The 54,327-nt window shown below is 66.2% G+C and carries 60 protein-coding genes (2 of these 60 only partly in view); 27 read left to right on the forward strand and 33 right to left on the reverse strand.

Annotated features, from left to right (window positions below; translation table 11 throughout):
- Window positions 1–16: the beginning of a lysophospholipid acyltransferase family protein gene (locus ACIPPQ_RS17565; protein ID WP_446545452.1), read on the reverse strand. The gene continues 608 nt to the left of window position 1, outside the view; the window shows 16 of its 624 coding nt (coding positions 1–16); it begins with the start codon at window positions 14–16; the stop codon falls past the left edge of the window.
- A gap of 133 nt (window positions 17–149) precedes the next feature.
- Here ACIPPQ_RS17565 and ACIPPQ_RS17570 point away from each other — a divergent pair, with 133 nt between their 5' ends.
- Complete coding sequence (locus tag ACIPPQ_RS17570) at window positions 150–1,562, forward strand: M20/M25/M40 family metallo-hydrolase (RefSeq protein WP_446545353.1); 1,413 nt, start codon at window positions 150–152, stop codon at window positions 1,560–1,562.
- On the opposite strand, the gene ACIPPQ_RS17575 is transcribed toward ACIPPQ_RS17570, so the two are convergent.
- The 4 genes from ACIPPQ_RS17575 to ACIPPQ_RS17590 form a co-directional block, all read right to left on the reverse strand.
- Window positions 1,559–2,374, reverse strand: a complete 816-nt coding sequence (locus ACIPPQ_RS17575) for a ferredoxin--NADP reductase (protein WP_446545354.1) — start codon at window positions 2,372–2,374, stop codon at window positions 1,559–1,561. The two genes, ACIPPQ_RS17570 and ACIPPQ_RS17575, sit on opposite strands and share 4 nt — an antisense overlap.
- A complete protein-coding gene (locus ACIPPQ_RS17580) occupies window positions 2,374–2,832 on the reverse strand; it encodes a hypothetical protein (RefSeq protein ID WP_446545355.1) in 459 nt (152 codons plus the stop codon). Before ACIPPQ_RS17580 ends, ACIPPQ_RS17575 begins: the two co-directional genes overlap by 1 nt.
- A 136-nt stretch (window positions 2,833–2,968) precedes the next feature.
- Complete coding sequence (locus ACIPPQ_RS17585) at window positions 2,969–3,706, reverse strand: hypothetical protein (protein WP_446545356.1); 738 nt, start codon at window positions 3,704–3,706, stop codon at window positions 2,969–2,971.
- Between the two features lie 54 nt (window positions 3,707–3,760).
- Window positions 3,761–5,101: an acyltransferase family protein gene (locus tag ACIPPQ_RS17590; RefSeq protein WP_446545357.1), complete on the reverse strand. Its 1,341-nt coding sequence runs from the start codon at window positions 5,099–5,101 to the stop codon at window positions 3,761–3,763.
- A 99-nt stretch (window positions 5,102–5,200) separates the two neighbouring features.
- On the opposite strand from ACIPPQ_RS17590, the gene parC reads away from it, so the two are divergent.
- Both parC and ACIPPQ_RS17600 read left to right on the forward strand, forming a co-directional pair.
- On the forward strand, window positions 5,201–7,504 hold the full coding sequence (parC, locus tag ACIPPQ_RS17595) for a DNA topoisomerase IV subunit A (RefSeq protein ID WP_446545358.1): 2,304 nt from the start codon (window positions 5,201–5,203) through the stop codon (window positions 7,502–7,504).
- 89 nt (window positions 7,505–7,593) lie between these two features.
- Complete coding sequence (locus tag ACIPPQ_RS17600) at window positions 7,594–9,276, forward strand: putative bifunctional diguanylate cyclase/phosphodiesterase (protein ID WP_446545359.1); 1,683 nt, start codon at window positions 7,594–7,596, stop codon at window positions 9,274–9,276.
- Here ACIPPQ_RS17600 and ACIPPQ_RS17605 read toward each other — a convergent pair.
- From ACIPPQ_RS17605 to ACIPPQ_RS17620, 4 genes are read right to left on the reverse strand one after another with little or no spacing between them, the layout of a single operon-like run.
- Entirely contained in the window at window positions 9,249–10,457 is a 1,209-nt protein-coding gene (locus tag ACIPPQ_RS17605) for a CCA tRNA nucleotidyltransferase (protein ID WP_446545360.1), read from the reverse strand. The two genes, ACIPPQ_RS17600 and ACIPPQ_RS17605, sit on opposite strands and share 28 nt — an antisense overlap.
- On the reverse strand, window positions 10,454–11,038 hold the full coding sequence (locus ACIPPQ_RS17610) for a CoA pyrophosphatase (RefSeq protein WP_446545361.1): 585 nt from the start codon (window positions 11,036–11,038) through the stop codon (window positions 10,454–10,456). Before ACIPPQ_RS17610 ends, ACIPPQ_RS17605 begins: the two co-directional genes overlap by 4 nt.
- A complete protein-coding gene (locus ACIPPQ_RS17615; RefSeq protein WP_446545362.1) occupies window positions 11,038–11,622 on the reverse strand; it encodes a DUF1285 domain-containing protein in 585 nt (194 codons plus the stop codon). The genes ACIPPQ_RS17610 and ACIPPQ_RS17615 overlap by 1 nt, the downstream gene beginning before the upstream one ends.
- Window positions 11,623–11,669: 47 nt before the next feature.
- Window positions 11,670–12,173, reverse strand: a complete 504-nt coding sequence (locus tag ACIPPQ_RS17620; RefSeq protein ID WP_446545363.1) for a GNAT family N-acetyltransferase — start codon at window positions 12,171–12,173, stop codon at window positions 11,670–11,672.
- Between the two features lie 79 nt (window positions 12,174–12,252).
- Here ACIPPQ_RS17620 and ACIPPQ_RS17625 point away from each other — a divergent pair, with 79 nt between their 5' ends.
- Both ACIPPQ_RS17625 and ACIPPQ_RS17630 read left to right on the forward strand, forming a co-directional pair.
- Window positions 12,253–12,624, forward strand: coding sequence for a dihydroneopterin aldolase (locus ACIPPQ_RS17625; RefSeq protein ID WP_446545364.1), 372 nt, complete (start codon window positions 12,253–12,255; stop codon window positions 12,622–12,624).
- Window positions 12,621–13,382: an SDR family oxidoreductase gene (locus ACIPPQ_RS17630; RefSeq protein WP_446545365.1), complete on the forward strand. Its 762-nt coding sequence runs from the start codon at window positions 12,621–12,623 to the stop codon at window positions 13,380–13,382. Before ACIPPQ_RS17625 ends, ACIPPQ_RS17630 begins: the two co-directional genes overlap by 4 nt.
- A gap of 44 nt (window positions 13,383–13,426) precedes the next feature.
- Here the strand turns inward: ACIPPQ_RS17630 and ACIPPQ_RS17635 are convergent, their stop codons facing one another.
- Window positions 13,427–14,860 carry an NAD-dependent succinate-semialdehyde dehydrogenase gene (locus ACIPPQ_RS17635; RefSeq protein WP_446545366.1) on the reverse strand — a complete coding sequence of 478 codons (1,434 nt, stop codon included), beginning with the start codon at window positions 14,858–14,860 and terminating at the stop codon, window positions 13,427–13,429.
- Between the two features lie 50 nt (window positions 14,861–14,910).
- Window positions 14,911–15,510, reverse strand: a complete 600-nt coding sequence (locus tag ACIPPQ_RS17640) for a TIGR02466 family protein (RefSeq protein ID WP_446545367.1) — start codon at window positions 15,508–15,510, stop codon at window positions 14,911–14,913.
- 45 nt (window positions 15,511–15,555) lie between these two features.
- Between ACIPPQ_RS17640 and ACIPPQ_RS17645 the strand changes: the two genes are divergently transcribed.
- Both ACIPPQ_RS17645 and ACIPPQ_RS17650 read left to right on the forward strand, forming a co-directional pair.
- Window positions 15,556–16,476 carry an SMP-30/gluconolactonase/LRE family protein gene (locus tag ACIPPQ_RS17645; protein ID WP_446545368.1) on the forward strand — a complete coding sequence of 307 codons (921 nt, stop codon included), beginning with the start codon at window positions 15,556–15,558 and terminating at the stop codon, window positions 16,474–16,476.
- 20 nt (window positions 16,477–16,496) lie between these two features.
- Window positions 16,497–17,186: a VIT1/CCC1 transporter family protein gene (locus tag ACIPPQ_RS17650; protein WP_446545369.1), complete on the forward strand. Its 690-nt coding sequence runs from the start codon at window positions 16,497–16,499 to the stop codon at window positions 17,184–17,186.
- On the opposite strand, the gene ACIPPQ_RS17655 is transcribed toward ACIPPQ_RS17650, so the two are convergent.
- Window positions 17,183–17,566 carry a DUF488 domain-containing protein gene (locus ACIPPQ_RS17655; protein ID WP_446545370.1) on the reverse strand — a complete coding sequence of 128 codons (384 nt, stop codon included), beginning with the start codon at window positions 17,564–17,566 and terminating at the stop codon, window positions 17,183–17,185. The two genes, ACIPPQ_RS17650 and ACIPPQ_RS17655, sit on opposite strands and share 4 nt — an antisense overlap.
- A gap of 57 nt (window positions 17,567–17,623) precedes the next feature.
- Here ACIPPQ_RS17655 and ACIPPQ_RS17660 point away from each other — a divergent pair, with 57 nt between their 5' ends.
- From ACIPPQ_RS17660 to ACIPPQ_RS17670, 3 genes are read left to right on the forward strand one after another with little or no spacing between them, the layout of a single operon-like run.
- Entirely contained in the window at window positions 17,624–18,730 is a 1,107-nt protein-coding gene (locus ACIPPQ_RS17660) for a DUF2855 family protein (RefSeq protein ID WP_446545371.1), read from the forward strand.
- Window positions 18,731–18,781: 51 nt separating this feature from the next.
- Window positions 18,782–19,186, forward strand: coding sequence for a hypothetical protein (locus ACIPPQ_RS17665; RefSeq protein ID WP_446545372.1), 405 nt, complete (start codon window positions 18,782–18,784; stop codon window positions 19,184–19,186).
- A 16-nt stretch (window positions 19,187–19,202) separates the two neighbouring features.
- Entirely contained in the window at window positions 19,203–19,862 is a 660-nt protein-coding gene (locus tag ACIPPQ_RS17670; RefSeq protein ID WP_446545373.1) for an HAD-IA family hydrolase, read from the forward strand.
- Here the strand turns inward: ACIPPQ_RS17670 and ACIPPQ_RS17675 are convergent.
- A complete protein-coding gene (locus ACIPPQ_RS17675) occupies window positions 19,854–20,747 on the reverse strand; it encodes a LysR family transcriptional regulator (protein WP_446545374.1) in 894 nt (297 codons plus the stop codon). The two genes, ACIPPQ_RS17670 and ACIPPQ_RS17675, sit on opposite strands and share 9 nt — an antisense overlap.
- Window positions 20,748–20,837: 90 nt before the next feature.
- Between ACIPPQ_RS17675 and ACIPPQ_RS17680 the strand changes: the two genes are divergently transcribed.
- The 7 genes from ACIPPQ_RS17680 (at window position 20,838) to ACIPPQ_RS17710 (ending at window position 26,565) form a co-directional block, all read left to right on the forward strand.
- A complete protein-coding gene (locus ACIPPQ_RS17680; protein ID WP_446545375.1) occupies window positions 20,838–21,548 on the forward strand; it encodes a CoA transferase subunit A in 711 nt (236 codons plus the stop codon).
- Window positions 21,548–22,414: an HAD family acid phosphatase gene (locus ACIPPQ_RS17685; RefSeq protein ID WP_446545376.1), complete on the forward strand. Its 867-nt coding sequence runs from the start codon at window positions 21,548–21,550 to the stop codon at window positions 22,412–22,414. The genes ACIPPQ_RS17680 and ACIPPQ_RS17685 overlap by 1 nt, the downstream gene beginning before the upstream one ends.
- Window positions 22,414–23,049, forward strand: coding sequence for a CoA transferase subunit B (locus ACIPPQ_RS17690; RefSeq protein ID WP_446545377.1), 636 nt, complete (start codon window positions 22,414–22,416; stop codon window positions 23,047–23,049). Before ACIPPQ_RS17685 ends, ACIPPQ_RS17690 begins: the two co-directional genes overlap by 1 nt.
- Window positions 23,042–23,491, forward strand: a complete 450-nt coding sequence (locus ACIPPQ_RS17695) for a hypothetical protein (RefSeq protein ID WP_446545378.1) — start codon at window positions 23,042–23,044, stop codon at window positions 23,489–23,491. Before ACIPPQ_RS17690 ends, ACIPPQ_RS17695 begins: the two co-directional genes overlap by 8 nt.
- A gap of 80 nt (window positions 23,492–23,571) precedes the next feature.
- Window positions 23,572–24,852: a serine hydrolase domain-containing protein gene (locus tag ACIPPQ_RS17700; protein ID WP_446545379.1), complete on the forward strand. Its 1,281-nt coding sequence runs from the start codon at window positions 23,572–23,574 to the stop codon at window positions 24,850–24,852.
- Window positions 24,853–24,919: 67 nt separating this feature from the next.
- Entirely contained in the window at window positions 24,920–25,897 is a 978-nt protein-coding gene (locus tag ACIPPQ_RS17705; protein ID WP_446545380.1) for an NAD-dependent epimerase/dehydratase family protein, read from the forward strand.
- Window positions 25,885–26,565 carry a glutathione S-transferase N-terminal domain-containing protein gene (locus tag ACIPPQ_RS17710; RefSeq protein ID WP_446545381.1) on the forward strand — a complete coding sequence of 227 codons (681 nt, stop codon included), beginning with the start codon at window positions 25,885–25,887 and terminating at the stop codon, window positions 26,563–26,565. Before ACIPPQ_RS17705 ends, ACIPPQ_RS17710 begins: the two co-directional genes overlap by 13 nt.
- Here ACIPPQ_RS17710 and ACIPPQ_RS17715 read toward each other — a convergent pair.
- Complete coding sequence (locus ACIPPQ_RS17715; RefSeq protein WP_446545382.1) at window positions 26,562–27,080, reverse strand: sterol desaturase family protein; 519 nt, start codon at window positions 27,078–27,080, stop codon at window positions 26,562–26,564. The two genes, ACIPPQ_RS17710 and ACIPPQ_RS17715, sit on opposite strands and share 4 nt — an antisense overlap.
- Before the next feature lie 91 nt (window positions 27,081–27,171).
- Between ACIPPQ_RS17715 and leuC the strand changes: the two genes are divergently transcribed.
- From leuC to ACIPPQ_RS17740, 5 genes are all read left to right on the forward strand, one after another.
- Complete coding sequence (leuC, locus tag ACIPPQ_RS17720; RefSeq protein WP_446545383.1) at window positions 27,172–28,602, forward strand: 3-isopropylmalate dehydratase large subunit; 1,431 nt, start codon at window positions 27,172–27,174, stop codon at window positions 28,600–28,602.
- Window positions 28,599–29,189, forward strand: coding sequence for a 3-isopropylmalate dehydratase small subunit (gene leuD, locus ACIPPQ_RS17725; RefSeq protein ID WP_446545384.1), 591 nt, complete (start codon window positions 28,599–28,601; stop codon window positions 29,187–29,189). The genes leuC and leuD overlap by 4 nt, the downstream gene beginning before the upstream one ends.
- A 30-nt stretch (window positions 29,190–29,219) precedes the next feature.
- Complete coding sequence (locus ACIPPQ_RS17730; RefSeq protein ID WP_446545453.1) at window positions 29,220–30,215, forward strand: NADPH:quinone oxidoreductase family protein; 996 nt, start codon at window positions 29,220–29,222, stop codon at window positions 30,213–30,215.
- A gap of 20 nt (window positions 30,216–30,235) precedes the next feature.
- Window positions 30,236–30,490 carry a DUF167 domain-containing protein gene (locus ACIPPQ_RS17735; protein WP_446545385.1) on the forward strand — a complete coding sequence of 85 codons (255 nt, stop codon included), beginning with the start codon at window positions 30,236–30,238 and terminating at the stop codon, window positions 30,488–30,490.
- Window positions 30,491–30,564: 74 nt separating this feature from the next.
- A complete protein-coding gene (locus tag ACIPPQ_RS17740; protein WP_446545386.1) occupies window positions 30,565–30,864 on the forward strand; it encodes a hypothetical protein in 300 nt (99 codons plus the stop codon).
- A 39-nt stretch (window positions 30,865–30,903) separates the two neighbouring features.
- Here ACIPPQ_RS17740 and sdhA read toward each other — a convergent pair whose 3' ends face one another.
- The 5 genes from sdhA to ald form a co-directional block, all read right to left on the reverse strand.
- Entirely contained in the window at window positions 30,904–32,718 is a 1,815-nt protein-coding gene (sdhA, locus tag ACIPPQ_RS17745; protein WP_446545387.1) for a succinate dehydrogenase flavoprotein subunit, read from the reverse strand.
- A gap of 1 nt (window position 32,719) precedes the next feature.
- A complete protein-coding gene (gene sdhD / locus ACIPPQ_RS17750; protein ID WP_446545388.1) occupies window positions 32,720–33,127 on the reverse strand; it encodes a succinate dehydrogenase, hydrophobic membrane anchor protein in 408 nt (135 codons plus the stop codon).
- On the reverse strand, window positions 33,120–33,569 hold the full coding sequence (gene sdhC / locus ACIPPQ_RS17755; RefSeq protein ID WP_446545389.1) for a succinate dehydrogenase, cytochrome b556 subunit: 450 nt from the start codon (window positions 33,567–33,569) through the stop codon (window positions 33,120–33,122). The genes sdhD and sdhC overlap by 8 nt, the downstream gene beginning before the upstream one ends.
- A 214-nt stretch (window positions 33,570–33,783) precedes the next feature.
- Window positions 33,784–34,017, reverse strand: coding sequence for a hypothetical protein (locus ACIPPQ_RS17760; protein ID WP_446545390.1), 234 nt, complete (start codon window positions 34,015–34,017; stop codon window positions 33,784–33,786).
- Between the two features lie 22 nt (window positions 34,018–34,039).
- The gene (ald, locus tag ACIPPQ_RS17765) at window positions 34,040–35,155 is read right to left on the reverse strand and encodes an alanine dehydrogenase (protein ID WP_446545391.1); all 1,116 of its coding nucleotides are present in this window, start codon (window positions 35,153–35,155) and stop codon (window positions 34,040–34,042) included.
- A 164-nt stretch (window positions 35,156–35,319) separates the two neighbouring features.
- Between ald and ACIPPQ_RS17770 the strand changes: the two genes are divergently transcribed.
- The 5 genes from ACIPPQ_RS17770 (at window position 35,320) to ACIPPQ_RS17790 (ending at window position 39,884) form a co-directional block, all read left to right on the forward strand.
- Entirely contained in the window at window positions 35,320–35,805 is a 486-nt protein-coding gene (locus tag ACIPPQ_RS17770) for an Lrp/AsnC family transcriptional regulator (protein ID WP_446545392.1), read from the forward strand.
- 131 nt (window positions 35,806–35,936) lie between these two features.
- Complete coding sequence (locus ACIPPQ_RS17775) at window positions 35,937–37,289, forward strand: methyl-accepting chemotaxis protein (protein WP_446545393.1); 1,353 nt, start codon at window positions 35,937–35,939, stop codon at window positions 37,287–37,289.
- 52 nt (window positions 37,290–37,341) lie between these two features.
- On the forward strand, window positions 37,342–38,034 hold the full coding sequence (locus ACIPPQ_RS17780; protein ID WP_446545394.1) for an SDR family NAD(P)-dependent oxidoreductase: 693 nt from the start codon (window positions 37,342–37,344) through the stop codon (window positions 38,032–38,034).
- A gap of 3 nt (window positions 38,035–38,037) precedes the next feature.
- Window positions 38,038–39,009: a 50S ribosomal protein L11 methyltransferase gene (locus tag ACIPPQ_RS17785; protein ID WP_327451638.1), complete on the forward strand. Its 972-nt coding sequence runs from the start codon at window positions 38,038–38,040 to the stop codon at window positions 39,007–39,009.
- A gap of 62 nt (window positions 39,010–39,071) precedes the next feature.
- On the forward strand, window positions 39,072–39,884 hold the full coding sequence (locus tag ACIPPQ_RS17790) for a hypothetical protein (protein ID WP_446545395.1): 813 nt from the start codon (window positions 39,072–39,074) through the stop codon (window positions 39,882–39,884).
- Window positions 39,885–39,891: 7 nt separating this feature from the next.
- Here ACIPPQ_RS17790 and phhA read toward each other — a convergent pair whose 3' ends face one another.
- The 14 genes from phhA to ACIPPQ_RS17860 form a co-directional block, all read right to left on the reverse strand.
- Window positions 39,892–40,764 (reverse strand): phenylalanine 4-monooxygenase, encoded by an 873-nt coding sequence (gene phhA / locus ACIPPQ_RS17795; protein WP_446545396.1) that lies wholly within the window; start codon window positions 40,762–40,764, stop codon window positions 39,892–39,894.
- A 39-nt stretch (window positions 40,765–40,803) separates the two neighbouring features.
- The gene (locus tag ACIPPQ_RS17800; protein ID WP_446545397.1) at window positions 40,804–41,424 is read right to left on the reverse strand and encodes a molybdenum ABC transporter ATP-binding protein; all 621 of its coding nucleotides are present in this window, start codon (window positions 41,422–41,424) and stop codon (window positions 40,804–40,806) included.
- Entirely contained in the window at window positions 41,414–42,109 is a 696-nt protein-coding gene (gene modB, locus ACIPPQ_RS17805; protein ID WP_446545398.1) for a molybdate ABC transporter permease subunit, read from the reverse strand. The genes ACIPPQ_RS17800 and modB overlap by 11 nt, the downstream gene beginning before the upstream one ends.
- Complete coding sequence (gene modA, locus ACIPPQ_RS17810; protein WP_446545399.1) at window positions 42,109–42,873, reverse strand: molybdate ABC transporter substrate-binding protein; 765 nt, start codon at window positions 42,871–42,873, stop codon at window positions 42,109–42,111. The genes modB and modA overlap by 1 nt, the downstream gene beginning before the upstream one ends.
- Before the next feature lie 8 nt (window positions 42,874–42,881).
- A complete protein-coding gene (locus ACIPPQ_RS17815; protein WP_446545400.1) occupies window positions 42,882–44,234 on the reverse strand; it encodes a PepSY-associated TM helix domain-containing protein in 1,353 nt (450 codons plus the stop codon).
- 11 nt (window positions 44,235–44,245) lie between these two features.
- On the reverse strand, window positions 44,246–46,255 hold the full coding sequence (locus ACIPPQ_RS17820) for a TonB-dependent receptor family protein (RefSeq protein ID WP_446545401.1): 2,010 nt from the start codon (window positions 46,253–46,255) through the stop codon (window positions 44,246–44,248).
- Between the two features lie 72 nt (window positions 46,256–46,327).
- Complete coding sequence (locus tag ACIPPQ_RS17825) at window positions 46,328–46,720, reverse strand: DUF2946 family protein (RefSeq protein WP_446545402.1); 393 nt, start codon at window positions 46,718–46,720, stop codon at window positions 46,328–46,330.
- A 65-nt stretch (window positions 46,721–46,785) separates the two neighbouring features.
- A complete protein-coding gene (locus ACIPPQ_RS17830; RefSeq protein ID WP_446545403.1) occupies window positions 46,786–47,955 on the reverse strand; it encodes a sterol desaturase family protein in 1,170 nt (389 codons plus the stop codon).
- A 61-nt stretch (window positions 47,956–48,016) separates the two neighbouring features.
- The gene (gene ligA, locus ACIPPQ_RS17835) at window positions 48,017–50,191 is read right to left on the reverse strand and encodes an NAD-dependent DNA ligase LigA (RefSeq protein ID WP_446545404.1); all 2,175 of its coding nucleotides are present in this window, start codon (window positions 50,189–50,191) and stop codon (window positions 48,017–48,019) included.
- A complete protein-coding gene (locus tag ACIPPQ_RS17840) occupies window positions 50,188–50,586 on the reverse strand; it encodes a putative quinol monooxygenase (RefSeq protein ID WP_446545405.1) in 399 nt (132 codons plus the stop codon). Before ACIPPQ_RS17840 ends, ligA begins: the two co-directional genes overlap by 4 nt.
- Window positions 50,583–51,266 (reverse strand): GNAT family N-acetyltransferase, encoded by a 684-nt coding sequence (locus tag ACIPPQ_RS17845; protein WP_446545406.1) that lies wholly within the window; start codon window positions 51,264–51,266, stop codon window positions 50,583–50,585. The genes ACIPPQ_RS17840 and ACIPPQ_RS17845 overlap by 4 nt, the downstream gene beginning before the upstream one ends.
- A complete protein-coding gene (recN, locus tag ACIPPQ_RS17850; protein WP_446545407.1) occupies window positions 51,263–52,933 on the reverse strand; it encodes a DNA repair protein RecN in 1,671 nt (556 codons plus the stop codon). The genes ACIPPQ_RS17845 and recN overlap by 4 nt, the downstream gene beginning before the upstream one ends.
- 32 nt (window positions 52,934–52,965) lie before the next feature.
- On the reverse strand, window positions 52,966–53,760 hold the full coding sequence (locus ACIPPQ_RS17855; protein ID WP_446545408.1) for an outer membrane protein assembly factor BamD: 795 nt from the start codon (window positions 53,758–53,760) through the stop codon (window positions 52,966–52,968).
- 61 nt (window positions 53,761–53,821) lie between these two features.
- Window positions 53,822–54,327, reverse strand: the 3' portion of a protein-coding gene (locus tag ACIPPQ_RS17860; RefSeq protein ID WP_446545409.1) for a peptidylprolyl isomerase. 217 nt of this gene lie beyond the right edge of the window; the window shows 506 of its 723 coding nt (coding positions 218–723); its start codon lies off the right edge, out of view; it ends in the stop codon at window positions 53,822–53,824.

A 54,327-nucleotide genomic window follows, 5' to 3' on the forward strand; every position in this document is an offset into this window, starting at 1 on the left:
GCGGGTCGTCATTCATTCGTGTCACGCTTGGTCCTCTCCCTTCGCGCGGATTGCGCGAAAGCCCGCCGCGGCGCAAGGGGGTGCGCATCGCAGGCTTGCCCCGTCGCGGTCTTTCTGCTCCCTTCACCCGCAAAACAGGGGAGAAAATGATGAAGACGCTGTCCGCGTTGCTGACGTCCGCCTTGCTGCTTGCCGCGCCCGCAATCGCCGCCGAGGCGCAGCCGCGCCCCGACCAGCTCGCGTTCCGCGACCTCTACAAGGAGCTGGTCGAGACCAACACGACGCTGTCGTCGGGCAGTTGCACGCTCGCCGCCGAACGTATGGCGGCGCGGCTCAAGGCGGCGGGGCTTCCCGACAGCCAGCTCACCCTGTTTGCGACCCCCGAAAATCCCAAAGAAGGCGGCCTCGTCGCCGTCTATCCGGGTACCTCGAAAACCGCGAAGCCGATCCTGCTCGTCGCGCATATTGACGTGGTCGAGGCAAAACGCGCCGACTGGGAGCGCGACCCGTTCGTCATGGTCGAGGAGAATGGCTATTTCTATGGCCGCGGCACCGCCGACGACAAGGCGCAGGCGGCGGTGTGGGTCGACACGCTGATCCGTTTCCAGCAGGCCGGCTACAAGCCCAAACGCACAGTGAAGATGGCGCTGACCTGCGGCGAGGAAACCAATGGCGCGTTCAACGGGGTCGAATGGCTCGCTGCAAACAAACGCGACCTGATCGACGCCGAATTCGCGCTCAACGAAGGCGGCGGCGGCGACAGCGACGGCAAGGGCAAGGTGCTCGGCCAGTCGGTGCAGGTCGGCGAAAAGACCTTCGCCAATTTCCGCCTCGAAACGCGCAACCCCGGCGGCCACAGCTCGGCGCCGGTGCCCGACAATGCGATCTACGAACTCGCACGCGCGTTAACGCGGATCGACGAGCATGACTTCCCGGTCGAGATGACCGGCACGACGCAGCGCTTCTTTGCCGAAGCCGGCGCGGCGCGCGGCGACGAGACGGGCAAGGCGATGGTCGCGCTCGCGAAGAACCCCGCCGACAAGGCGGCCGAGGCGATCGTCAACAAGGACCCCTTCCTCCACAGCAATTTGCGCACCACGTGCGTCGCGACCTTGCTCGACGGCGGGCATGCCCCGAACGCGCTGCCGCAGCGCGCGGGTGCGAACATCAACTGCCGCATCTTTCCCGGGCACAGCATCGAATCGATCAAGGACGAGCTCGCGAAGGTCATCGGCGACCCGGGCGTCGCGATCACCCAGCTGCCGCCGAAACGCCCCGCCCCGCCAGCGCCCCCGCTCGACCCCAAAATCATCGGCCCGATGCAGAAGCTCGTCGACAAATATTGGCCGGGGCTGAAGGTGATTCCCGCGATGGCCAATGGCTATACCGATGCGACCTTCCTCGGCGCGGTCGGCATCCCTACCTATGGCATCCCCGGCATGTGGGGCGATCCCGACGGCAATGGCGCGCACGGCCTCAACGAACGCATGGAAGTGCGCTCGGTCTATGTCGGGCGCGACTATATGTTCGACCTGGTGAAGGCTTATGCTGACAAGCCTTAGCCGACGAACGCGCGCTCGATGACGAAGTCGCCGGGCGCGGCGTTCGATCCTTCCTTGAAACCCAGTTCCTCGAAGCGGGCCTGCAGGTCGCGGATCATCGCCATGCTGCCGCACATCATGATGCGGTCGCTTTCGGGATCGAACTGCGTCGGCCCCGTGAGCGGGTGGCCGAAAAGCGAACCATCTTCGATCAGGGCGTCAATGCGGCCCGTCGTGCGGAAGGGCTGGCGCGTCACCGTCGGCAGATAATGGAACTGCAGCAACGCCTGATCCTGCACCAGCGGATCACCCGCGAGCTGGCTTTCAAGCTCGTCGCGGAAGGCAAGGTCGCTGACCTGCCGCACGCAATGGACGATCACGATCTGGTTGAACCGCTCGTAAATGTCGGGGTCGCGCGCGAGGCTGAGGAACGGGGCGAGGCCGGTGCCGGTCGACAGCATGAACAGCCGCCGGCCGGGCGTCAGCGCGTCGGCGACCAGCGTCCCTGTCGGCTTGCGGCCAAGATAGACCGGATCGCCCGGCTGGATTTTCTGGAGCCGCGACGTCAGCGGGCCGTCGGGGACCTTGATCGACAGGAATTCGAGCTCGTCGGCATAGGCGGGGCTCGCGATCGAATAGGCGCGGAGCAAGGGGCGCCCCTCGCCGGGCAGGCCGATCATCACAAACTCGCCCGAGCGGAAGCGAAAGCTCGGCGGCCGCGTGATCGTGAAGCTGAACAGATGCTCGTTCCAATGACGCACCGAACGCACCTCCTCGACGGTCAGCGAGGCGGAGGGGGCGAGCTTGGCGGCTTCGGCAATACGGTCACTCATCACTTTGAACTTTCCTGATGTGTCATGGTGCCGGCCGCGAGAGCCGGCATATCGAATCCCGCCGCGACCAGCCGACGGGTCGCGGCGCCCATCGCGTTGGCGATCGGGCCGACGCTGTCTCCCTCGGCCAGCAAGGCCAATGTCGCGTGGGCATTTGCAGCGCTCCCAAGCGAAAAATCGCGCCAAAGTCCAAGCAGAATTGCTTCATCCTCTGAAATCTGGAGGCACGGCATCGGCGCGAGCGCGAGCGTTTCGACCGCATCGCCGGCGAGCAGTGCCATCGCGATATGGAAATCGGGGAGCGCGCCGCGAGCCTCCACGGCGGTGAAACCCCGGTAGAGCATCTGCGGCGGACATTGCCCGCGTCCGGCGGCGAGAACCCACGCCCGCATCGCCCAGAGCAGGAAGCGCCCGCCATTGCAGAGACTTTCCACCGGCCGGTCGACAAAGGCGTACATCGATTCCCTTTCCAACGCGCGCAGGATGCGGCGCCGGCGGGCTTATATGTTATTGCGAGTCATTTGCAATTCAAGATTTTCTATCGGGCGTGGTTTGGGGTCCCGCACCCCGCCCTTCTGCGGGAGCTTCGGCAGGCTACCAAGATCGGTTGTCCACGAAAAAGTCGAGCAGGACGCCGACGGTGGTTCCATCCGCATCGGCCAGCCTGAACAACGGATAGTCTTCTCTCCCCTGGCCCGCGCGGAGAAGAATTGCGGTCCCCGAACCATCGTCAGCAACCCGCACCGACTTTCGATCGACGGCGACTGCTTCGGAAATTTTGGGGAAGAAAAGATCGCTCTTCCGCAAGGTCCAGCGGCCGGCGTGGTCCCCTGCGATCCGCTGAAGAACCCCGGGCTTCGCGAACGCGATCTGACTGGCCACGACTCCGCGTTCGACGCCATGCGCGTCGGTCAGCGGCTCGATCGTGGTTACGCCGCCATTGCCTTGCAGCACCACAAATGCGTGCGAAACATATTCTTCATAGTCATGCGTCTCTTCCGCCCCGAGATGGGCGACGGTAAATGTAACCTCATATTGGCCGGCAACGACAGAAGCCGTGACGCCTTGTCCGAACGCATCTGCGTTGGCGATCTCTAGCTCGCCTCCATCAACCAGAAGGGTTCCGGCGGTTTCACGGCGGCTGTTCGCGAGCGTTTGATTCCATGCTTCGCCGATGCGCTGCGTCCAATCGGGGTCCGGACCCACCTTGTATTGGACTTCAGGATTACGCGGATCCTCAACGAGGGCAGGCTCCCCCTTGCGCTCGACCGCCGCGACGTCCTCCGCGGTCAAACCAATGCGCGCCGCGAGCGCTCTAAACTGATTCCACATCCTGTTTCCCCATGCCGGCCCGGAAAAAGGTCGCCCTTCACTTCAAAAGAACGGTCACGCCCGCGACTGCGCCAGCCGATGCACCGGCCCGAATTGCGCAACCGCCGCGCCGACGAACGGCAGCGCCACCAGCCACAACCGCACCCCGGTCACCCCCAGCGGGCTCGCAATGCTGATCGCCGCGGTGGCGCCCAGCCCTGCACAGATCAGCAGCAGACCGACGATCAGGCGCCAATGTGGGACCTCCTTGTCGCCGCCGCTTGCGCGTTCGTAGCGCGCGAACATCATGATCAGCGGGAAGAGCGCCGCGATATAGAGCGCGAACCAGACCGGGCGCGCGAGCCACCATGCCGCGCTCCCCGGCACCACATCGAGCCCGACCCCGCCGAGCAGCCACGCCGCGACCATCACCAGCACGAAGGCGGTGAGGTGCCAGAGATAGATCGTCATGATCATCCCGTTGACGAGCACGACGCTCGTCCAGATGCGGATATTGTCGAGCATCCGCCGCCCCGCGGGTTCGAGCGCAAGCGCGAAGCCCGCCTGCGCGATGCCGAGCGCGAGCAAGGCAATCGTCGGAGGCATCGAGTTGCTGAGGCCGGCCCCGGGCACGCCGATCATCGCGACCGGATAGGGGCCGAGACCCACGAGCAGCCCGAGCGCGACCAGCCCGGCGATGCCCCAGAGCAGCGCCCGACCCGGCGTCAGCCGCCCCTCGCTCCACGCAAAGCCGAGCTGGTGAATCGCGAGCCAGACGAAAGCGAAGTTGAGGAAATTGACGTAGGGCACATCGAAGCGGAGCGCCGCGACGTCGATCGCCACTGCGCCCGCAACGAGTGCCCAGAAGGAGGCGAACCCCCATCGCTTCCACGCGCGCCAGGTCAGCGGCACGACCGCTGCGACCATCAGATAGACCGACAGGAACCACACCGGGATCAATGCGAGCTGCGCCGCCATCGCAACGACACCGCGCTCGACGCCCGCAAGCGTCCCGAACATCGCGACGAGCGTCCAGATCAGGAACAAGGGCAGCGCCGGGTTGATCAGCCGTTGCAGCCGCCCGCTGTACCAGCTTTCGTAACTGTCGCCCTTTCGCTGCGTCGCGGCCCACGACATGCCGTTCGAGAAACCGCCGACGAGGAAGAAGAGCGGCATCACCTGGAATCCCCAGGTCAGCCACTGCGTCCAGGGCAATATGCCGAGCAGGTGCCCGCCCTCGACCGCGCCGTCCTTCATATAGGGCGCGGCGACGAGCCAGTGGCCAACGACCACCGCAAGGATCGACAGCGCACGGAGGAAATCGACATAGCGGTTGCGCTCGGGCGGTGCTTGCTGCGCCATCTCCCTCGCCCGCGACCAGATGCTTTTGCGAACGGCGCCGGTGGTTTCGCTCAAGATATCGTCCCTCCCCGGATGGAAACCCCAAGCTAGTGCCGCGCGCCGTCGACGCAAGCCTTTGCCTTGGCGCGCCAGCCTTGCTATCGGCTCCGAACAATGGCCAGCACCACCGACGACCTTCCTCCTTCTGAACCCGTCCCCGGCATGATCGATACCCCGTTCGACAGTGCGCTGTCCGAACGCTATCTCGTCTATGCGCTGTCGACGATCACCGCACGATCGCTGCCTGATCTCCGCGACGGACTGAAACCGGTGCACCGCCGGCTGCTGTGGGCGATGCGCGCGATGCGGCTCGACCCGAGCCAAGGCTACAAGAAATCGGCGCGCGTCGTCGGCGACGTCATCGGTAAATTCCACCCGCACGGCGACGTCGCGGTTTACGACGCGATGGTCCGCCTCGCGCAGGATTTCTCGCTTCGCTACCCGCTCGTCGACGGACAGGGCAATTTCGGCAATATCGACGGCGATAACGCCGCGGCCTATCGTTACACGGAGGCGCGGCTGACGCGCGTCGCCGTCGACCTGATGCAGGGGCTCGACGAGGGCACGGTCGATTTCAAGCCGACCTATAATGGCGAAGATGAAGAGCCCGAGATCATGCCGGGGCTGTTTCCGAACCTGCTCGCCAATGGCGCGAGCGGGATCGCGGTCGGCATGGCGACGAACATCCCGCCGCACAACGCCGCCGAGGTGATCGACGCCGCGCTGGTGCTGATCGAGAATCCGCGCGCCGAGCTTGCCGAACTGCTCGAACATGTGAAGGGCCCCGATTTCCCGACCGGCGGCATCGTCGTCGACAGCCCCGAGACGATCGCGCACGCCTATGAGACCGGCCGCGGCGGTTTTCGCGTCCGCGCGCGCTTCTCGACCGGCAAGGATGCCGACGGCCGCTGGGAAGAGGGCGGAATCGAAAAATTGTCGGGCGGCACCTGGCAACTCGTCATCAGCGAAATCCCCTATGGCGTCGCCAAGGGCAAGCTGATCGAACAGATTGCGCAGCTGATCGCCGACAAGAAGCTGCCGATCCTCGAAGATGTCCGCGACGAAAGCGCCGAGGATCTGCGAATCGTCCTCGAACCCAAGAGCCGCAACGTCGACCCCGATGTGCTCAAGGACAGCCTCTACCGGCTGACCGACCTCGAAAGCCGCTTTGCGCTCAATTTGAACGTGCTCGACGCGACGCGCACGCCGAAGGTGATGGGGTTGCACCAACTGCTCACCGAATGGCTGCAGCACCAGATCGTCGTCCTCGTCCGCCGCGCGCAGCATCGCATCGCGAAGATCGATGACCGGCTCGAACTCGTCGCGGGCTATATCATCGCCTTCCTCAACCTCGACCGGATCATCGAGATCATCCGCACCGAGGACGAGCCGAAGCCGGTGATGATCGCCGAATTCATCCTGACCGACCGGCAGGCCGAGGCGATCCTCAACATGCGCCTGCGCAGCTTGCGCAAGCTCGAGGAAATGGAGCTCAAGCGCGAGCAGGCCGACCTGACCGCCGAGCGCGAGGAACTCGCGAAGCTGATCGAAAGCCCGGCGCGACAGAAGACGCGGCTGCGCAAGGACCTCGAAAAATTGCGCGCCGTCTACGGCCTCGAAACCCTGCTCGGCGCGCGGCGCACGACGATCGCCGAGGCCGCACCGACCCGCGAGATTCCGCTCGACGCGATGATCGAGAAGGAACCGGTGACGGTGATCCTGTCGAAGCGCGGCTGGATTCGCGCCCAGCGCGGCCATGTCGCCGCCGACCAATGGGGCGAGTTCAAGTTCAAGGAAGGCGACGAGCTGTTGTTCGCCGCGCATGCGCAGACGACCGACAAGCTGCTGATCGCGGCGAGCGACGGACGCTTCTTCACCGTCGGCGCCGACAAGCTGCCCGGCGGGCGCGGATTCGGCGAGCCGCTGCGCCTGATGGTCGACATCGACCCCGAGGCACGGATCGTCGCGATGATCCCGGCAACCGCCGAAGGCCGTCTGCTACTCGCCTCGACCAGCGGACATGGTTTCGTCGCGCAGATGAGCGAGGTCGTTGCCGAAACGCGCAAGGGCCGCAACGTCGTCAACCTGAAGCCGAAGGCGGCGCTCGCCGTCGTCCGTCCGATCGCGGCGAGCGACGACAGCGTCGCGGTGGTCGGCGAGAACCGCAAGCTGGTCGTCTTCCCACTCGCCGAAGTGCCGGTCATGGCGCGCGGCCAAGGCGTGATGCTGCAACGCTATCGCGATGGCGGCCTGTCGGACACTGTCAGCTTTGCCTTTGCCGACGGATTAAGCTGGGCGATGGGCGGCGACACCGGCCGCACGCGGACCGAAACCGACCTCGCGCCGTGGCGCGTCGCACGCGGCGCCGCCGGCCGGATGCCTCCGACCGGTTTCCCCCGGAACAATCGCTTCGGCTGACCGTATTTCCATGTAGCCGTAAATCCCTTTTTTACTTCCCGTAACCTAGGCATGGGGCAATGGGGAAAGGTCGCATAAAACCCGCTGTTATGCCTATCGATAGAACCGGCGAAGACCGGCCCTTGTTGTTTGTCGGCTGGATCGACGCGCTTCCGGTTCCGGCCGCGCTCATCCGACCGATGGCGCGCGGCAACTTCCGGCTCCACGCGAGCAATGCGGCCTTCGACCGGTTGAGCCTGTCGCCGGTCGGCGTCGATGCGCCGATCGAACTGCTGCGCGCGATCGAACGGGCGTCGCAATATCCCGACGAAAGCCAGGAATTTTCATGCCAGCTCGGCGAAGGCCCCGCGGCGCGCGACCTGCGCGGATCGATCGGGCCGCTGCCCACCGAATCGGGTGACGACGGGTTGTTCCTGCTGACGCTGATCGACCGCACGCAGGAAATGATGACCGAGCGCAATCTGCGCCGCGAACTCGTCTCCGACAGCCTGACCGGCCTCCCCAACCGCGCCGGGTTCGAGGAGCTGGTCGAACAGCGCGCCCGCGTCGAGGGTCCCGGCGCCGACCATGCGATCCTGCTGCTCGACCTAGCGCGCTTTTCGCGCATCAACGAACATATCGGCCCGATGGCCGGCGACGAACTCATCATCACCGTCGCGCGGCGGCTGAAATCGAGCCTGCGCAGCGGCGACATATTGGCGCGCACCGGCGGCGACGAATTCGCGATCTCGTCGCGTGTCACGGGCGGCCGCGCCGATGTGCGCGAGATGGCGCGGCGCATCCGCGGCTGTTTCGATCACCCGTTCCGGATCGGCGAACTCAAGGTCAGCGTCGACTGCGCTTTGGGCTGCGCAATCCAGCCGGCAGCTGACACCGATGTCGCCGATCAGATCCGTCATGCCCAAATCGCGCTCAAACGCGCGAAGCAGACCGACCGCATCGAAATCTACGAACCCGAAGCCGCGATGCTGTCGGACAACCGGTTCGGGCTCGAGACCGAACTGCGCAATGCGATCGAGGAAGACAGGCTCCACCTCGCCTTCCAGCCGCTGATCGAACTCGCGAGCGGCCGCGTCGCCGGGTTCGAAGCGCTTGCCCGCTGGGACAACAGCAACGGCCATTCGGTATCGCCAACCGAATTCATCCCGATCGCCGAGGATTCGGGGCTGATCGTGCCGCTCGGCCAATGGGCGATCGGCAAAGCCGCGGCGGTGCTTGCCGAATGGGACAAGCAGAATGGCGGCGCAATCGTCGATGCCTATTTCTCGGTCAATGTCTCGGCAATCCAGCTGGTGCGCGACGATGTCGCGGCGGTCGTTCGCCAGGCCCTCGAGGCGCACAAGATCGGCGGCGAGCGATTGATGATCGAACTCACCGAAAGCGCGATCATCGGCGACCCCGACCTCGCGCTGTCGGTGCTGAGCGAGCTGAAGGCGCTAGACGCACGCGTCGCGATGGACGATTTCGGCACCGGCTATTCGAACCTTGCCTATCTCCAGCGCCTGCCGATCGACGTGCTCAAGATCGATCGCAGCTTCGTCGAACATATGGTCGACGACCGCGACAAGGTGGCGATCGTCCGCACGATCCAGAGCCTTGCCGAAGTGCTCGGAATGCGCACCACCGCAGAGGGTGTCGAAACCGCCGATCAGGCGCGGCTGCTGTCGGCGCTCGGCTGCGATTTCGGACAGGGTTTCCTCTTCGCGCGGCCGATGGATAGTGTCGCCGCGCTCGATTACTGGCGTCAGTCGCTCGCGCGCCCGATCTTCTGATCGACGAGCTGCGCGACAAGCTCGGCGACCCTGGCAGCATCCGGAAAATCCTCCGCCACCCATTCGACCTCGACCGCCTTCAGGATGCGGGCAACGTCCGGTCCCGCAGCAATCCCGCGCGCAACGATGTCGCCGCCCTTGAGCGGCAGTTCGGGAACGGTCCAGCCCGACAGCGCTTGCACCGCGCCGGGATCGCCTCCGAGCAGGTGGACATCGCGCGCGGCGTCGACGCCGATCGCGTGCGCGAGTTGCCGAACCGGGCGCGTGACGTCGGAGCGGCTCCCGCCAAGCGCCGCCAGATGTTTGCGCTGCCGTGTCGATAGGCGCAGCCGGCTCGCAACCTGTTCGGCGATCGCCGCATCGGCGGGAAGCAGCGCCGACAGCCGGCGCAGCGGCGCAATGGTCGCCCCCGCAGCCTCTTCATTCGCCAGCAGCCGGTCGAGCGCGACGGCAAAACCCGCATCGAGTTCGGGCAGCAACACCTCGAAAATTCCGTCGGCCGCCATCTGTCCGGCGATCGCGCGAGGGTCGGGAAGTGCAAGAATCTTGAGGAGCTCGTCGGCAATCCGCTCGCGCGACAGGCTCTTGAGCGACTGGCGCGCGGTCACCACCGCGGCATGGCTGACCGGATCGAGCGCCCCATGTCCGAAACGCGCCGCGAACCGATAGAAGCGGAGGATACGCAAATGATCCTCGGCAATCCGCGTCGCGGCGTCGCCGATGAAAGCGACGCGCCCGGCCTCCAGATCGGCGAGACCGCCGAACCAGTCGTCGACGGCGCCGGTATCGGGGTCGGCGTAGAGCGCGTTGATCGTGAAGTCGCGCCGCGCCGCATCATCGCGCCAGTCGTCGGCGAAGGCGATTGTCGCGCGTCGCCCGTCGGTTTCGACGTCGCGGCGCAGCGTGGTGATCTCGTGATGGTCGCCGCTCGCGATCGCGGTGACGGTGCCGTGTGCGATACCCGTCGGGATCACCTTGATATCGGCAGCTTCGAGCCGCCGCGTTACCTCCTGGGGGAGCAGCGGGGTTGCGAGGTCGATGTCGGCAACGGGCAAGCCAAGCAGCGTGTCGCGCACCGCGCCGCCGACCGCCTTGACCGCGCCGCCATCGGCGCTCAGCGCAGCGACGATCCGCCGCAGTCCCGGCCGTTCGCGCCATTCGGCGTCGGGCAGCAACGTCACCGGTGCCAGCCCGCCGGCAAACGCCGCGCCAGATTGATGATGATCCCCGCCGTCACACCCCAGATCCGCCGTCCCTGCCAGTCCATGTCATAATAATGGCGGTCGTGCCCCTGCCAATTGGCATGTTGGCGCGCATAATTGTCGGGATCGAACAATATGTCGAGCGGCACCTCGAACCAGTCCTCGACCTCGTCGGGATTGGGATCGAACGCGATATCCGGCGGGATGACGCCGAGCACCGGGGTGATCAGATAGCCGCTGCCCGAACGATAAGGTTCGGTCACCCCAGCGACCATCACATCGCGGCGACTGAGCCCGATTTCCTCCTCGGCCTCACGCAGCGCCGCGTCGACCGCGTCGCGATCGCCCGGATCGATCTTGCCGCCCGGAAAGGCGACCTGCCCGGCATGGCTGCGCAGCCACTGCGGCCGCTGGGTCAAGATGACGCCGGGGTCGGGGCGGTCGGTGAAGGCGATCAGCACCGCGGCATCGCGCAGCGTCGGCATGCCGAGATAGGTCTCGTCCTCGCCCGCGTCGGGCAACAGATTGCCCAGCGCCGCATTCAGCTTTTCGGAAAGCATCAGGCGGCCACCAGCGGAAAGCGCTCGCCGTTCGACCAGATCGCGGGATGCCCGTCGCCTTCGGCCAGCGCCATCTCGACGATGTCGTAATAGAGCGCCCGGTCGATCCGCGCCTCGAGCCCATGATCGAGCGCGCCGCGCACATGCAGCCGCGGATCGGGATCGTCGGGGTCGGACCCGAACGTCAGCGGATGATCGGCACCCGCCATCACGAGATCGTCGGTGTCGAGACGAAAGACGAGCTTCCGCGTCCGTCCCTCGCCTTCGCTTTTCATCTCGACGGCGCGAAAGGGCGTGTCCTCGACGGCGATCACCAATTTCTCGGCGGGCGTGACAAGGACATGGCTGCCGTCGGGTTCGCGGCGCAATATCGTCGAGAAGAGTTTGACCATCGCGGGGCGGTTGATGCGGCCGCCCTCGTGATACCAGCTGCCGTCGGCACGAATTTCCATCGCACTGTCACCCGCGCGTTCGGGGTGCCAGCTTTCGACCGGCGGCAATTTGCGTGCCGCAAGCAGTTCGGCGGCTTCGGTCAGCGAGAGCTGAGAAAAATCTTTCGGAAGCGAGGGCGCGGGGCTGACCATCCGTCCGACATAGGCGGACGGACGGCGCGTGCAACCCCCGCAAGGGGTCAGCGCGGTCCGATCATCCCCGCGCCCGTCGGCAGGGCGTGCCCGTTCACCGCGCGCGCGAGCAAGCGCCGTTTCTCATACGGCCCCGGCAAATCCCACGCTCCCGTCGCATCGGCGTCGAAACCGAAAAAGCGCCCATAATATTCGGGATCGCCGATCATCATCAGCGCGCTGTCCGCCTGCGTTTCCGCCGCCTCGAGCATATGCGCCATCAACGCACGGCCGTGCCCGCCGCGCTGGAGGTCGGGACGCACCGCGACGGGACCCACCATCACGAGCGGCGTCGCGGCACCGTCGGGCGTGCGATGCGCGACGGGCCAGCACTGGATCGTGCCGACCAGCGCGCCATCCTCGACGAGCGCGAAGCTCAGCGCCGGCACCGCATCCACGCCTGCGCGGATGCGGTAGGCGGTTCGTCCAAAGCGATCCGTCCCGAAAGCGGCGTCGAGGAGATCCTCGACCGCCTGCGGTTCGATATCGGACAATGGAAGTAACTCGACCAACGCGTACCCTTTCGCTAATGCGGCGGCGCTTTAGGGACCGGGGGCGCGGTTGCAAACCCCCGACGGACAGGAAATTCTTGTGACCGATACATTGTGGCTGGAGGTGGACGGCCTGACCGTCGACGTGCTGACCGGCATCTATTCCGAAGAAACCCACCTGCCGCAGCCGTTGCGCATCTCGGTGCGCGCGAAGCTGGCGATGGCCGATCATTATGATCCGACCACCCCGCTCAGCGCGTCGAAAAATTATATGCACCTGAAATTCGCGGCGACCGAGGGCATTCCGAAGGACGTGCATTTCGTGCTGATCGAAAGCGTCGCCGACCATATCATCGACACGCTTTTCCTGCAGGACGAAAAGGTCGACGAAGTCGAGGTCAAGATCGTCAAGCTCGCGATCGCCGAGGAAGGCGAACAGATCGGCATCACAATGCGGCGCGTGCGCAAGTGACGCAAAAGCTCGCTCTCGTCACGGGCGGGCTCCACCGCGTCGGCGCCGCGATTTCGGCGCGGCTGGCGCGCGAAGGCTATGCGCTGGCGATCCACAAGCGCAGCCCGGGCGACGCCGATTCGGTGTTGGCCGATGCACTCGCCGAAACCGGCGCGCTCAGTCACCGCTTCGCCGCCGACCTCGCCGATCCGGCCGCCGTCGCCGCCCTGATCCCCGCGGTAATCGAGAAGTTCGGCCGGGCACCCGACCTGCTCGTCAACAATGCCGCGCTCTTTGCCGAGGGCGAATGGGCCGATCTGTCGGCCGCGTCCCTCGCCGAGATGATGCAGGTCAATCATCATGCACCGGTGATGCTCGCCAAGACCCTCGTCGCCGCGAGCGAAGGCCGGCGCCCGGCGATCGTCAATATCGTCGACCAGCGCGTCGTCCATCCGGTGCCCGACCAGATTGCCTATAGCTTGTCGAAATCGGCGCTGTGGCAGGCGACGGCGACGCTGGCCGTCGCGTTCGGGAACCGCGCGCGCGTCAATGCCGTCGCACCCGGGCTGACGCTGGCGACCGACGACTATTCGGCGGCGCAGGTCGAGCGGCTGGCGAAACTCATGCCGCTCGGCGCGTTGCCGACCCCGGCGCAGATCGCCGACGCGGTCATCTATCTTGCGCGTGCGGAAGCAGTCACCGGGCAGACGATCTTCGTCGACGGCGGTGCGCACCTCGCGCCGATGGCGCGCGATTTCGTGGCGCTGGAGCGGGATTGAATAAGATCCTCCCGATCGCGAAGCGTTGGGGAGCATCTTGAACTTCAGTAAATATGCACCGCCTTGGTGACGAGATAGCCGTCGAGCCCTTCGGGCCCGCTCTCGCTACCGAAGCCCGATTCCTTGATCCCGCCGAACGGCGCGTCGAGCGCCGAGATGACGAAGCTGTTCACCCCGACCATGCCGCTTTCGATGCTGTCGACGATGCGGTTGATGCGGCGGCCATTCTCCGTGAACGCGAAGGAGGCCAAGCCGTAGGGCAAGCGGTTCGCCTGTTCGAGCGCCTCATCCTCGGTCCCGAACGGACGGATCAGCGCCATCGGGCCGAAGGGTTCGTTGTTCATCGCGTCGGCCTCGACCGGCACATCGGCGATCGCGGTCGGCTGGAAGAAATAACCGTCGCCGGTCGCCTCGCCCCCCGCGATCACACGCGCGCCCTTGGCCTTCGCATCGGCGACCAGCGCCTCCAATGCGGGAATGCGCCGCGCGTTGGCGAGCGGGCCCATCTGCGTGTCGGCATCGAGCCCGCTACCAATCTTCACCTTCGCCGTCCGCTCGGCAAAGCCCTTCACAAAGGCGTCGTAAATGCCCTGCTGGACATAGAAGCGCGTCGGCGAGATGCAGACTTGCCCGGCGTTGCGGAATTTCTGCCACACGACCTTGTCGAGCGTCGCCTCGAGGTCGCAATCGTCGAACACCAGCACCGGCGCATGGCCGCCGAGTTCCATCGTGATCCGCTTCACCCCGTCCGCGGCGAGCTTCATCAGATGCTTGCCGACCGCGGTCGAGCCGGTGAAGCTGACCTTGCGGATAACCGGGCTCGCGAGCAAATGGCGGCTGATCTGGTCGGGGTCGCCATAGACGAGCTGGACGACATCGCCGGGGATACCCGCATCGGCGATGCAGCGCATGATCGCGCTGGTGCAGCCCGGCGTTTCCTCGGGTGCCTTGGCGATCACGACGCAGCCTGCGGCGAGCGCGGGGGCGATCTTCTTGACCATCAGGTTGACCGGGAAGTTCCACGGGCTGAAGCCCGCGACCGGGCCGACCGGATGCTTGGTGACCATCGCGCGCTGGCCGAGCGGGCGCTGGAGCACGCGGCCCTCGATGCGCTTGCCCTGCTCGGCGAAATAATCGAACAGCCCCGCCGCCGACAGCACTTCGCCGCGCGCCTCAGCGATCGGCTTGCCCTGTTCGAGCGTGAGCAGCGTCGCGATATGCTCGACGCGCTCGCGGATGATCCCCGCGGCCTTGTGCATCAGCGCCGCGCGCTCGTCGGGCGTCTTCGCGCGCCAGACGGGCCAGCCGCGTTCGGCCGCGGCGAGCGCCTCGTCGAGATCGGCCGCGGTCGCGACGGGCAGTTCGGCGATCGTCCCCGCGGTCGCGGGGTTATAAACCGGCCGCTCGTCGCGCCCCTCGCCGCTCCGCCAGGCACCGTTGATGAAGAGCTGGAGGTCGGCGTCGTAGGTCGCGGTCATGAGAGGTCCTTTGCCAAGGAGGTGGGGGATGGCGGCGATATAGGACCGGCTCAGCGATAGTTAAAGCTGATGCTGATGCGTTCGCCCTTGCCGCTGTGCGGCATCACTTCGTGGCGCAGCCAGCTTTCCCACAGGAAGATGCGGCCCGCAGCAGGCTCGGCGTAAATGAAGGGATGCAGATGCGCGGGCGCGTCGTCGGTGCGCCCAGGGGCCGCCATCAGCATCGCGAGGCGCGGGTCCTCGAGCTTGAGCGCGCCCGATCCCGGCGGAACCGCAACATAGAAAGTCCCCGACACGATGCTGTGCGGATGGATATGCCCGCTATGCGTCCCGCCGGGTTTCAGAATATTGACCCACAGGCTGTCGAGTTTCAGCGGTTTCGCAAGGTCGAAATGGCAGGCCTTGGCGAACGCCTTCACTTCCTTGTCGAGAAGACGCTTCAGATCGTGGAACGCCGGGTCGCGCTCGGGCAGATCTCCAAGGCTCGCATAGCTGGTGTAGCCCTTGTAGCCATGCTCGCGGCTCCAGCGCCGTCCCGCGCCGTCCTCTTCGGCGAACAGGCGGCTGCTTTCCTCCAGCTCTTCGAGCAGGTCGGGCGTGCCGATATCGGCCTCGTAGAAATTTGTGGCGAAGAGCGTGCGAACGGGCATGATGGCCGCAAAGCATAGGACGCACGCAAGAGCAAGGGAGAGGCTATGGCCGAGTTTGAACTGATCGCCGACGGATTGCGCTTTCCCGAGGCGCCGGTCGTGATGGACGACGGCAGTATCATCGTCGTCGAGATCGAGGCGAAACGCATCACGCGCTGCTGGCCCGGCGGCAGGAAAGAGGTCGTCGCGACCCCCGGCGGCGGCCCCAACGGCCTTGCGATCGGTCCCGACGGCAAGCTCTATTGCTGCAACAACGGCGGCTTCAACTATGTCGAATCGAACGGCTATCTTGCGCCGCACGGCATCGCCGACGATTATTCCGGCGGGCGGATCGAGCGCATCGACATCGAAACCGGCGAGGTCGAGATCCTATACAAGACGGGCGACCATGGCGTCACCCTGCGCGGGCCCAATGACATCATGTTCGACGCGCATGGTGGCTTCTGGTTCACCGACCATGGCAAGGTCGACTATGCGAAGCGCGTGCACGACATTGTCGGCATTTTTTACGCGAAAGCCGACGGTAGCTTTATCGAGGAAGTGATCTTCCCGAGCTACAATCCCAACGGCATCGGCATCTCGCCCGACGGGACCAAGCTTTATGCCGCCGAAACCTATACCTGCCGCCTGACCCAGTTCAACATCGTCGCGCCGGGCAAGGTCGACGACAGCGCGGGCCCGGGCGGCCCCGGCATCCCGCTCTATCGCCCCGCGGGCTACAAGTTCTTCGACAGCCTCGCGATGGAGGCGAACGGCAATATCTGCGTCGCGACGATCGGCGAATGCGGGATCAGCGTCGTGTCGCCGCAGGGCGAACTGGTCGAATTCGTCGCGACCGACGATATCTTCACCACCAATATTGCCTTCGGCGGACCCGACCGGCAGGATGCCTATCTGACGCTGTCGGGTACCGGGCGGCTGGTCAAGACACGTTGGGCCCGGCCCGGACTGCAACTGCAATATTAGGGGCCGGAGACGTAAATTTCATGCACGCCGAAACCCACGCCGTCACGCGGATCGGATGGTTGCGCGCCGCAATCCTCGGCGCCAACGACGGGATCGTATCGACCGCGAGCCTGATCGCGGGCGTTGCGGCAGCAGGAGCGACCCAGTCGTCGATCCTCGTCACTGGCACCGCGGGGCTCGTCGCGGGCGCGATGTCGATGGCGGCGGGCGAATATGTGTCGGTGAGCTCACAAGGCGACGCCGAAAAATCGGACATCGAGCTGGAAAAACGCCATCTCGCCGCCGATCCCGAATATGAGCTTGAGGAGCTGACGCTGATCTACGAGGAGCGCGGGCTCAGCCGCGCGCTGGCCGAACAGGTCGCGGCAGAGCTCACCGCGCACAACGCGCTCGACACCCATTTGCGCGACGAGCTGGGCATGACCGATACGATGGCGGCGCGACCGGTTCAGGCGGCGGCGGCTTCGGCGGCGAGCTTCGCGATCGGCGCCGCCTTGCCGCTGGGGACGGTGCTGGTCGATCGGGGCGACTCGCTGCCGCTCACGGTCTCCGCCGCATCGCTGGTTTTTCTCGCAATCCTCGGCGCCCTCGGGGCGCGGGCGGGCAATGCTCCGATGCTGCGGCCGGTCATCCGCGTGACCTTCTGGGGAGCGTTTGCCATGGCAGCGACGATCGCGATCGGATCGCTGCTCGGAACAACGCTGGGCTAGCGCCGCTCCAGCCACTCGCGGAGCGCGACGGCGTTGTTCCGCTCCTCGCTCTTCGCGGCATAGAGCAAGGTCACCGGCCCCGCCGTTTCCGCCGCGTCGAGGGCGAAAAGCGCCGCTTTTACCTCTTCGCCGCCCGCATCGAGTTCGGCGAAATAGTCGAGCCGGAATTCATCCCATGCTTCGTCCGAATCGGCGGTTTCGCCGTGGAAACGCTTGCGCAGCCCGTCGCTCGGCGACAGCGGCTTGAGCCATGCCGCGAGCGCCGCCTTCTCCTTCGACACACCGCGCGGCCACAGCCGGTCGACGAGGAAGCGCGCGCCGTCATCGGGACCGGCCGGTTCATGAATGCGTTTGACCGCGATTGTCAGGGGCTTCGCCATCTGTATGACTATCGATCATCCCGCATTCGCGGGCAAGTCCATCGGAGGGGTCCGGACATGAGCGCAGCAAGCTGGGCGATCGACATCGATCGCGACGATATCACGCAAGCTAAATTGGTCGGCGAGCCCGACACCCCGCTGACACCGGGACAGGTCCGCGTCCACCTCGACAGCTATGCGATGACCGCGAACAACATCACTTACGCGGTGTTCGGTAAACCGGCGGGCCTCTTTGGCAACGATCAGGGCTATTGGGATTTCTTCGCCGAGCGAGACACCCCCGGCCGCCTCCCCGTCTGGGGCTTTGCGACGGTGACCGAAAGCACCGCCGAGGGTACCGCGGTCGGCGAGCGCTTCTATGGCTATTATCCGATGGCGAGCGATGCGGTGCTCACCGTCGGCAAGGCCGGTCCGGGCGGGTTCACCGATGTGACGCCGCGCCGCACCACCCTTCCCCCCATCTATAACAATTATCAGCGGATCGAGGCGCTGCCCGATTATCGCGCCGCCGACCATGATTATTGGCCGGTCTTCCGCCCGCTGTTCCTTACCGGCTGGCTGATCGCCGACCAGTTCGAGGATGAGGGCGATTATGGCGTCCAGCAAATCCTGATCGCGAGCGCGTCGAGCAAGACCGCGATCGGCCTTGGCTTCTCCATCAGGCAGCGGCCCGAACCGCGCCCCGAAACCGTGGGTCTGACCAGCGCCGCCAATGTCGACGCGCTCGCCGCACAAGGCATCTACGACCGCGTGATCAGCTATGACCAGATCATGACGCTCAACGCGGCCACCCCCGCGGCGCTGGTCGACATGGCGGGCAATGGCGCTGTGACGCGCGTGGTACACAGCCATTTCGGAAACAATCTCAAAGCGTCGATCATCGTCGGCAAGTCGCACTGGGACGCGCAGACCGATGGCGAGGGGCTCCCCGGCCCCGAACGGCAGGGCTTTTTCGCGCCGGGCCGCAGCCAGAAGCGCATCGCCGACTGGGGCGGCCCCGCGTTCGGGCAGAAAATCGCCGAAGCCTGGCTCGCCTTCATGGACATTGCGCCGCGGCTGGCTTCGGTCGATAAGCGCCGCGGCGGCGATGCGGCGCTCGCTGCCTATCGGGAGATGCTCTCGGGACAGGCCGACCCCAAAAAGGGAATCGTCGTCGTCCCATGAGGGTCGCGTGGGAGCAGTCCCTTTCATCGCCGCAGGACGAAAGGACCGACCATGCTACGTAGCCTTGTTGTCGCCACCTCGCTCGCCTTTTCGCTTCTAGCCGGAGCGGCGTTTGCCGAACCGCCGAAAGCCGCACCCGCACACAAGGCCGACCTCGCCGATCGCGTTGCCGGCACCTACAAGGGTGCGGTCGCGTCCGATGCGCGCGGATCGTCGCGCGACAATGTGACGATCACCGTGACCCGCACCGGCCCGAACAGGGTTGAGATCAAATCGGACTATCCGCGCATCCCGACCGTCACCATCGCGCTTGAGCAAGCGATGGACGCGATCCTCGCCGCGAGCGGCCCGTCGGTCTTCCTGCTCGACACGGTTCGTTCGCCCGGCCGGCTCGACCTCACCATCGACGACGCAAGCTGGTCGGGCAATCGCATTGCCACTCCCGCCAAGAAATAAGGTTGCTCTCTCTCGCATGACTTACACGACCGTTATTTTCGACTTCGGCGGCGTCATCACCGCCTCGCCGTTCGAAGCCTTCAATCGCCTTGAGGAAGAGCGCGGGCTGCCGCGCGATTTCGTCCGCCGCGTCAACGCCGCCAACCCCGACGGCAACGCCTGGGCGAAGTTCGAGCGCGCCGAGATCGATGCCGCCGCGTTCGATGCACTGTTCGCCGAAGAAGCCCGCGCGCTGGGGCATGAGCTGGAGGGCGAAGCCGTCCTTGCGGTCATCGCAGGGGCGGTGCGTCCGGCAATGGTCGTGGCGCTAGATACGCTGAAGGCACGCGGCTTCACTATCGCCTGCATCACGAACAATGTCCCCGGCGGCAAGATGGGCGTTCGCGGCGCGGGCATGACGCGCAGCGAGGAAGCCGCGATCGAGGTCGCCGACATTATGGCGCGCTTCGCGCATGTGATCGAATCGAGCAAGGCGGGCGTACGCAAGCCCGATCCGCGCATCTATCTGATGATGTGCGAGAAACTGGGCGTCGAACCCGCCGAGTGCATCTATCTCGACGACCTCGGGATCAACTGCAAACCCGCGAGCCAGCTCGGGATGCACGCGATCAAGGTCACGAGCGGAGAGCAGGCGCTCGCCGACCTGTCGGCGGCGCTGGAGATGCCCCTACCCTGACGCTTCGGCGATGTTGAGGCGCGCGGCGCGGGCAAATATTTCGGCGAGAACCGGCTCGGTATCCGCGACCCGCATCGCAACGTGAAATTCGACCGGCGCAAGCGCCGGCATTTCCGCCATTTCGACGAGCGCGCCACCCGCCACTTCGCTGCGGACCATCGGGCGCGGGAAAATGCCGATCCCGCCGCCCGCCTTCGCAATGTCGATCATCGTCCGCGCATTGTTGCAGAGATTGAGCGATTTCTGCGCGATCCGCGATGCCTGGATCGCGTCGCGCATCCGCCCGTGAATCGGCGAATGGCTCGCGAGAGACCAGACGGGCAGCATCGCTTCGCCACCGGCGAAGGCTGAGGCGATGGCGGGGCTCGCGAGCCACACCAGCTCGACCTCGCCGATCGGGCAGGTCTTCAGCGCCGGATGCGCGATCGGCCCCGCTGCAAAGGCCATGTCGGTGCGCCCGGTCAGAAGCTGCTGGATCAGGTTCGCGGTCAGGTCGATTTCGATTTCGAGTCCGACATTGGGCATGTCGGCCTTGAGTCCCGCGACGAAGGCGGGAAGGCAACTCGCCGCCGCAATCTCGCCGGCACCGATCCGCACCACGCCGCTCGCCTCGCCATAGCCGCCGCTGCCGAGCAGCGCATATTGCATGTCGCGCAGCAGCGGATCGCAGTCGCGCACCAGCTTGCGCCCCGCCGCGGTCAGCGACATCGCGCGTCCCTCGCGCCGGAACAGCGCTGTCCCCAATCTTTGTTCGAGCTCGCGCATTCGCGCCGACACCGTTGGCTGGGTGGTGTTCAGCCGCTCGGCCGCCGCCGAAAAGGTGCCAAGCCGGTCGATCCACAGCAATGTTTCGAGATGATAGAGCGAGACGCGATTGATAGACATTGTTTATGTATAATCCAAAAATCGAACAATTAGAATTGATGGATCAAATGCGCCAATGTTGCGCGCGAAACCATTCAGGAGAGCCGTCCCATGGGGAAGAAGCAATATCCCGACGCCGCCGCCGCCCTCGAAGGCCTGCTGTTTGACGGCATGCAGATTTGCGCAGGCGGTTTTGGCCTTTGTGGTATCCCCGAGCGGCTGATCGACGCGATCCGCGACGCTGGCACTAAGGACTTGACGATCGCCAGCAACAACGCCGGGATCGACGGCGAAGGGCTCGGCAAGCTGCTCCGCACGAAGCAGGTCAAGAAGATGATCTCCTCCTATGTGGGCGAGAACAAGGAGTTCGAGCGGCAATATCTTGCGGGCGAGCTCGAGGTCGAATTCTGCCCGCAGGGCACGCTCGCCGAGCGCTGCCGCGCCGGCGGCGCGGGCATCCCCGGCTTCTATACCAAGACCGGCGTCGGCACGCTCGTCGCCGAGGGCAAGGAAGTGAAGAATTTCGACGGGCAGGACTATATCCTCGAACGCGGCATCTTCGCCGACCTCGCAATCATCAAGGGGTGGAAGGCCGACGAGAGCGGCAATCTCATCTTCCGCAAGACCGCGCGCAACTTCAACCAGCCGATGGCGACCGCGGCGAAGATCTGCGTCGCCGAGGTCGAAGAAATCGTCCCCGTCGGCAGCCTCGACCCCGACAGCATCCACCTCCCCGGCATCTATGTGAAGCGCCTTGTCCTCGGCGCGCCATATGACAAGAAGATTGAATTCCGCACGACGCGTCCGCGCGAGGCCGCGTGATGCGCAGCCTCGCCGTTAGTGCGGCGCTGCTCCTTGCAGGGTGCGCAAGCACGCCGACCGAGGTGGCGACGGCACCAACTCCGCCGCCCGCCGAAGCCGCCAAGCCACCCGTGGCGCTGCAATATCTTTACGGATCGCCCGAGGCCGCGGTCGCGGTGCGCGCCACCAATGCGCGGATCGCCGACTATGGCGTATGGCGGATCAAGCAGCGTCCGAAGGACAGCGTCGTCCTGGCCGCGGGCGCGACGATGGAAGCGCCGGCCTTCGAGCCGTGCGGCAACAAGCCCTTCGCCGCTGTGTTCGACGCCGACGAAACGCTCATCTGGAACCTCGGCCCGATGCGCTACTTCGCCGAAAAGGGCACCCCCTTCGATCCCAAGATCTGGGATCAGTGGGAAAAGACTGGCGCAGGCAAGGCCGTCGCCATGCCCGGCACGGTCGAGATGGTGAACGCCCTGCGCGCCGCGGGGGTCACCGTCATCGCAAACACCAACCGTAGCACCGCCAACGCCAAGGGCAGCGAGGACACGCTCCGCGCCGCGGGCCTTGGCGAGTTCAAGCATGGCGAGACGCTCTTCCTGATGGGCGACGACGCCGGCGGATCGAGCAAGGACGGGCGCCGCGCGGCGATCGCATCGCGTTACTGTGTGATCATCCTCGGCGGCGACCAACTCGGCGATTTCAGCCAGCAGTTCAACGTCAGGGATTTGCCCGCCGCGCAGCGCATGGCGCTTGCCACGACCGCGGGCGCCACCGCACTCTGGGACAAGGGCTGGTTCCTTTTCCCCAACCCCGTCTACGGCCCGTGGGAAAAACTGGGCCGGGGCGACGTATTCCCCTCCGACAAGCAATGGGAGCCGAAATAATGGCCTGGACGCGTGATGACATGGCGGCGCGCGCCGCGAAGGAACTGCAGGACGGCTATTACGTCAACCTCGGCATCGGCATCCCGACGCTCGTCGCGAACCATATCCCCGCCGGGATGACGGTTACGCTCCAGTCGGAGAATGGCATGCTCGGCATCGGTCCCTTTCCCTATGAGGGCGAAGAAGACCCCGACCTGATCAACGCGGGCAAGCAGACGATCAGCGAATTGCCGCAGTCGGCCTATTTCAGTTCGTCGGACAGCTTCGCGATGATCCGCGGCGGGCACATCGACCTCACCGTGCTCGGCGCGATGGAGATTGCCGAGAATGGCGACATCGCCAACTGGATGATCCCGGGCAAGATGATCAAGGGCATGGGCGGCGCGATGGATCTCGTCGCCGGGGTCAAGAAGATCATCGTCGTGATGGAACATAATGCCAAGGACGGCAGCCCGAAGTTCATCCCCGAATGCACGCTGCCGCTGACCGGCAAGAATGTCGTCGACATGATCATCACCGACCTCGCGGTGTTCCGGCGCGACGATCACGACAGCCCGTTCAAGCTGATCGAACTCGCACCCGGCGTGACGGCCGAGGAAGTCGCCGAAAAGACGACGGCGCGCTATATTGCCTGACGTTGCGGCTAACCCCGGCTCCATCTGGCTGATCGTCGGCGGGTGGCTGTCGGTGGCGGCGGCGCTGCTTCACATCGCGTGCATCTTCGGTGGTCCCGACTGGTACCGCTTCTTCGGCGCCGGCGAGGGCATGGCGCGCGCCGCCGCGCGCGGCGAGCTGCGGCCAACGCTGATCACGCTCGCGATCGGCGCGGTCCTGCTGATCTGGGCAGCCTATGCCTTTTCGGGCGCCGGTTCGCTCCCGCGCCTGCCGCTGCTGCGGACAGGACTGGTCGTGATCACCGCCATCTACCTGCTGCGCGGCCTTCTTTTCGTACCTCTCCATTTGTGGCGACCGCAGCACAGCGACAGTTTCGCGATCTGGTCTTCGCTGATCGTCTTTTTCTACGGCGCGGTTTATGCTGTGGGGACCTTCAAGGCCTGGCGCCATCTTGCCCCCTGAACCGCTCCGGGGGTGACGGCGGAGGCGGTCGCGGCTAAGACAACCGCAAAACACAGGGTCGCCATCCAAGTCACGAGTCCATGAAGCGCGTTTTTATCCTTCTGATCGCGGTCGCCGCGCTGGCTTCGATGGGCTGGTTCGGCATTCACGCCTTTGGCGGCAGCCATCCCCTTGCAAGCGTTCCGATCCCGATCAAGGCCCCAGAAAACCTGCCCGACACACCCGCCGAATGGCGCGGCCGGATCGACTATCGCGCGCTCGACCAGCAATTGTCAGCCCTTGCGCGGCGGCCCGAAATGGCGGGATTGGCGGTCGCGGTGGTCGAGGATGGCGAATTGCGCTTCGTCCGCACCTATGGCGTCGCCGACGCATCGACCGGCGCGCCGGTCACACCGCATACGCTGTTCCGCTGGGCCTCGGTTTCCAAGACCGCGACCGGCGCCCTCGCCGCCGCGCTGGCCAAGGATGGTGCGGTCGACCTGACCCGTCCGGTCGCCGCGTGGCGCACCTCGTTGCGCCTGCCCGGCGGTGCCGAGGAACGGGTCACGCTGGAAGACGTGCTCGCGCAGCGCACCGGCCTCACCAAAAATGCCTATGACGAGAAGCTGGAGGAAGGACAGAGCCCCCAGCTCCTGCGCGCGAGCCTTGCCGCGGCACCGCTGCAATGCGAGCCCGGGACCTGCCACACCTATCAGAACATCGCCTTCGATGCGGCGAGCGAGATATTGGCGCGCGCGGCGAACGAGCCTTTCGCCGATGCGGTCGAGGACCGGTTTTTCCGCCCGCTTGGCATGGTCAGCGCGGGTTACGGGATGGAACGGCTGACCGGCGCCAGGGATTGGGCCAAGCCGCACCGCGGCACGCAGGTCCGCCCGGTCAAGAAAGCCTATTGGCGCGTTCCCGCCGCCGCCGGCGTCGAAAGCGATATCGTCGATTTCGCCACCTGGATGCAGGCGATGATGGGTAACCGCCCCGACGTGCTGCCCGAACCCGTATTGCAACTTGCGCATCAACCCCGCGTTCGCACCGAACCGCTTTACGGCAGCGCGCTGCGGCAGGCGAACAGGGACGCGTCCTATGCCCTTGGCTGGCGGAACTTCACCTATGGCGGTCACCGGCTTGCGGGCCACTCGGGCGCGGTGTCGGGCTACCGTGCGACGATGATTTTCGAACCGGCGACGCGGACGGGGGTCGTGGCACTGTGGAACAGCGACTGGGGATTTCCCTTCCGCATCCCGTTCGCCGCAATCGACAGCTATCACAAGCGCGAAGACGCCCGCTGGCTCGACCTCAGCGAACTGCCTCCGGTGACCGGCGGCGCGGCCGGACCTGGCCCGACAACCGTGACCTTGAAAAAGTAACGGCGCTTGCAGCCCGCTCCGTCGCCTGTGTATCAGGCGCGCACGCGGAGCGAGAGGAGAATCAGTTATGCGCGTGCTGCTGACCGGATCGTCGGGCTGGCTCGGGCGCTATCTCGCTCCTTTGCTCGCTCGGAATGGGCACGAAGTCACCGGAATCGATGTCGTACCCGGCGGGCATACGCAGGTGATCGGGACCGTCGCCGACCGTGCGCTGGTCGAGCGGACGATGGGCGAGCATGGCATCGAAGCGATCATCCACGGCGGCGCGCTGCACAAGCCCGACATCGCCCGCTATCCGCGGCAGGCCTTTGTCGACGTCAATATCAGCGGCACGCTGAACCTGATCGAAGCCGCGGTCGCGGCGGGCAACGACCGCTTCCTCTTCACCTCGACCACCTCGCTGATGGTGCGCGCCGATGTTCGCGAGGGCGCGGGCGCGGCGGGCGCGTGGTGGATGGATGAAGATTTTGCGCCCGTAGAACCACGCAACATCTATGGCATTACGAAGCTTGCGGCCGAACAGGCTTGCAAATTGGTGCACCGCGAGCACGGGATTTCGGTCGCGATCCTCCGCACCGGGCGCTTCTTTCCCGAGGACGACGACACCCACGCGGTCCCGAGCGGCCCGAACCTCAAGGCGAACGAGCTGCTCAACAGGCGTTTGACGGTCGAGGATGCCGCCGCCGCGCATTTAGCTGCGCTTGAGGCCGCACCGCAGATCGGTTGTGACACCTTCATCCTCTCGGCTCCGCCGCCGTTCGCGCGCGAAGAGGCCGAGGAGCTTGCCCGCGATGCGCGCGCGGTCATCGCGCGCCACCATCCCCACGCCGCCGAGCTTTACGCCGCGCAAGGCTGGCAGCTCCCGGAGACGATCGATCGCGTCTATGACCCGTCACGCGCCGAACGGCGCTTCGGCTGGCGCGCCGCGACCGACTTCGGCAGTGTCCTCGCCGCGCTTCGCGACGGCACGCCGCTGCCCTTCGCACACGATCCCGACTATACCTCCCCCATCATCGCACAGGAGCGCGAAGCATGTACGTGCTGATCACCGCCAACCGCAATTATTCGAGCTGGTCGCTGCGCCCGTGGGTGCTGATGGCGGCGCTCGATATTCCGTTCGAGGATCATATCGAGCCCTTCACCAACCCGATCAACTATGACGAATTCCGCAGCTTTTCGCCGACCGGACAGGTCCCCGTGCTGCTCGACGAAGGGCGGACGGTCCACGACTCGCTCGGCATCGCGCTCTACCTTGCCGACCGGCATGAGGGCGTCTGGCCGACCGATCCCGATGCGCGCGCGTGGGCGCAATGCGCGGCCGCGGAAATGCACAGCGGCTTTGCGGCGCTACGCAACGATTGCACGATGAACGTCGGCGTCCGCGTCACCCCGAAGCCGCCGTCGGGCGCGCTGCGGATCAACATCGCGCGCATCCGCGAATTGTTCGAGGAGGGCCTGTCGCGGTTCGGCGGCCCCTTCCTCGCAGGCGACCGCTTTACCGCGGTCGACGCCTTTTTCGCCCCGGTCGCCTTCCGCATCCGCACCTACGGCCTCGACGTCGGCGGCGGACAGGCTTGGGTCGACCATATGCTCACGCACCCGGCGATGGTCGAATGGGAGCGGCAGGCACTGCTCGAAAGCTGGCGCGAGGAAAGCCATGAGGCGGAATTGATGGCGGCGGGCGTGATCACCGCCGATTACCGGACGGCCTAGTCGGCGAGCGCCTCGCGGACTACCGCGATCCCGGCTTCGCGCTGCGCCTTCAGTTCGGCCTTCAGTTTCGCCGGATCGCGCGCGAAGACGAAGCCGAAGCTCACCCCGCCCTCCTTGCCGATCGTTGCATGGTGGAGCTTGTGCGCCTGCACCAGCCGCTTCGCATAGCCGCGTCGCGGCACCCAGCGGAAATAGCGCTGGTGGACGAGCCCGTCGTGCACGAGCGTGTAGATGATCCCGTACAGGAGAATGCCGAGCCCGATCCACGTCCCCGGCTCCCACGCCGCGGCACCCATGATCATCGGGCTGCCCGCCGCGAACATCGAAATGCTCATTGCTGCGCCGAAAAGCGCGAACAGGTCGTTCTTTTCCAGCATCTTGTCGTGCGGTTCATGATGGTCGCGATGCCAGGCCCAGCCGAAGCCGTGCATGATATATTTGTGGCTCGCCCACGCGACACCCTCCATCGCCGCGACGGTGACGAGAATGAGCGCGATGATGGCGAGCGTCGACATGGCTTCCTTATACCCCATCGAGCGCGACCGAAAATTGCGTTTTTGATCGCCACTCGCTTGCATTGTTGTCGCGCAGGCTTAAGTGGACGGCATGACTCGGCCCCGCACCCTCTATGAGAAAATCTGGGACGCGCATGTCGTCGAACAGCGCCCCGATGGTACCTGCCTGATCTTCATCGACCGTCACCTTGTCCATGAAGTCACCAGCCCGCAGGCCTTCGCCGGACTCCGCGCAAACGGCCGCACGGTGCGCCGTCCCGACCTGACGCTTGCGGTCCCCGACCATAATGTGCCGACAACACCGCGGCTCGACGCGAGCGGCAACAAGCTGCCGATCGCCGATGCCGAAAGCGCGGCGCAATTGGCGGCGCTCGAGAAGAACGCACCCGAATTCGGCATCCGCTATATCGACGCGGTCGCGCCCGAGCAGGGCATCGTCCATGTCGTCGGCCCCGAGCAGGGTTTTTCGCTGCCCGGCACGACGATCGTCTGCGGCGACAGCCACACCGCGTGCCACGGCGGCATCGGCGCGCTCGCCTTCGGTATCGGGACGAGTGAGGTCGAGCATGTGCTCGCGACGCAGACGCTACTGCTCCAGCCGTCGAAGACGATGGAAGTGCGCGTCGAGGGCGAGGTCGGCCCGGGCGTTTCCGCGAAGGACATCATCCTCCACATCACCGGCGTCATCGGCGCCGCGGGCGGCACCGGTCATGTCATCGAATATACCGGCAGCGCGATCCGCGCGCTGTCGGTCGAGGGCCGGCTGACTGTCAGCAATATGGCGATCGAAGGCGGCGCGCGTGCCGGCCTGATTGCGCCCGACGAGACGACCTTTGCCTATCTGAAGGGCCGTCCCTATGCGCCCAAGGGCGCCGACTGGGACGCCGCGGTCGCTTACTGGAAAAGCCTCGCGACCGATCCGGGCGCGACCTATGACAAGACCGTCGTCATCGACGCCGCCGACATCGCACCGAGCGTCACCTGGGGCACCAGCCCTGAGGATGTCGTGCCGATTACCGGCACCGTCCCCGCCCCCGAAAGCTTCGCCGATCCGTCGAAGCAGACGGCCGCCGCCAAGTCGCTCGCCTATATGGGCCTCGAACCCGGCACCCGGATGCAGGACGTCGCCATCGAGAATATCTTCATCGGCAGCTGCACCAACAGCCGCATCGAGGATCTGCGCGCCGCCGCGGCGGTGATCAAGGGCCGCCACAAGGCCGATAATGTCAAATGGGCGATCGTCGTCCCCGGATCGGGGCTGGTGAAGGCACAGGCCGAAGCCGAGGGGCTCGACCGCATCTTCACCGACGCGGGCCTCGAATGGCGCGAGCCGGGCTGCTCGGCGTGCCTCGCGATGAACCCTGACAAGGTGCCCGCAGGCGAACGCTGCGCCTCGACGAGCAACCGCAATTTCGTCGGCCGCCAAGGCCCCGGCGCGCGCACGCATCTCGTCAGCCCTGCGATGGCGGCGGCGGCGGCGGTGACGGGCAAGCTTACCGATGTTCGGGAGTTGATGGCATGACCCCGCTCGACAAGGTCGAAGGCCGCGCGATCCCGTTCGGGCTCAAGAATGTCGACACCGACGTGATCATCCCCGCGCACTGGCTCAAGACCACGACGCGCGAGGGCATGGGGCGCGGCGCGTTCGAGGCAATCCGCAAGGACCCCGACAACCTGTTCGACAGCGCCGATTTCAAAGGCGCGCCGATCCTGATCGCGGGCGACAATTTCGGCTGCGGGTCGAGCCGCGAACATGCGGCGTGGGCGCTCGGCGACCTCGGCATCCGCGTCGTGATCGCGCCGTCCTACTCGGATATCTTCTCGGGCAATGCGGTCAAGAACGGCATCCTGCCCGTCGTGCTGCCGCAAGCGGCGATCGACCGCCTGATGGAGGTCGCCGCGACCGATCCGGTGTTCGTCGACCTCGAGCATCAGACGGTGACGACGCAGTTCCAGGACCGTTTCAGCTTCGAGATCGACCCGTTCCGCAAGATGTGCCTGCTCGAAGGGCTCGACGAGATTTCGCTCACCGAAAAGAGCGACGCCGCGATCGGTGCCTATGAGGCCAAACTCGACGCCGACCGGCCGTGGATGCGCCCCGCAGCATAAGGCTCAATAGACACTATAGAGGAGAAGATGATGAAGGCTCTCTTGTCGACCGCAACCGGCGGCCCCGAAACGCTGACGCTCGGCGAACTGCCGCGCCCGACGGCCGGCAAGGGCCAGATCGTGATCGATGTGAAGGCCTGCGCGGTCAACTTTCCCGACGTGCTGATCATCGAGGATAAATATCAGTTCCGCCCCGAGCGCCCCTTCGCCCCCGGCGGCGAAGTTGCGGGGCTGGTCGCCGAAGTTGGCGAAGGTGTCACGCAGTTCGAGGTCGGCGACCGCGTGATCGCGGGCTGCGGCAATGGCGGGATGTCCGAGGCGGTCGCGGTTTCGGTGCACAATGTCTATCATTTGCCCGAGGCGCATGGCTTCGCCGAAGGTGCCTCCTTGCTGATGACCTATGGCACGAGCATTCACGCGCTCGTCGACCGCGGCCACATCGGCGAGGGCGACACGCTGCTCGTCCTCGGCGCGTCGGGCGGCGTCGGCATCGCCGCGGTCGAGCTGGGCAAGGCGTTCGGCGCGCGCGTCGTTGCCGGCGTGTCGAGCGAGGAAAAGGGCGAAATCGCGCGCCAGGCGGGTGCCGACGAGGTCGTCGTCTATGGCCGCCAGCCGTTCGACAAGGACCAGTCGAAGGAGCTTGCGAACAAGTTCAAGGAGGCCGTCGGCCCGAACGGCGCCAATGTCATCTATGACGCCGTCGGCGGCGATTATGCGGAGCCCGCGCTGCGTTCGATCGCATGGGAAGGCCGCTATCTCGTCGTCGGATTCCCCGCGGGCATTCCGCGCCTGCCGCTCAACCTGACGTTGCTCAAAAGCTGCGACGTCGCTGGCGTCTTCTGGGGCGCCTTCGTGATGCGCGAGCCCGAGCGCAACCGCGCCAATATCGCGCGGCTGTTCCAGCTGTGGGAGCAGGGCAAGATCCAGCCGCGCGTCACCGAAAGCTTCGCGCTGGCCGACGGCGGCAAGGCGATCGCCAAGCTCGGCGACCGCACTGCAGTCGGCAAGCTGGTGATCACCATCTGAAATATCGCCCCGCCGCCGCGTTGACCGAGGCGCTCCATGCGCTCGCCGCGTCGGGGCGGATCGAAGTGCGGGTGACGCCCGGCGCCAGCCGCGACGAGGTCAGGATCGATAAGGATGCGGTGCAGCTACGCGTCACCGCGCCGCCCGCCGACGGCGCGGCGAACGAGGCGGTCTTGCGCCTGCTCGCCGCCGCGCTGGACCGCCCGCGGCGCGATTTGACGTTGCTGCGCGGCGCGACCGCGCGGATCAAGCTGGTCGGCATCGCGCCCGAATAATGCCGGTGGGTTAACCAATTGGCAGGGGCTTGAAGCTATATCCGGTAGCAGGACTAGCTGGGCCAAGGTGACCGATGGCAAATCGCCGATCGACAGTGGTAGACAACCGGAACGAGAGTATCGCGAATATCTCGCGGACTCGCCGCGCCCAGCTTGTTGCCGAGTTCGAGGGCGAGCTCGGAATCGACTATAAGGCCCGCGCCAAGGCGGCCGAAGCCGAGCGTCGCTGGGTCGCGCGCAAGACCTTCATCGTCTGGACGATCGCGCTGATGTTCTTTGCCATCGCGTGCCAGAAGCTGTGGATCATGGGCCAGGACGTCGACCGCCCCTTCTCCGACGTCAACCTGTTCGAACGCCTCGAAGACTGGTTCTAGAAGCAGGCGCCGCGGCGCCTGCCCCCCTTCCGCACCCGCTTAGTAAACGCGCGCCTTCGGCTTGATATATTCGACGTCGTCCGACAGCGTATATTCGTGGACCGGACGGTAATCGAGGCGGACGCCGCCGCCCTTGCCGCCCCAGCCGTCGAACCAGCCGATCGTGTGCTTCATCCACGTCGCGTCGTCGCGGTTCGGGAAATCCTCGTGCGCGTGAGCGCCGCGGCTTTCCTTGCGGTTGAACGCCGAATGCATCGTCACGGTCGCCTGCGAAATCAGGTTATCGAGCTCGAGCGTTTCGATGAGATCGGTGTTCCAGATCAGGCTGCGGTCGGTGACGTGGACGTCGTTCATCCGCTGATAGGTCTTGGTGAGCTTTTCCTTGCCCTCCGCCATCAACTCGTCGGTACGGAACACCGCGGCGTGCTGCGACATCGCGCGCTGCATCTCGGTGCGGATTTCCGCGGTCGGCGATCCGCCGTTGGCGTTGCGGAAATGGTCGAGGCGCGCGAGCGCGAGGTCGGCGCTGTCCTTCGGCAGCGGCTGCTGCGCCGCGCCGGGGGTCAGGATTTCCTTGAGGCGGTGGCCCGTCGCGCGGCCGAACACGACAAGGTCGATCAGGCTGTTCGAGCCGAGGCGGTTCGCGCCATGGACCGACACGCAGGCGGCTTCGCCGACCGCGAACAGGCCGGGGACCACGGTGTCGGGGCCGTCCTTGCCGAGCGTCACGACTTCGCCATGATAGTTACAGGGAATGCCGCCCATATTGTAATGGACGGTCGGCACGACCGGCAGCGGCTGGCGCGTCAGGTCGACACCGGCGAAAATCTTGCCGCTCTCGGTGATCCCGGGCAGGCGCTCGGCGAGCACCGCGGGATCGATATGGTCGAGGTGGAGGTAGATATGGTCGGCGTGCGGCCCGACGCCGCGGCCTTCGCGGATTTCGAGCGCCATCGAGCGCGACACGACGTCGCGCGACGCGAGATCCTTCGCCGAGGGGGCATAGCGTTCCATGAAACGCTCGCCCTGCGAATTGGTGAGGTAACCGCCCTCGCCGCGCGCGCCTTCGGTAATGAGGACGCCCGCGCCATAGATGCCGGTCGGGTGGAACTGGACGAATTCCATGTCCTGTAAGGGAAGGCCGGCGCGCAGCACCATGCCGCCGCCATCGCCGGTGCAGGTGTGCGCCGAGGTGGCGGTGAAATAGCAGCGGCCATAGCCGCCGGTCGCGAGCACCACGGCCTGCGAACGGAAGCGGTGGATGCTGCCATCCTCCATGCACATCGCGATCACGCCGCGGCAGACCTTGCCGTCGGGACCGTCTTCCATGATCAGGTCGAGCGCGAAATATTCGATGAAGAAGTCCGCGTCATACTTCAGGCTCTGCTGATAGAGCGCGTGAAGCATCGCGTGGCCGGTGCGGTCGGCCGCGGCGCAGGTGCGCTGCACCGGCGGGCCTTCGCCCATATTCTGCATATGGCCGCCGAACGGGCGCTGGTAGATCGTGCCGTCGGCGTTGCGGCTGAACGGCACGCCGGCGTGTTCGAGTTCGTAGACCGCGTTCGGCGCTTCGCGCACCATATATTCGATCGCGTCCTGGTCGCCGAGCCAGTCGGAGCCCTTGACGGTGTCGTACATATGCCACTGCCAGTGGTCGGGCGAATTGTTGCCGAGCGACGCGGCGATGCCGCCCTGCGCCGCGACCGTGTGGCTGCGCGTCGGGAACACCTTCGTGATGCACGCGGTCTTGAGGCCCGCTTCGGCGCTGCCCATCGTGGCGCGGAGGCCCGAGCCGCCAGCACCGACGACGACGGTGTCATAGATATGGTCGATAATCTTGTAGGCGTCGGTCATCTTACATGCCCCCCGGAGCAAGCCCGGTGGCGGGCGCAAGCGCGATGCGGACAATGGCGAAAATGCCATAGGCAGCGCCGCCGATCGCGTAGAAATTGAGCAGGACGAGCGCGAAGAGGCGTGTCGCCTCGCCGTTGACATAATCCTCGATCAGCACCGTCAGCCCGAGCCGCAGGTGCCAGAAGACGCTGACCACCATCAGGATCAGCGCGAGCGCGACGCTCGGGTTCGATGCCCAGCGCAGCACCGCACCATGGTCGGTCATCGGCAGGCGCAGGAACGAGACGAAGAGGAAGCCGACGAGCAGCAAATTGCCGAGCGCGGTCAGGCGCTGCTGCAGCCAGTGCTGCGAACCATGCCCCGACGAGCCGAGCCCGCGAACCTTGCCAAGGTGCGTTCCGTTACCCATTGAGCGCCTCCTTGAAGATATAAAGCCAGGTCGCGGCGGTCGCGAGCACGGCGCCGACCATCACGAGGGTCGACCAGAGCTTGTTGGTCTTGAGCTCATAGCCCGCACCCGTATCGAGCACGAAGTGGCGCAGTCCCGAGAAGAGATGCTGGAAAAAGGCCCAGGTCAGCCCGATCAGCACGACCTTGCCGAGGATATTGGTGATCTGGTGCAGCGTGCTGATCTCCGGGCTGGGATCGTGCCACACGCAGGCGACGAACGCCGCATAGGCATCGGGACCCGCAGCGAGCGCGCCGAGCCACCAGAGGAACATCCCCGCGCCGACGATCGCCAGACCGTCGCCGCTGACGCGATGGAGGATAGAGACCGCCATATGCGGCCCCCATTTATATACCTGCATATGCGGGGAGCGCGGACGCGCACTCGGTTCGTTGCCAGCCATATCAGCCCTGTCTTGACTCTAAACGGTCGATGCGGTGCCGGTTAAGCCTTCCCGCCGCGATATGCAATTGCTTAGGAGCATAGGTGATTAATTCGGTTGGGTGAGCGGTTTCTTCGCCAAAGAAAAAGGGCGGCACGAGGCCGCCCTGGATCCCGGCCTTCGCGCGGGATGACGCATCGCGAATCCGTTCAGCGTTGCCGAACGGGTCGCAGCGTCACTTGATCTTGCCGCGGTTCGCGTAGAGCAAAGCCGCGATGACCGCGGCCGAGCCTATGCCGAGACCGGCGGCGGCGGCGGTCTTCCAGCCGCGTTTGCCCTTCGCCGCTTCCTTGTCGGCGGCTTCGGTGGCTTCGGCCGCTTCGCGCTGCTGCTGCCGCTCGCGCGCGGCGCGCAGCACTTCATTTTCTTCTTCCTCTTCGGGCGGGGGAGGCTGCAGTTGGTCGGTCATCGTCTCTCATTCGTCCTTTTCGTCAGGCAAGCGCCTGTTCGACAGGCACATAATCGGTTCCGACCGCTTCCGCTACGGCTTCGAACGTCACCTTACCATTCCAAACGTTCAAACCCTGCGCAAGATGCACGTCGCGCTTCAAAGCCTCTTTCCATCCCAGATCGGCGATGCGCAGCGCGTGCGGCAGGGTGACATTATTGAGCGCATAGGTGCTGGTGCGCGCGACCGCGCCCGGCATGTTCGCGACCGCATAATGGACGATGCCGTCGACGACATAGGTCGGGTCGGCGTGCGTCGTCGCATGGCTCGTCTCGAAGCAGCCGCCCTGGTCGATCGCGACGTCGACGAGCACCGAGCCGGGACGCATCGTGCCGAGCATCGCGCGCGTGACGAGCTTCGGCGCCTCGGCACCAGGGATCAGCACCGCACCGATGACAAGATCCGCCTCCGCCACGCATTCGGCGAGGTTCGCGCGGTTCGAGAAGCGCGTCTTGGCACGCGCCTCGAAAAAGGTGCCGACGCGTTCGAGCACTTCGGGATCGCGGTCGAGGATGGTGACGTCGGCGCCGAGGCCCGCCGCCATCTGTGCCGCGTTGAAGCCAACGACGCCGCCGCCGATCACGCACACCTTGCCCGGCGCGACGCCCGGCACGCCGCCCAGGAGCACGCCGCGGCCGCCATGCGCTTTCTCGAGCGCGGTCGCGCCGGCCTGAATCGACATGCGACCCGCGACCTGGCTCATCGGTTTGAGCAGCGGCAGGCCGCCGTGCGGGCTGGTGACGGTTTCATAGGCGATACATATCGCGCCCGATGCCATCAGGTCGCGCGTCTGGTCGGGATCGGGCGCGAGGTGGAGATAGGTATAGAGGATCTGGCCGGGGCGGAGCATCGCGCGTTCGGCCGGCTGCGGTTCCTTGACCTTCACGACCATTTCGCACTGCGCGAAAATCTCTTCGGCGGTCTGGACGATCTCGGCGCCCGCTTCGACATAAGTGCGGTCGTGCGCGCCAATGCCCTCGCCCGCGCCGGTCTGGACGAGCACGCGGTGGCCGTGGACGACGAGTTCGCGCGCGCTCTCGGGGGTCAGGCCGACGCGATATTCGTGGTTCTTGATTTCCTTGGGGGTGCCGATGATCATGCTTCGCTCTCCATTGCGTCGCGCCGCTGGTCCGACATTTCCGTTACGTCGCCGCGGCTTCTGCCGCGGATATAGCAGGTCCGGCGCGCGAGGTTCTTGCATATCCATCGCAGTTTCGCGACAGATATGCACGATTTTTGCGTGAGATGGACCAGAGACGCACAATGATTGACCGGATCGACGTCAAACTGCTCGACCTGCTCCAGCGGCAGGGTCCTCGACCCGCCGCTGAACTGGGCGAGAAGGTGGGGCTGTCGGCGTCGGCGTGCCATCGCCGCATCCGCGCGCTCGAGGCGGCGGGGATCATCGCCGGCTATACCGCGCGCCTCGATCCCGACAGCATCGGACTGGGCCTCGACGTGTTCGCCGACATCAGCCTGACGTCGCAGAGCGAAGAAGCGCTGACCGCGTTCGAGAGCGCGGTGAAAAGCTTCGACGAGATCCTCGAATGCCAGCTGTTGTCGGGCGCGTCCGATTACCGGCTGCGCGTCGCGGCGCGCAATGTCGCCGATTTCGACCGGCTGCACCGCCACTGCCTGTCGCGCCTGCCCGGCGTCGCGGCGATGCACAGTGCCTTTGCGCTGCGCACGATCAAGGCGTTCGAGGGCTATCCGGTACCCGCGCCATCCGCCGTCGACGAGCGCCGCTGAGCCGCAAAACGTCCCCCGCTGGTTAACACGGCTTTTACCACTTCCACCGCATATCCCGTTCACCAGTTTGGCGGACGCATGCGGGCGGCAGACCCTTAGCGTCTATCGGGATCGATCAGGGAAGCAGGATCATGGTGAAGGAAAATCCGATTCATAAGCAGCAGATCGATCCGGTGCCGATGGCCGATCGCTTTCCCTTTTACGACCTCGACGGCCGCCTTGCCGCCGACGCCGCCGAGATCCACCTGATCATCGCCGGCCGCGAAGAAGCGGTCGCCAAAGCCTATTGGGATGCGTTCAACGCGCTGCCCAGCGTCGACCGCGAGGTCGAGGGCGAGCTTCTCGATAGCTATATCCGCGGCAGCGCGCGCCACACGTCGGTGAAATATGCCGATGCGGCCGGGCAGGAGGTCGCGACGATCGCCTGCCAGAACACGCATATGGCGCGGCGCGTAAAGTTGCCGCTCGCATCGGTGATGTCGTGCATCGCCGAAAGCCAGCGCCTTACCATCGAATATGTCGTCGAGGCGTGCCTCGGCGATGGCGAGCGGCTGGCGCGGCTGACGAACGCGATCAACCGGCTCGGCCTGCTCGAGTTCGATATCATGCACCGCTACGCGCAAAAGCTCGACCGCGCGATCATCTCGAGCGAGCGCCAGACGCTTGCGGGCGATTTCGACCGCTCGATCGCGTCGCTGGTACAGGACACCGATGGCGTGCGCGAACAGCTTGCGAAGCAGGCGGCCTCGGCCGACCAGGCGGCGAAGGGCATGATCGCCAAGACGAGTGAAGTCGCCGCGGCGTCCGAACAGTCGGCGATGGCGATGCGCGAAGCGGCGTCGACCGCGGCGGGGCTGATCCGCGCGATCGAGGATGCCCGCAGCGAGGTCGAAGCATCGGCAAGCGTTGCGACGCGCGCCTCCGAACAGGCGGGCGAAGCGGTGGCGATGTCCGAAACGCTGTCGCACCACGCCGAATCGATCGAATCCATATTGGGGCTGATCCGCGAGATCGCGGGCCAGACGAACCTCCTCGCCCTCAACGCCACGATCGAAGCGGCGCGCGCGGGCGAATCGGGGCGCGGCTTTGCCGTCGTCGCGCAGGAAGTGAAGAGCCTCGCCAACGAAACCGCACGCGCGACCGACGATATCGCGGGCAAGATCACCGCGATCCAGCAGGCGACGCGCGGGTCGGTGTTTGCCAACCAGTCGATCCAGCAGACGATCATCGAAGTGCAGACCTCGGCGCAGCGCATTCGCGACGCGATGGACGCGCAGGCGCAGACGGTCACCTCGATCACCGCCGCCGTCGACGAAACCGCGCTCGCCGCCGACAGCATGTCGTCAACCATCGCGAGCATCCGCAACGATTCGGGCATGGTCGCGAGCGAGATCAGCGTGCTGAGCCAGGAATTCGCCAAGATGGGCGGCCGGCTGCAGCAACTCGAACAGGCCGCGAGCGAATTCAGCCGCCGGGTGGCGTAACGCTCCGCTTCCTTTGCTTGGCAAGCCCTGCCCCGCTGCCTAAGGCGGGGGCATGACGACGCATATCCTGATCACGGGCGCCAGTCGCGGCATCGGCGCCGCGATCGCCGAGGCGTTGACCGGCGACGCGACGAAAGTCGTCGCGCTGTCGAGCGCCGATGGCGACCTGTCCGATCCCGCGACGCCCGACCGGCTGTGGCAGGCGAGCCTCGACCGCCTCGACGGCCGCATCGACGTGCTCGTCAACAACGCCGGGGTGTTCGAAGCCAATCCGCTGGGCGATCCCAACACCGACTGGCTCGCAAACTGGAACCGCACGATGCAGGTCAACCTGACCGCAAGCGCGCAACTCTGCCGTCACGCGGTGCTGCACTGGCACGAACGCGGCATTCCCGGCCGGATCGTCAATATCGCAAGCCGCGCGGCGTACCGCGGCGACAGCCCCGCGCACTGGCATTATGCCGCGTCGAAATCGGGCATGGTCGCCATGACCAAGACGATCGCGCGCGCCTATGCCAAGGACGGCATCCTCGCCTTTGCGATCTGCCCCGGCTTCACGATGACGGGGATGGCCGAGGACTATCTCGAAAGCCGTGGCGGCGACAAATTGCTCGCCGACATTCCGCTGGGCCGCGTCGCGATGCCCGACGAGGTCGCCGAGATGGCGCGCTGGTGCGCGCTCGATGCGCCCGCGTCGATGACCGGTGCGGTGCTCGACGTGAACGGCGCAAGCTATGTGCGGTAAGCCATGAGCTGGATCGTCTCCCTCCCCTGTACGCGCGACGAGGCCGAGGCGCTGTCGGGTGAAATCCCCGAACTCGACGCATTGCCCGACGCCCCCGTCGTCGTGACGCGCGAGATCGACGAAGAGGCGGGCGAATGGCAGCTCGACGCCTATGTCGACGACAAGCCGGCACCCGCCCTGCTGAAACTGTTGCAGGCGTTGATCCCGAGCGCGAAGGGCAAGAAACCGGCCGTCAGTGAATTGCCCGAAGAGGATTGGGTGACGTTGAGCCAGCAGGGGCTCGAACCCGTGCAGGCGGGGCGCTTTTTCGTCCACACGAGCAGCTATGCCGACCGCGTGCCCGCAGGGACCACGCCCTTCCTGATCGACGCGAGCCAGGCGTTCGGGACCGGCGGACACGACACGACCGCGGGATGCCTCGCGATGCTCGACCGGCTCGCACGCGTCGGCGCTGCCCCGCGCAATATCGCCGACATCGGCACCGGCACCGGCCTGCTCGCCTTTGCCGCGATGGCGCTATGGCCGCGCGCAAAAACGATCGCGTCGGACATCGACCCGGCGAGCATCTTCGTCACGCGCGACAATGCCGACATCAACGGCGTGCCGCTCGGTCGCGGCGGCGGACGGCTGGCGCTCGCGGTCGCGCCGGGAACCGATCATCCGGCGATCCGCCACCGCGCGCCGTACGACCTGGTCATCGCGAACATCCTCGCGGGGCCGCTGATCACCCTCGCCCCCGATATCGCCGCCGCGACCGCGCCGGGCGGCCATGCGATCCTCGCGGGGTTGATCGCGCGCCAGATGGAACCCGTGCTCGCCGCCTATCGCGCGCAGGGCTTTCGCCTCGCCGCGCGCGGCGGCAGCGCCGAATGGCCGTGCCTGCTGCTGGTCAAGCGCCGCCGCTACGGCTGGCGTCGCAAGGAACGCGCGCTGCACCGGGCCAGCCCGTCGGATGCAAGCTTCGGGAGCTGGTAAGCCAAGCACTGGAAATGTCCCGATGATTTGCTAGGTTGCAGCGAGTCTTGGGAGCATTCGCCATGAGCCTGCTTGCCGCCTTTGCCTTGCTCGTCGTCGCACCCACCGCCGACAACGACCCCGATTCGATTGTCGTCACGGGCACCCGCGATGCCGAGCGCGAGGAACGGAAACGCGCCGCCGAGTTCGTACGACGCGCGGGCGTCGCGCGGCTGGAACCCGTTGCGCGCTGGATCACGCCCGTTTGCCCGCGCACGATCGGTGTCGACGAAACGGTCGCGGAAATCGTCGACATGCGGATTCGGGCGGTTGCAACGTCGGTCGGTGCGCCGGTCGCACCAACGGGCTGTATCCCCAATATCGCCGTCATCTTCACCGACGACGGCGACGGCCTGACGCGCGCGATCTTCGCGAAATCGCCCCGGCAAAGCGCCGCGCTGTCTGCCGCCGAACGCGAACGGATTGTCGAAGGCGACGGTGCGATCCGCTGGTGGTACTCCACCCGCGACGAAAGCCGCGACGGCATACCGGCAATCAGCGGGATCGTGCGGCAATATAATAGCAGCATCGTCAGCACACAGGTGGTGCGGGCGCTGCGCGCGGCAACGGTGGTCATCGATGCCGAAAGGGCCGACGGATACAGGCTCGACGCCGTGGCCTCCTATGCGGCGATGGTCGCGCTCGCCGAAATCAACGGCAACCCGCCGCCGCCCGCCGACTCAATCATGGATATCTTCGGCCGCGAACCGGGACGCCGTGACCTGTCGAGCCAGGATGCCGCGCTGCTTCGCGGCATATACAGCCTGCCGCCCGACCGCGAAGCCTTCCAGCACCGACGCCAGCTGATTTCGACGGTCCGCAAACACGACGATTGAGGATCGGTCAGCCGCTCTTGGCGAGCGCATAATCCTGTGTGCCGTGGGTGATCACCGCGTCCCCCGGCAATATGTCGGCGATCGGGATCGGCGGCAGCGCGGCGTTGGCGGCGTAGAGCGGCGCGAAATCGGTGTTCACCGTCGTGTCGAGCAGCTGGTCGAGGCTGTCGATGACGAAATAATTCTGCTGGAAATCGTCGATCCGGTAATCGGTGCGCATCACGCGCGCGAGGTCGAAGCCAATGCGGTTCGGGCTGTCCGAATCGAGTGCGAAGACGCTTTCCGCAAAAGAGGAAACGATCCCGGCGCCATAAATGCGCAGGCCGCCGGCTTCGCGGATCAACCCGAATTCGACCGTATACCAGTAAAGCCGCGCGAGCTGTTTCAGCGCGTCGAACTTGAGGCTCCGGAGCCCGCCCTCGCCATAAGCGACCATATAATCGGCGAACACCGGGTCGGCGAGCATCGGAACGTGACCGAAGACGTCATGGAAGACGTCGGGTTCCTGGAGGTAGTCGAGCTGTTCGGGGGTGCGGATGAAATTGCCCGCCGGAAAGCGCCGGTTCGCCAGATGGTCGAAAAAGACATCGTCGGGAACGAGCCCCGGCACCGCGATCACCTGCCACCCCGTCGCCGCCATCAGCCGCGCGTTGAGCTCGCGATAGTCGGGAATGCCCGGCTTTTCGAGACGCAGCACGTCGATCCCGCGCAGGAAAGCATCGGCCGCGCGGCCGGGGAGCATGTCCGACTGGCGCGCGAACAGGCGGTCCCACATCGCATGTTCATCGGCGGTGAAGGCGTCCCAATTCTGCGAAATCGTCCAGTCGGCCGCGGCGCCGGGTGGCGGCGTGTCATGGACGTGGGTAAACTGGCTTTCCATATCGCGCCTTCTATCACAGAAATGGTTTCAAGTGAAACTTTATGCGTCGATCGTCACCACTGCGGTCGCCAGCCGGTCGACCTCGGCGCGGTCGTGGCTGACGTAGAGGACCGGCAGCTTGAGCTCGTCGCGCACCCGTTCGATCACCGCCATGATATCGCCGCGCCGCGCCGCGTCGAGCGACGAGAGCGGTTCGTCCATCAGCAGGATTTCGGGGCCCGCGAGCAAGGCGCGGCCGATCGCGACGCGCTGTGCCTCACCCCCCGACAGGCTGTGCGGCCAGCGATCGAGCAGATGGCCGATGCCGAGGAAGCGGGTCGCTTCGTCGAGGCGCATCCAGCGATTCGCCGGTTGCGCGAGGTCCCGGCCGTAGGTCAGGTTCGCGCGGACGCGGCGGTGCGGGAAGAGGCGCCCGTCCTGGAACACATAGCCGACGCGCCGCGCCTCGGGCGGGAGGTCGGTGCCTTCACCGAACAGCGTGCGCTCCCCGATCCGGATATGCCCGCGATCGGGCTTGAGCAGCCCCGCGACCATGTTGAGGATGCTCGTCTTGCCCGCGCCCGACGGCCCGAACAGCGCGGTCAGCCCCGGCCCGGCGGTGAAGCGCGCGGCGATCGTGCGGTCGCCGAGGCGGCGGGCGACGTCGATATCAATCGCCATGCGCGCGCCTTCCCGCATGACTGCGCCGTACCAGCCATTCCGACAGCACCAGCGCGCCGAGCGACAGCGCGACCGACAGCAGCGCGAGACGCGTCACCATCGCTTCGCCGCCGGGAACCTGCAGCGCCGAATAGATGGCGAGCGGCAAGGTGCGTGTTTCACCCGGGATGTTCGAGACGAAGGTGATCGTCGCGCCGAACTCGCCGATCGAGCGCGCGAAGCCGAGCACGAGTGCCGCGAGCACGCCGGGGAGCGCGAGCGGAAGGCTGATCGTCCAGAAGCTGTGCCAGCGGCTGGCGCCGAGCGTTCGCGCCGCGCCCTCGAGCCGTCGGTCGATCCCCTCGATCGACAGCCGCATCGCGCGCACCATCAGCGGCAGCGCCATGATCGCCGCGGCGAGCGCGGCGCCGGTCCAGCGGAACATCAGCGTCATGCCGAACCAGCTTTCGAGCCAGCGGCCGATCGGACCAAAGGGGCCGAAAGCAATCAGCAACAGCCAGCCGGTGACGACCGGCGGCAGGACGAGCGGCAGGTGGACGAGCGCGTCGAGCACAACGCGCCCCGGGAAACGATAGCGCGCGAGAAGCCACGCAAGACCGAAGGCAATGGGAAGCGTCGCAAGCACCGCCACGCCGCCGACCTTCAGCGACAGCGCGACGATCCCCCATTCTTCGGCTGACAGCATCAAGGCGCCGAGAAGCCGTGGCGGGCGAAGATCGCGCGTCCCTGTTTCGACAGGAGGAAAGCGCGGAAGCCCGCAGCCTCCTTGTGCCGCGACGCCTTGAGCAGCGCGACGGGATAGCGGATCGGCGGATGGCTCGTCGCGGGGAAGGTTCCGACAATGCGCACGGACTTCGATGCGCGCGCGTCGGTTGCGTAGACGATGCCGAGCGGCGCCGCACCGCGTTCGACGAGCGCCATCGCCGCGCGGACATTCTCGGCGGGCGCGACCTTGGCGGCGACGCCGTTCCAGACACCCAGCGCGGTGAGCGCCGCTTTCGCATATTTGCCCGCGGGAACCGCCGCGGGATCGGCGAGCGCGAGCCGGCCCGTGCCGAGCGCCTTCGCGAGCGGAAAGCCGCGCGCGGGGGTCAGGCGAACGTTGCTCGCCGCGGGCGCGATCAGCACGAGGCGGTTGCCGAGCAGCGTGGTGCGCGTGCCGGCGCGCAGAAGTCCCGCCTTGGCCACCGCATCCATCCATTCCTCGTCGGCCGAGAGGAACAGGTCGGCGGGCGCCCCCGCTATCGCCTGCCGCGCGAGCGCCGACGAGGCGGCGAAGGAGAGGACGGGTTTGGCGTGACCCTTCGCGGCCCAGACGTTCGCCGCCTCGCTCAGCGATTCCTGCAAGCTCGCCGCCGCAAGCACGACCGGCCCGCGCTCCTGCGCGAATGCCGCGGGGGCAAGGAGCAACGCGGCGAGCGCGACGAAGAGGTGGAGGAGGCGTGCCATCGCCCCACCTATAGTCGCGCCGGGGCCTTTGCCGCAACGCCGAGCCAGCGCGCCGCACGCGGAAGGCGCGGCAACAGGAGGCGCTCGACGATCCAGAGAAGGATCAGCGAGGCGGCGAGCATGGGGAGGAGTGCGGCGAGGATCAGGACCAGCGCCGCAACGCCGCGGAGTTTCGCGGGATCGCGCGCGGCGGGCGGCGCGCCGAGCGCATCGTCGGGCCGGCGGCGGTGCCACATCAGGAAGCCCGAGATCGCGAGGGTGAACAGCGCGAGCGCGGTGGCGACCCCGATCAGCTGGTTGGCGAGACCGAAGAGTTGCCCCTCGTGCCACGCGATGCCGTAGCCGACGGCGCGGTCGATGGCGTGCTTGTCGGCAAAGCCGCTGCGCGCGACTTCGATGCTCGTTTCGGGGTCATAACTGACCTTGCGGACTTGCGGCCGGTTCTGGGTGAGCGTCGTCAGCGTCCAGACGTTGCCGTTGGGCGGACCGAAGGCGTTGGGCGCGCCGGGCGGCTGGATAATCGCGGGCGCGGGCATATGCTCGGTGCGGGAACGGAGCACGATATATTCGAGACGCGCGCGAGGTGGTGGTCCGGCAGGCGTGGCGGCCGCCATCGCGCTATGGTCGTGCGCGGCGTGCGGGTCCGCGCCGCCCTTCCAGTCCTGCACCCCCGATACCCAGCCCATTTCGGCGCGGACGGCGCGGAAACCGCTCGCCCACACGTCGGTCCATGGCAGCGCGGTGAAGAGAAGGACGAGCGCGAGGCCCGAGACCCAGAAGCCGGTGACGGCGTGGAGATCGCGCAGCGCGGCGCGCCCGCCGAGCGACAGCCGCGGCCAGACCACCCCCGCGGCGCCGCGTCCGCGCGGCCACCAGAGATAGAGGCCGGTCAGGATCATCACGATCGCCCAGCTCGCGGCGAGCTCGACGAGCAGGCGACCGGTGCGGCCGATGAGCAGCGTGCCGTGGATGCGCGACAGCCACGCCGAAATGCGCTGGTCGGGGTCGGCGGTGCCGACCACCTTGCCTTGGGGTGAGACGGCAATGTCGCGCATCCCGCCACCCGGCAGGCCGATGTGGACGACCGCCGAATCGCCGGGGGCGCCGGGGATGCGGTAATAATGGAAGCTCGCGCCGGGAAACGCGGCGAGCGCGGCGGCGACCTGTGCATCGGCATCGACCGCGCCCGCCGTCGGCAGGCCGCGCCACGCGCGCTCCTCCCACCGGTCAAGCTCGGGCTTGAACAGATAGGCGGCGCCCGTCACCGAAAGGATCAGAATGAAGGGGATAACGAACAGTCCGGCATAGAAATGCCAGCGCCAGATCGTGCGATAAAGCGGAACCCGGTTGCTGTCGGTCATCCCCCGCCCCTTCAGAAGCGCGCGCGGATGCCCGCCGACACCGCGCGGCGCTCGACGGGGTAATAGATCGCCGATGCGGACGTGACCGCGATCGCCGCACTGATGTCGCCGATCGCCTTCTTGCCGGTGATATTGCGGACGTCGACGAAGGCGTCGATGCCGTTCGCAATCGTCGCGCCGCCGGTGATGCCGATCAGCGCATAGCCGGGCGTACGGACCTGATTGCGGTAATCGGCAAAGGGGCCCTCGGGTACCCACTCGAGGTTCGGCGCGATATGCAGCGCGTCGGTGCCGAAGCGCAATTCCGCCCGGTATACATGCTTCGGCACGACCGGCAGGCGGTTGTCGCCGAACTGCGCGTCACCCCGGAAGCGGAAGTCGCTGTAGGTATAGGCTTGGCGCAAGCGCAGCCAGCCAGTCGGTGCGAGGTCCAGCCCCGCTTCGACGCCCTGATGCAGGGTGCGGTTGGCGTTGAATGTTGCCGCCGGAATATTGCTGTTGGTCGTGAACTGGAGCAGCTCGCCCTTCAGCGTCGAGCGGTAGAAAGCGACGTCCCAGCTCACGAACCCGACTTTGCCGCGCGTGCCAAATTCGGCAGTCCATGCGCGTTGCGGACGGATGTCCGAAACCACCGTGCTCGTCGGCGGGGTACCGATCGTCTGGAACACTTCGCCGAAGCCGGGGAATTCGGCCGAGCGGCTGTAGTTGGCGAAGAACTGGATATCGGCGGCGGGCTCGAACAACAGGCCGAACTTCGGGGAGAAGGCGTCGAAGTCGATCCGGCCGTCGGTCGCCGGGGTGACGGAGAAATTGACCGCCCGCTTGCGCCAGCCATCGGCGTAGACGCCGCCTGCGACCAGCGTCAGTGTGTCGACGGGCCGCACACGCACTTCGCCATAGAGCGTCGCGGTCTGTGCCTTCTGGTCGGCGTCGAAAGTCAGCGCCCCGCGCCGCCCGCCGCTATTGACGAACTGGCGCGCATCGGTGCTGCCGCGGCGGATTTCACCGCCGACCGTCACCTCGACCGCGCCGGTCGCATAGTCGGCACGGAAGAAGCTGCCGACATCGACCGACTTCTGGTCGATGAGCTGGAAGATCGGGTGGTGGAGCGACTTGGCGTTGACGAAGCCGCCGACATCGAGGGTGAGGGCGCCCCAGTCGAAGCCCGTGCGGTTCTGGAGGCGCAGCGAGTCGATGTCGCGCGCCTGATCGCCCGCCACCGCACCGGCATTGGCCTTGCGCGGGGTCGACAAGGCTTCAGCCATCGTCAGTGCGCCGGGCAGTTCCTGCCGGATATGGTTGACGCTGGCATAGAAGCGCGTGCTCGCCACATCGCTCAGCTTCAACCCGACATTGCCCTGAAAGCGCAGGCTGCGACGCTTCGCGTGGTCGCGGTCGCCATCCGACGTGTCGGCACTGACCGCGCCCCACGCGTCGACGCGCTCGCTTGCGACGCCCGCCGAAAGCAGGCCGCGAAAGCTGTCGAAACTGCCAACGTCGGCGCGCAAATAGATGCCCTGCGCCGTGCGGCCCGTCGGGGTCACGCCGTTGATCGCGCCGCCCAATGTGCCCGACCCGAAGCGCAGCGCGTTGGCGCCGCGATACACTTCGAGATGGTCGAAGAAGATCGGTTCGAGCTCCTGGAAATCGCCATTGTCGTCGGCGAGGTTGGTCGGCACGCCGTCCTGGAGCAGCGTGAGCCCGCGCATGTGGAAGCCGCGCGACAGGCCCGAGCCGCGGATTGCGATGCGCACCTCCTGCCCGTAACGCGGCTGGAGGTAGACGCCGGGCGAGAAAGCGAGCGTGTCGCGCAGGCTCACGACCGATTTGTCGGCATAGTCTTCGTAGGAAACGACGTCGGTGCCCCCGGGCGTTTGCGCCGCGCGCGCCTCCGCAGCGTCGGTCGCGGTCGGTGCGGTGACGATGATCGTCGAATCGGCTTCATCGGCATGGGCGGGAACGGCGGCAAGGCAAGTGGCGAGCGCCAGCAAGGGCGCCGCATAATCAGCATATTTTGTCATTGGAAATCTCTTCCCCGGATACAGGCATGGATCCGCGCCGCGCTTTATGCGCGGGCGGCAGGTCAGGCTGAATCAGGCGAAGAGAGGTGGTCCGGTACTCGGCGGAAGCGGCGACGCGGTGCCCGGGGCGAAGCCGAGCGCGCGCGCGGCGACGGGTACAGGTTCCGCGGCCATGGGCGCCGCGGCGAGGACCGGCAGGTCGGGTACGATCGGCGCGTTTGCGAGCGCGCCCCACGGGCAATGCTGCTGCGCGTCGCCCTTGTCGTGGCTGCCCGCCTTATCGAGCGGAATCGTCATCGTCCCGCCGGGATTGGCGGGGTCCGAACAGATGCGCACCGTGATCGACCCGCCCGCATCGCTCTCGATCATCCAGCCCGGCGCGACGAGCACCCGCGCGGCGAGCGCGAGCAGCAGCGGCAACAGCAGCAGGATGCCGGGACGGCGAAAGGCGGCGAGGATGCCCACTTGCCGCGCCTTATGGCGCGAGCATGGCGCTGGCAAGCGGACAGATTGCCCTACGCTGCTCCAAGCTATTCGGCGGGCGTCTCGTCGGTCTTCTTGCCGGTGCGCGTCCAGGGATAGAGGAACTGGCCCCAATAATGTTTGGGCACATCCTCGGGGATGCCGTAATTTTCGGGCCAGCGGTCCTTCGGCAGATGGAAAGTGCCGAACAATTTGTCGATCCACGGGAAATGGATCGCGAAATTGACGTCGAACGCTTCGCGCTCGAGCCCGTGATGCCAATGGTGGAAACGCGGGGTCGCGATCCAGTGGCCGAGCCGGTTGAAATTGCCCCCGACATTGGCGTGGAGCAGCGACGACCAGACATAAACGAAGCCGATATAGGCCTGCATCACCGACGGCGCGAAGCCGAGGGTGAAGAGGGGCAGCGAGGTGATCGAGCGCAGCAGGATGATCTCGACGAAGTGCATCCGCGAGCCCGCGAGCCAGTCCATCGATTTCGCGCTGTGGTGCACCGCGTGGAAACCCCAGAGGAAGGGATAGCGATGGAAGGTGCGGTGGAACCAATATTGCGCCATGTCCGACGCGACGACCACGATGACGAACTGGACGATCCACGGCAGCGACGCGACCGCGGCGCGAAAGGCCTCCCAGTTCGAGGTATTCTCGTTGATGATTGTCGAGGGCGCGAGCGCGAGGAAGCCCAAGACCTGCACGAACATCGTGCTGACAAGATAATAGAACAGATCCTCGCGCCATTCGGTGCGGAACAGCCGCTGCGTGCGGCGGTGCGGAAAGGCGCGCTCGAGCGGCGCGAACATGAAGCCGGTTACGAGCAGGTTCACGACGAAGAAATCGAGCCCGAAGAAGATGCCCCAGTCGCGCGTTTCCTGAGGCTGGACGTTCGCCCCGCCGACGAGGATCGCGGCGAGCCCGATCATCAGCGCGGTAAGGCCGAGAACCTTGCGTGGGCGGAGCAGCAGGCTGAGCAATGACAGGCCGTAACTCACCAGCAACACCGCATGAACCAGCCCGCGAAAACCGCCCCAATGCTTGATGATTGCGAGTTCGGGGGTCGCGAACCAGTCGGGGAAGCGTAGCGCGACCACCATGAAGAAACCCGCGATCGCGAACAGCAGTCCGAAGAAGCCCGACAGCCAGCCGCTGCCGAAACGCCGCACCTCGGTATGCGATTCGAGATCGCGCATCAGGTTCTGGAGATAGTCACGTTTTGCCATGCGGCCCCCTCACAGCATTTCCGCCGCGCCGTCTGTGATGGCGCGCACCGTTGATAACGTCCTAACCCGCCGCCGCGACGATCGTCGCCCACTCGGCTTCGTCGATCACGCGGATGCCCAGTGCACTCGCCTGCTTGAGCTTCGACCCCGCCCCGGGGCCCGCGACGACCAGATCGGTCTTGGCGCTGACGCTGCCCGCGGCCTTGGCACCGAGCGCTTCGGCCTGCGCCTTCGCCTCGTCGCGGCTCATCGTCTCGAGCTTGCCGGTGAAGACGACCGTCATACCCGACACTTCACTCTCGCGCGTTTCGACGACGTAAGGCGGCGGCGAGACTTCGGAGAGGAGGTCGTCCCACAGCGCGCGGTTGTGCGGTTCGTGGAAGAAATCGGCGAGCGCCTCCGCGACTGCGGGACCGATGCCGTCGGCGCGGACTTCGAGGATCGCCTTGAACGCCTCGACCTTGCGCGTCGTATATTTGCCGTCCGATTCGCCTTCGCCTTGCGGGTTTGCCTCAAGATAGGTGTGAATCTCGGCGGCTTTCTCCGGAAGGCGCCGGATATCGCCGAGCCCTTTGAGCAGGTCGCGGGCGGTCACCGCACCGACGTGGCGGATGCCGAGGCCGAAAAGCAGCCGCGCGGCGTCGGGCGTGCGCTTGGCCTCGATCGCGGCGAAGAGATTGTCGACTGACTTCTCCTTCCAGCCCTCGCGCCCCAGCAGCTCGGCGCGATGCTCTTTCAGGCGGAAAATGTCGGCGGGCCCCTTGTCGAGCCAGCCCAGTTCCAGAAACTCCGCGATGCTCTTTTCGCCCAGCCCCTCGATATCGAGCGCGCCGCGGCTCACGAAGTGCCGCAAACGCTCGAACTTTTGCGCGTTGCAGATGAGGCCGCCGGTGCAACGGACGTCGACCTCGCCCTCCTCGGCGACGGCCTCGCTGCCGCAGACCGGGCAATGGTCGGGAAAGACATAAGCGGCGCGATCCTCGTCGCGGGTCAGGTTTTCGACGACCTGCGGGATCACGTCGCCCGCGCGCTGGATCACGACGCGGTCGCCGGGGCGCACACCGAGACGGCCGATTTCGTCGCGATTATGGAGCGTGACGTTCGAGACGACCACCCCGCCGACGGTGACCGGGACAAGCCGCCCGACGGGGGTGAGTTTACCCGTGCGACCGACCTGGATGTCGATGGCCTCCAATGTGGTCTGCGCGCGTTCGGCAGGGAATTTATGCGCGATGGCCCAGCGCGGAGCCTTCGCGACAAAGCCCAGTCGCGCCTGCCAGTCGAGCCGGTCGACCTTGTAGACGACGCCATCGATATCATAGGGCAGCTCCGCGCGCTGGCGCTCGATGTCGGCATAATGGGCGAGGATGTCGGCGACCAATTCATAGCGGCGCAGGAGCGGCGAGACCGGCACGCCCCAGCTTTCGATCCGCTTCATCATCTCGAACTGCGTCGCCTCCGGAAGCGCGCTCACCTCGCCCCAGCCGTGCGCGAGGAAACGCAAGGGGCGCGATGCGGTGACACTCGCGTCCTTCTGGCGCAGCGAGCCCGCGGCGGCGTTGCGCGGGTTGGCGAACTGGCGGACGGTGGCGGGATCGAACTCTTGTTCGCGTTGCAGCGCGAGCGCCCTGCCCTCTTCGAGCAGCCGTTCGTTGAGCGCCGCGAAATCGCCCTTCGCCATATAGACTTCGCCGCGGATCTCGAAAACGTCGGGAATGTCGCCCTTCAGGACCTGCGGAATGTCGGCGATCGTCGCGACATTCGGGGTCACATCCTCGCCGACGCTGCCATCTCCGCGCGTCGCCGCCTGCACGAGCTGGCCCTTCTCGTACCGCAGCGAGCAGGAGAGGCCGTCGATCTTGTCCTCGGCGGTCAGCGCGACAACCTCGTCCGCGCCGAGATTCAGGAAGCGGCGAACGCGCGCCGCAAATTCCTCGACATCCTCGCCCGAGAAGGCGTTGTCGAGGCTCATCATCCGCTGCGCGTGGGTGACCTTGGCGAGCGGCGACGCCTCGACCGCGGCGCCGACCTGATTATTCGGGCTGTCGGCACGGATCAGCGCCGGGAACGCGGCTTCGAGTTCGTTGTTGCGGCGGACGAGCGCGTCATAATCGGCGTCCGAAATCTCCGGCGCATCCTCGGCATGATAGCGTTTGCTGTGATAGGCGATCTGCTTCGCCAATCGCATCAGTTCATTGGCGGCGTCGGCTTGGGAAAGCGATTCAATCTCGGTCATGCACCGGTCTTTGCCACCGGCTTGAACTCGGCGCGAGTGCCAAATCCGGCGATCAGCGGGCGACCCTTTTTGATCGCTTCCTGCACCGCGGGAAGTTGCAGCGAAGCGGCATGCGCCGCTTTCGTTTCCCAGATTTCGACGATCCAGATCGCGTCTGGGTTCGCGCTGTCCTCGCCGATCAGATAGCCCATGTTGCCCGGCATCGCTCCGGTGCCTTCACCGAGGATCGCGACCAGTTCGGCGCGTTTGCCGGGCAGCGCCAGCATCTGGCCGATCAGGCCATATTCGGGAACAAGCTCTTCCATTCGCGCCTCCAGCGCCTGCAATTGACCCGCCGGCAGCAGCGCGGCCGCCATCGCCAGCATCGCGGCGAGATGCTCGCGCCGGTTCATCATTTTGCGATCGCCAGCACATGCACCTCGCGGCGGATACGGAAACCGAGCGATTCATAGAGCGCGATCGCGCCGGCATTGTCGGCATAGCTGTGCAGGAAGGGCTGTTCGCCCCGCGCGACCATTTCGCGCATGACATGACCGATCAGCGCGCGCGCCAGCCCGCGGCCGCGGCAGTCCTCCCACGTCGACACCCCGCTGACCTCGGCCATGCCGGGGACCAATATGCGCTGTCCCGCCATCGCGAGCAGACGGCCGTTCTCGCGGATACCGAAAAAGGGTCCGTAGCGGTGCGTCTTCGGTCCCCAGGGGCCGGGTTTTGCGTGCTCGGCAAGCGCCGCCATTTCGGGCGCGTCTTCCTCATCGAGCGCAAGGATCGCGGGTTCGCCGTCACGCGGCGGCGGCGGGCCTTCGGCCACCATCTGCGCGAGCACCGCGCGCTTCACCTCGCGCGTACCCGCGGGAACGGGCCAGCGTTCGCCCTCGACGATCCAGATTTCGCCGTCGTCGGGCACAAGGTCCGCGAGCGCGGCCTGTGCCTCGGCGCCGGTGTCGGCGGCGACGCCGAACACGCCATAGCCGCGATCGATCCGCACCGCGCGCGCGTCGCCTTCGGCGAGATGCGCCTGCCGCCCGGTGAGCATGCTCCAGACGGGACGGTCGAGCGGGTGCGGCGCGGTCATGCCGCGACCTCCAGCAGCCGCTCCGCCTGCGCCCGCGCTTCGTCGGTCACTTCGGCGCCCGACAGCATCCGCGCGATTTCCTCGCGGCGGCCGGCTTCGTCGAGTTCGTGGACGCTGGTGCGCGTGACGATACCCTCGCTCGACTTGGCGATGATGAAATGCGCGGCGCCCTTGGCCGCGACCTGCGGGCTGTGGGTCACGGCAAGGAGCTGTTTCCCGGCGCCCGCGAGCCTTGCGAGGCGTTCGCCGATCGCGCTGGCAACCGCGCCGCCGACGCCGCGGTCGATTTCATCGAAGATGATCGTGTCGGCGCCGCCCTCTTCGGCCAGCGCCACTTTCAGCGCGAGGATGAAGCGCGAGAGTTCGCCGCCCGACGCGATCTTCGCGAGCGGCGCGAAGGGTGCACCGGGATTGGTCGAGATGAGAAATTCGACGCGGTCGATCCCGTCGGCGCCCCAGCGTTCGGCCGGCAGCCGTTCGACCAGCGTCTGGAAGCGCGCGGCGTCGAGCTTGAGCGGCACCAGTTCGCCCGCGACCGCCGTGTCGAGGCGCGTCGCGGCCTTGCTGCGCTGGCCCGAGAGCGCGGTCGCGGCGTGGGTGTAGGCAGCGGCCGTTTGGGCGACTGCGGCCTCGAGTTTCGCGAGCCCCGCGCTGCCGCCCTCGATCGCGTCGAGGCGCGCCGCGAGCGTGCCCGCAAGTTCGGCGAGCTCGTCGGGCTGACACCCATGCTTGCGCGCCATCGCGCGCAGCTCGAACAGCCGCGTTTCGGTCGCTTCGAGCCGTTCGGGGTCATATTCCATCGCGCGCGCGGCTTCGTGGAGCTTGGTCTCGGCCTCGTCGGCTTCGATGATCGCGCGATCGAGCCCGGCGAGCGCCTCGGCGAGCAAGGGATGGTCGCCCGCGAGGCGGTCGAGCCGCCGCGCCGCGCCGCGGAGTTGCGCGGGACCGCTGTCGCTTCCCTCGAACGCTTCCATGATCGCGCCGAGGTCGCCCGCGAGCCGTTCGCCCTTCTGCATCGCCGCGCGGGCTTCGGACAGTTCGGCGTCTTCGCCGGGCTGCGGCGCGAGCGCCTGCAATTCGGCAACACAATGCTCGAGCCATTCGCGGTCGCGTTCGGCCTCCGAAATCGCCGCGCGCGCGGCGGCGAGCTTGTCCCCGGCGGCGCGCCACGCGGCGTGCGCCGCGGCAACGCCGCGGGTATCGGCGCGCGCATAGGCGTCGAGCAGCGCGCGGTGCCCGGCGGGCGCGAGCAGGCCGCGGTCGTCGTGCTGGCCATGGATTTCGACGAGATGGGTGCCGACTTCGCGCAGCAGCGCCGCCGAACAGGGCTGGTCGTTCAGGAAAGCGCGGCTGCCGCCGTCGGCCTTCAAGGTGCGGCGGATCAGCAGCGGTTCGCCGGGTTCGAGCGCGATCTCATTCTCGGCAAGCAACGCGGCGAGCTTCGTCCCCGACGCCGGCGCGGCAAAACTTGCCGTCACCTGTGCCTTGTCGGCCCCCTGCCGCACCAACGCATTGTCGGCGCGCGCGCCGAGCGCGAGGCCGAGCGCATCGAGCAGGATCGACTTGCCCGCGCCGGTTTCACCGGTCAGCACGCCCAGCCCGGCCTCGAAATCGAGGTCGAGCCGTTCGATCAGCACGATATTGGCGATGGAAAGCGCCGTCAGCATGCCCTGCCCTTACCGCAGAACAAAGGCAGAATCTATGCGCTCGGCGCGTTCTTCTGCATCAGCTTGTAGGCGCGTTCGTACCATTCGTTGCCCGGATAGTTGGCACCGAGCACCGCAGCCGATTTTTTCGCTTCACCCGGAATGCCGAGCGCCAGATAGCATTCGGTCAGGCGATAGAGCGCCTCGGGGGCGTGGCTCGTCGTCTGATATTTATCGACGACCTCGCGGAAACGGATCGACGCCGCGAGCCAGTTCGAGCTGCGCTGGTAGAAACGGCCGATTTCCATTTCCTTGCCCGCGAGGTGATCCTGCACCAGATCGACCTTGAGGCGCGCGTCGGACGCGTAGCGGCTGTCGGGATAGCGGCGGATGACTTCGCCGAGCGCATTCTGCGCCTGCTGGGTGATCTTCTGGTCGCGCGTCACGTCGCTGATCTGCTCATAATAGCTGAGGCCGATCAGATAATAGGCGTAGGGCGCGTCCTTGTTGCCCGGGTGGATCGCGAGGAAACGCTGCGCAGCCTCGATCGCCGGGGTATATTCGCGGTCCATATAATAGCTGAACGAGCTCATCAGCTGCGCGCGGCGCGCCCAGGGCGAATAGGGATGCTGGCGCTCCACCTCGTCGAACAGCGCGGCTGCGAGGCCGTACTGGCCGCGATCGAGCCGGTCCTGCGCCGCGCGGTACAGTGTGTTGACGTCGCGCGCGACGTAACGCGTGTCCTTCTTCACATTGCCGCCCCCGGCACAGGCCGCCAGCATGGGGGTGATCACGAGCGCGGCGGCGAGCAGGCGCACGGTTGCGCGCGAGGGGGCAAATCGAGTCATGCGCGCGGTATAGCCACAGCGCGGATGAACGCAAAATAAATGATAGGGGTCGGGCGCAGCTTTACCCCGCCTTGACGACGCACCCCTTCGGGGCATTGGCGGGCGCGGGAACACGTCGCGCGGTCTTGATCGTCACTTGCGGTTCGAGCATCTGCCCGACCATCACGCCCTCGCCCGCGGTCGGCGAGATCGGGGCGTTGAAGATTTGCTCGGCGATGTCGGCGCCGCCGACGATTTCACCGAACACCGCAAAACCCGCTCCGTCTCCGCCCGGTGCGTCACTGTCGAACCCCTTGATGTCGGACAGCAGCAGGAAGAAGTCGCTCGTCGCGTCGCCCGGATTGAGCCGCGCCATCGACAGCGCGCCCTTGCAATTCGTCAGCCCCGTCGCCTTCGTCGGCTCGTGCGCGATCGGCGGGAAATTCCTGCGCGCATCGCCGCGATTGCCCGCCTGGATCAGCTGGTTCGCGGGCCCCCAGCTTTTCGTCGAGCGATAGAATTTGAAACCGTCCATCCGTTTCGCGTCGACATAGCGGAGGAAGTTCGCGGCGGTGACCGGCGCGCGCT

Source organism: Sphingopyxis sp. LARHCG72 (assembly GCF_052871675.1).

Coding starts and splice junctions, on each gene's coding strand:
- ACIPPQ_RS17570 (WP_446545353.1), top strand. CDS start 150: ATGAAGACGCTGTCCGCGTTGCTGACGTCCGCCTTGCTGCTTGCCGCG.
- ACIPPQ_RS17575 (WP_446545354.1), bottom strand. CDS start 2,374: ATGAGTGACCGTATTGCCGAAGCCGCCAAGCTCGCCCCCTCCGCCTCG.
- ACIPPQ_RS17580 (WP_446545355.1), bottom strand. CDS start 2,832: ATGTACGCCTTTGTCGACCGGCCGGTGGAAAGTCTCTGCAATGGCGGG.
- ACIPPQ_RS17585 (WP_446545356.1), bottom strand. CDS start 3,706: ATGTGGAATCAGTTTAGAGCGCTCGCGGCGCGCATTGGTTTGACCGCG.
- parC (WP_446545358.1), top strand. CDS start 5,201: ATGGCCAGCACCACCGACGACCTTCCTCCTTCTGAACCCGTCCCCGGC.
- ACIPPQ_RS17600 (WP_446545359.1), top strand. CDS start 7,594: ATGCCTATCGATAGAACCGGCGAAGACCGGCCCTTGTTGTTTGTCGGC.
- ACIPPQ_RS17610 (WP_446545361.1), bottom strand. CDS start 11,038: ATGCTTTCCGAAAAGCTGAATGCGGCGCTGGGCAATCTGTTGCCCGAC.
- ACIPPQ_RS17615 (WP_446545362.1), bottom strand. CDS start 11,622: ATGGTCAGCCCCGCGCCCTCGCTTCCGAAAGATTTTTCTCAGCTCTCG.
- ACIPPQ_RS17635 (WP_446545366.1), bottom strand. CDS start 14,860: ATGACCGCGACCTACGACGCCGACCTCCAGCTCTTCATCAACGGTGCC.
- ACIPPQ_RS17640 (WP_446545367.1), bottom strand. CDS start 15,510: ATGCCCGTTCGCACGCTCTTCGCCACAAATTTCTACGAGGCCGATATC.
- ACIPPQ_RS17645 (WP_446545368.1), top strand. CDS start 15,556: ATGGCCGAGTTTGAACTGATCGCCGACGGATTGCGCTTTCCCGAGGCG.
- ACIPPQ_RS17650 (WP_446545369.1), top strand. CDS start 16,497: ATGCACGCCGAAACCCACGCCGTCACGCGGATCGGATGGTTGCGCGCC.
- ACIPPQ_RS17655 (WP_446545370.1), bottom strand. CDS start 17,566: ATGGCGAAGCCCCTGACAATCGCGGTCAAACGCATTCATGAACCGGCC.
- ACIPPQ_RS17660 (WP_446545371.1), top strand. CDS start 17,624: ATGAGCGCAGCAAGCTGGGCGATCGACATCGATCGCGACGATATCACG.
- ACIPPQ_RS17665 (WP_446545372.1), top strand. CDS start 18,782: ATGCTACGTAGCCTTGTTGTCGCCACCTCGCTCGCCTTTTCGCTTCTA.
- ACIPPQ_RS17670 (WP_446545373.1), top strand. CDS start 19,203: ATGACTTACACGACCGTTATTTTCGACTTCGGCGGCGTCATCACCGCC.
- ACIPPQ_RS17675 (WP_446545374.1), bottom strand. CDS start 20,747: ATGTCTATCAATCGCGTCTCGCTCTATCATCTCGAAACATTGCTGTGG.
- ACIPPQ_RS17680 (WP_446545375.1), top strand. CDS start 20,838: ATGGGGAAGAAGCAATATCCCGACGCCGCCGCCGCCCTCGAAGGCCTG.
- ACIPPQ_RS17685 (WP_446545376.1), top strand. CDS start 21,548: ATGCGCAGCCTCGCCGTTAGTGCGGCGCTGCTCCTTGCAGGGTGCGCA.
- ACIPPQ_RS17690 (WP_446545377.1), top strand. CDS start 22,414: ATGGCCTGGACGCGTGATGACATGGCGGCGCGCGCCGCGAAGGAACTG.
- ACIPPQ_RS17700 (WP_446545379.1), top strand. CDS start 23,572: ATGAAGCGCGTTTTTATCCTTCTGATCGCGGTCGCCGCGCTGGCTTCG.
- ACIPPQ_RS17705 (WP_446545380.1), top strand. CDS start 24,920: ATGCGCGTGCTGCTGACCGGATCGTCGGGCTGGCTCGGGCGCTATCTC.
- ACIPPQ_RS17710 (WP_446545381.1), top strand. CDS start 25,885: ATGTACGTGCTGATCACCGCCAACCGCAATTATTCGAGCTGGTCGCTG.
- ACIPPQ_RS17715 (WP_446545382.1), bottom strand. CDS start 27,080: ATGTCGACGCTCGCCATCATCGCGCTCATTCTCGTCACCGTCGCGGCG.
- leuC (WP_446545383.1), top strand. CDS start 27,172: ATGACTCGGCCCCGCACCCTCTATGAGAAAATCTGGGACGCGCATGTC.
- leuD (WP_446545384.1), top strand. CDS start 28,599: ATGACCCCGCTCGACAAGGTCGAAGGCCGCGCGATCCCGTTCGGGCTC.
- ACIPPQ_RS17730 (WP_446545453.1), top strand. CDS start 29,220: ATGAAGGCTCTCTTGTCGACCGCAACCGGCGGCCCCGAAACGCTGACG.
- ACIPPQ_RS17740 (WP_446545386.1), top strand. CDS start 30,565: ATGGCAAATCGCCGATCGACAGTGGTAGACAACCGGAACGAGAGTATC.
- sdhA (WP_446545387.1), bottom strand. CDS start 32,718: ATGACCGACGCCTACAAGATTATCGACCATATCTATGACACCGTCGTC.
- sdhD (WP_446545388.1), bottom strand. CDS start 33,127: ATGGGTAACGGAACGCACCTTGGCAAGGTTCGCGGGCTCGGCTCGTCG.
- sdhC (WP_446545389.1), bottom strand. CDS start 33,569: ATGGCTGGCAACGAACCGAGTGCGCGTCCGCGCTCCCCGCATATGCAG.
- ACIPPQ_RS17760 (WP_446545390.1), bottom strand. CDS start 34,017: ATGACCGACCAACTGCAGCCTCCCCCGCCCGAAGAGGAAGAAGAAAAT.
- ald (WP_446545391.1), bottom strand. CDS start 35,155: ATGATCATCGGCACCCCCAAGGAAATCAAGAACCACGAATATCGCGTC.
- ACIPPQ_RS17770 (WP_446545392.1), top strand. CDS start 35,320: ATGATTGACCGGATCGACGTCAAACTGCTCGACCTGCTCCAGCGGCAG.
- ACIPPQ_RS17775 (WP_446545393.1), top strand. CDS start 35,937: ATGGTGAAGGAAAATCCGATTCATAAGCAGCAGATCGATCCGGTGCCG.
- ACIPPQ_RS17780 (WP_446545394.1), top strand. CDS start 37,342: ATGACGACGCATATCCTGATCACGGGCGCCAGTCGCGGCATCGGCGCC.
- ACIPPQ_RS17785 (WP_327451638.1), top strand. CDS start 38,038: ATGAGCTGGATCGTCTCCCTCCCCTGTACGCGCGACGAGGCCGAGGCG.
- ACIPPQ_RS17790 (WP_446545395.1), top strand. CDS start 39,072: ATGAGCCTGCTTGCCGCCTTTGCCTTGCTCGTCGTCGCACCCACCGCC.
- phhA (WP_446545396.1), bottom strand. CDS start 40,764: ATGGAAAGCCAGTTTACCCACGTCCATGACACGCCGCCACCCGGCGCC.
- ACIPPQ_RS17800 (WP_446545397.1), bottom strand. CDS start 41,424: ATGGCGATTGATATCGACGTCGCCCGCCGCCTCGGCGACCGCACGATC.
- modB (WP_446545398.1), bottom strand. CDS start 42,109: ATGCTGTCAGCCGAAGAATGGGGGATCGTCGCGCTGTCGCTGAAGGTC.
- modA (WP_446545399.1), bottom strand. CDS start 42,873: ATGGCACGCCTCCTCCACCTCTTCGTCGCGCTCGCCGCGTTGCTCCTT.
- ACIPPQ_RS17815 (WP_446545400.1), bottom strand. CDS start 44,234: ATGACCGACAGCAACCGGGTTCCGCTTTATCGCACGATCTGGCGCTGG.
- ACIPPQ_RS17820 (WP_446545401.1), bottom strand. CDS start 46,255: ATGACAAAATATGCTGATTATGCGGCGCCCTTGCTGGCGCTCGCCACT.
- ACIPPQ_RS17830 (WP_446545403.1), bottom strand. CDS start 47,955: ATGGCAAAACGTGACTATCTCCAGAACCTGATGCGCGATCTCGAATCG.
- ligA (WP_446545404.1), bottom strand. CDS start 50,191: ATGACCGAGATTGAATCGCTTTCCCAAGCCGACGCCGCCAATGAACTG.
- ACIPPQ_RS17840 (WP_446545405.1), bottom strand. CDS start 50,586: ATGATGAACCGGCGCGAGCATCTCGCCGCGATGCTGGCGATGGCGGCC.
- ACIPPQ_RS17845 (WP_446545406.1), bottom strand. CDS start 51,266: ATGACCGCGCCGCACCCGCTCGACCGTCCCGTCTGGAGCATGCTCACC.
- recN (WP_446545407.1), bottom strand. CDS start 52,933: ATGCTGACGGCGCTTTCCATCGCCAATATCGTGCTGATCGAACGGCTC.
- ACIPPQ_RS17855 (WP_446545408.1), bottom strand. CDS start 53,760: ATGACTCGATTTGCCCCCTCGCGCGCAACCGTGCGCCTGCTCGCCGCC.